This window comes from Roseburia sp. OM03-7AC, assembly GCF_003462625.1.
GTDB classification, from domain to species: Bacteria; Bacillota; Clostridia; order Lachnospirales; family Lachnospiraceae; genus Roseburia_C; species Roseburia_C amylophila.
The window spans coordinates 279,413-337,083 of the sequence record NZ_QTZJ01000002.1 but is presented as its reverse complement, the minus strand read 5'-3'; the positions used below and the strand labels follow the sequence as shown (position 1 = coordinate 337,083).

General features: G+C 36.0%; 59 protein-coding genes and 5 pseudogenes (1 of these 64 cut by a window edge). 8 read left to right on the top strand and 56 right to left on the bottom strand.

From position 1 onward, the window contains the following. The 10 genes from DXB39_RS07935 to DXB39_RS07890 all read right to left on the bottom strand — a co-directional run. Positions 1–2,057: the 5' portion of an AAA domain-containing protein gene (locus tag DXB39_RS07935; protein ID WP_117841266.1), read on the bottom strand. 955 nt of this gene lie to the left of the window's left edge; 2,057 of the gene's 3,012 nt are visible here — the first part of the coding sequence; the start codon lies at positions 2,055–2,057; its stop codon lies off the left edge, out of view. A gap of 3 nt (positions 2,058–2,060) precedes the next feature. After that, complete coding sequence (locus DXB39_RS07930) at positions 2,061–3,431, bottom strand: HNH endonuclease signature motif containing protein (RefSeq protein ID WP_117841267.1); 1,371 nt, start codon at positions 3,429–3,431, stop codon at positions 2,061–2,063. Positions 3,432–3,538: 107 nt separating this feature from the next. Continuing rightward, positions 3,539–4,159, bottom strand: a complete 621-nt coding sequence (locus DXB39_RS07925) for a hypothetical protein (protein ID WP_117841268.1) — start codon at positions 4,157–4,159, stop codon at positions 3,539–3,541. A gap of 93 nt (positions 4,160–4,252) precedes the next feature. Then, entirely contained in the window at positions 4,253–5,257 is a 1,005-nt protein-coding gene (locus tag DXB39_RS07920) for a thymidylate synthase (RefSeq protein WP_117841269.1), read from the bottom strand. Further along, positions 5,244–6,239: a nucleotide kinase domain-containing protein gene (locus tag DXB39_RS07915; protein ID WP_117841270.1), complete on the bottom strand. Its 996-nt coding sequence runs from the start codon at positions 6,237–6,239 to the stop codon at positions 5,244–5,246. Before DXB39_RS07915 ends, DXB39_RS07920 begins: the two co-directional genes overlap by 14 nt. Then, on the bottom strand, positions 6,236–6,853 hold the full coding sequence (locus DXB39_RS07910; RefSeq protein WP_117841271.1) for a hypothetical protein: 618 nt from the start codon (positions 6,851–6,853) through the stop codon (positions 6,236–6,238). Before DXB39_RS07910 ends, DXB39_RS07915 begins: the two co-directional genes overlap by 4 nt. A 19-nt stretch (positions 6,854–6,872) precedes the next feature. Continuing rightward, positions 6,873–7,328, bottom strand: coding sequence for a TIR domain-containing protein (locus DXB39_RS07905; protein WP_117841272.1), 456 nt, complete (start codon positions 7,326–7,328; stop codon positions 6,873–6,875). Between the two features lie 512 nt (positions 7,329–7,840). Next, entirely contained in the window at positions 7,841–8,515 is a 675-nt protein-coding gene (locus tag DXB39_RS07900; RefSeq protein WP_243005997.1) for a nucleoside phosphorylase, read from the bottom strand. A 99-nt stretch (positions 8,516–8,614) separates the two neighbouring features. Further along, positions 8,615–9,106: a GNAT family N-acetyltransferase gene (locus DXB39_RS07895; RefSeq protein ID WP_117841274.1), complete on the bottom strand. Its 492-nt coding sequence runs from the start codon at positions 9,104–9,106 to the stop codon at positions 8,615–8,617. A 913-nt stretch (positions 9,107–10,019) separates the two neighbouring features. Next, the gene (locus tag DXB39_RS07890; protein WP_117841275.1) at positions 10,020–10,373 is read right to left on the bottom strand and encodes an AbiH family protein; all 354 of its coding nucleotides are present in this window, start codon (positions 10,371–10,373) and stop codon (positions 10,020–10,022) included. A gap of 23 nt (positions 10,374–10,396) precedes the next feature. Here DXB39_RS07890 and DXB39_RS15260 point away from each other — a divergent pair. Next, a pseudogene (locus DXB39_RS15260) lies at positions 10,397–10,780 on the top strand (plasmid mobilization protein); the annotation flags it as partial. 62 nt (positions 10,781–10,842) lie between these two features. Here DXB39_RS15260 and DXB39_RS07880 read toward each other — a convergent pair. The 16 genes from DXB39_RS07880 to DXB39_RS07805 form a co-directional block, all read right to left on the bottom strand. Beyond that, the gene (locus tag DXB39_RS07880) at positions 10,843–11,316 is read right to left on the bottom strand and encodes a hypothetical protein (protein ID WP_117901604.1); all 474 of its coding nucleotides are present in this window, start codon (positions 11,314–11,316) and stop codon (positions 10,843–10,845) included. 182 nt (positions 11,317–11,498) lie between these two features. Further along, the gene (locus DXB39_RS07875; protein WP_117841276.1) at positions 11,499–12,926 is read right to left on the bottom strand and encodes a glycoside hydrolase family 1 protein; all 1,428 of its coding nucleotides are present in this window, start codon (positions 12,924–12,926) and stop codon (positions 11,499–11,501) included. Positions 12,927–12,997: 71 nt separating this feature from the next. Next, positions 12,998–14,884 (bottom strand): beta-glucoside-specific PTS transporter subunit IIABC, encoded by a 1,887-nt coding sequence (locus tag DXB39_RS07870; protein WP_117841277.1) that lies wholly within the window; start codon positions 14,882–14,884, stop codon positions 12,998–13,000. Between the two features lie 123 nt (positions 14,885–15,007). Continuing rightward, positions 15,008–15,859, bottom strand: coding sequence for a PRD domain-containing protein (locus DXB39_RS07865; RefSeq protein ID WP_117841278.1), 852 nt, complete (start codon positions 15,857–15,859; stop codon positions 15,008–15,010). Positions 15,860–16,509: 650 nt separating this feature from the next. Beyond that, positions 16,510–17,037, bottom strand: coding sequence for an SLATT domain-containing protein (locus tag DXB39_RS07860; protein ID WP_117841279.1), 528 nt, complete (start codon positions 17,035–17,037; stop codon positions 16,510–16,512). A 3-nt stretch (positions 17,038–17,040) separates the two neighbouring features. Next, positions 17,041–17,688, bottom strand: a complete 648-nt coding sequence (locus DXB39_RS07855; RefSeq protein ID WP_117841280.1) for a hypothetical protein — start codon at positions 17,686–17,688, stop codon at positions 17,041–17,043. 2 nt (positions 17,689–17,690) lie between these two features. After that, positions 17,691–18,905: a nucleotidyltransferase domain-containing protein gene (locus DXB39_RS07850; protein ID WP_117841281.1), complete on the bottom strand. Its 1,215-nt coding sequence runs from the start codon at positions 18,903–18,905 to the stop codon at positions 17,691–17,693. 231 nt (positions 18,906–19,136) lie between these two features. Further along, positions 19,137–20,237 carry a Fic family protein gene (locus DXB39_RS07845; protein ID WP_117841282.1) on the bottom strand — a complete coding sequence of 367 codons (1,101 nt, stop codon included), beginning with the start codon at positions 20,235–20,237 and terminating at the stop codon, positions 19,137–19,139. A gap of 118 nt (positions 20,238–20,355) precedes the next feature. Then, positions 20,356–20,655 carry a hypothetical protein gene (locus tag DXB39_RS07840; RefSeq protein ID WP_117841283.1) on the bottom strand — a complete coding sequence of 100 codons (300 nt, stop codon included), beginning with the start codon at positions 20,653–20,655 and terminating at the stop codon, positions 20,356–20,358. A 27-nt stretch (positions 20,656–20,682) separates the two neighbouring features. Then, the gene (locus DXB39_RS07835; protein WP_199535126.1) at positions 20,683–21,486 is read right to left on the bottom strand and encodes an HNH endonuclease; all 804 of its coding nucleotides are present in this window, start codon (positions 21,484–21,486) and stop codon (positions 20,683–20,685) included. A 10-nt stretch (positions 21,487–21,496) separates the two neighbouring features. Beyond that, positions 21,497–21,871: a hypothetical protein gene (locus tag DXB39_RS07830; protein WP_117841284.1), complete on the bottom strand. Its 375-nt coding sequence runs from the start codon at positions 21,869–21,871 to the stop codon at positions 21,497–21,499. 16 nt (positions 21,872–21,887) lie between these two features. Next, positions 21,888–23,105 (bottom strand): hypothetical protein, encoded by a 1,218-nt coding sequence (locus DXB39_RS07825; protein WP_055155754.1) that lies wholly within the window; start codon positions 23,103–23,105, stop codon positions 21,888–21,890. After that, on the bottom strand, positions 23,098–25,620 hold the full coding sequence (locus DXB39_RS07820) for a DNA cytosine methyltransferase (protein ID WP_117841285.1): 2,523 nt from the start codon (positions 25,618–25,620) through the stop codon (positions 23,098–23,100). Before DXB39_RS07820 ends, DXB39_RS07825 begins: the two co-directional genes overlap by 8 nt. After that, positions 25,614–25,808 (bottom strand): hypothetical protein, encoded by a 195-nt coding sequence (locus DXB39_RS07815; RefSeq protein ID WP_055155803.1) that lies wholly within the window; start codon positions 25,806–25,808, stop codon positions 25,614–25,616. The genes DXB39_RS07820 and DXB39_RS07815 overlap by 7 nt, the downstream gene beginning before the upstream one ends. Positions 25,809–25,953: 145 nt before the next feature. After that, positions 25,954–26,280: an Arm DNA-binding domain-containing protein gene (locus DXB39_RS07810; protein WP_243005998.1), complete on the bottom strand. Its 327-nt coding sequence runs from the start codon at positions 26,278–26,280 to the stop codon at positions 25,954–25,956. A 92-nt stretch (positions 26,281–26,372) separates the two neighbouring features. Next, positions 26,373–26,558 (bottom strand): AlpA family phage regulatory protein, encoded by a 186-nt coding sequence (locus tag DXB39_RS07805; RefSeq protein WP_015560978.1) that lies wholly within the window; start codon positions 26,556–26,558, stop codon positions 26,373–26,375. A gap of 396 nt (positions 26,559–26,954) precedes the next feature. Between DXB39_RS07805 and DXB39_RS07800 the strand changes: the two genes are divergently transcribed. From DXB39_RS07800 to DXB39_RS07785, 4 genes are all read left to right on the top strand, one after another. Next, the gene (locus tag DXB39_RS07800) at positions 26,955–27,509 is read left to right on the top strand and encodes a helix-turn-helix domain-containing protein (protein ID WP_117841286.1); all 555 of its coding nucleotides are present in this window, start codon (positions 26,955–26,957) and stop codon (positions 27,507–27,509) included. A gap of 12 nt (positions 27,510–27,521) precedes the next feature. After that, on the top strand, positions 27,522–28,256 hold the full coding sequence (locus tag DXB39_RS07795) for a hypothetical protein (protein WP_117841287.1): 735 nt from the start codon (positions 27,522–27,524) through the stop codon (positions 28,254–28,256). 343 nt (positions 28,257–28,599) lie between these two features. Further along, on the top strand, positions 28,600–28,959 hold the full coding sequence (locus tag DXB39_RS07790) for a plasmid mobilization protein (protein ID WP_117841288.1): 360 nt from the start codon (positions 28,600–28,602) through the stop codon (positions 28,957–28,959). Then, a complete protein-coding gene (locus tag DXB39_RS07785) occupies positions 28,952–29,203 on the top strand; it encodes a hypothetical protein (RefSeq protein WP_117841289.1) in 252 nt (83 codons plus the stop codon). The genes DXB39_RS07790 and DXB39_RS07785 overlap by 8 nt, the downstream gene beginning before the upstream one ends. 45 nt (positions 29,204–29,248) lie before the next feature. On the opposite strand, the gene DXB39_RS07780 is transcribed toward DXB39_RS07785, so the two are convergent. The 17 genes and pseudogenes from DXB39_RS07780 to DXB39_RS07700 all read right to left on the bottom strand — a co-directional run bounded on the left by DXB39_RS07780 (position 29,249) and on the right by DXB39_RS07700 (position 43,096). Continuing rightward, positions 29,249–30,073: a hypothetical protein gene (locus tag DXB39_RS07780; protein WP_117841290.1), complete on the bottom strand. Its 825-nt coding sequence runs from the start codon at positions 30,071–30,073 to the stop codon at positions 29,249–29,251. A 38-nt stretch (positions 30,074–30,111) separates the two neighbouring features. Further along, positions 30,112–30,381, bottom strand: coding sequence for a hypothetical protein (locus tag DXB39_RS07775; protein WP_243005999.1), 270 nt, complete (start codon positions 30,379–30,381; stop codon positions 30,112–30,114). Positions 30,382–30,758: 377 nt separating this feature from the next. Then, positions 30,759–32,276 carry an RNA-binding domain-containing protein gene (locus DXB39_RS07765; protein WP_117841291.1) on the bottom strand — a complete coding sequence of 506 codons (1,518 nt, stop codon included), beginning with the start codon at positions 32,274–32,276 and terminating at the stop codon, positions 30,759–30,761. Between the two features lie 78 nt (positions 32,277–32,354). Next, a complete protein-coding gene (locus DXB39_RS07760) occupies positions 32,355–33,575 on the bottom strand; it encodes a DUF2971 domain-containing protein (RefSeq protein WP_117841292.1) in 1,221 nt (406 codons plus the stop codon). 231 nt (positions 33,576–33,806) lie between these two features. Continuing rightward, on the bottom strand, positions 33,807–34,214 hold the full coding sequence (locus DXB39_RS07755; RefSeq protein WP_243006000.1) for an AlbA family DNA-binding domain-containing protein: 408 nt from the start codon (positions 34,212–34,214) through the stop codon (positions 33,807–33,809). A gap of 33 nt (positions 34,215–34,247) precedes the next feature. Next, entirely contained in the window at positions 34,248–34,643 is a 396-nt protein-coding gene (locus DXB39_RS07750) for a hypothetical protein (protein WP_117841293.1), read from the bottom strand. Beyond that, complete coding sequence (locus DXB39_RS15200; RefSeq protein WP_330416502.1) at positions 34,644–35,177, bottom strand: NUDIX hydrolase; 534 nt, start codon at positions 35,175–35,177, stop codon at positions 34,644–34,646. After that, positions 35,160–35,360: pseudogene (locus DXB39_RS15195) on the bottom strand (helix-turn-helix domain-containing protein); the annotation flags it as partial. The gene DXB39_RS15200 and the pseudogene DXB39_RS15195, both read right to left, overlap by 18 nt. 11 nt (positions 35,361–35,371) lie before the next feature. Next, positions 35,372–36,433, bottom strand: coding sequence for a S66 family peptidase (locus tag DXB39_RS07740; protein WP_117841295.1), 1,062 nt, complete (start codon positions 36,431–36,433; stop codon positions 35,372–35,374). 38 nt (positions 36,434–36,471) lie between these two features. Then, positions 36,472–37,326 (bottom strand): hypothetical protein, encoded by an 855-nt coding sequence (locus DXB39_RS07735; RefSeq protein WP_117841296.1) that lies wholly within the window; start codon positions 37,324–37,326, stop codon positions 36,472–36,474. Between the two features lie 67 nt (positions 37,327–37,393). After that, complete coding sequence (locus DXB39_RS07730; RefSeq protein WP_117841297.1) at positions 37,394–38,512, bottom strand: M24 family metallopeptidase; 1,119 nt, start codon at positions 38,510–38,512, stop codon at positions 37,394–37,396. A gap of 1 nt (position 38,513) precedes the next feature. After that, positions 38,514–39,170 (bottom strand): HD domain-containing protein, encoded by a 657-nt coding sequence (locus tag DXB39_RS07725; RefSeq protein WP_117841499.1) that lies wholly within the window; start codon positions 39,168–39,170, stop codon positions 38,514–38,516. Positions 39,171–39,254: 84 nt separating this feature from the next. Then, positions 39,255–39,815: a flavodoxin family protein gene (locus DXB39_RS07720; protein WP_117841298.1), complete on the bottom strand. Its 561-nt coding sequence runs from the start codon at positions 39,813–39,815 to the stop codon at positions 39,255–39,257. A gap of 129 nt (positions 39,816–39,944) precedes the next feature. Further along, entirely contained in the window at positions 39,945–41,720 is a 1,776-nt protein-coding gene (locus DXB39_RS07715) for a relaxase/mobilization nuclease domain-containing protein (RefSeq protein WP_117841299.1), read from the bottom strand. After that, the gene (locus DXB39_RS07710) at positions 41,699–42,061 is read right to left on the bottom strand and encodes a plasmid mobilization protein (RefSeq protein ID WP_117841300.1); all 363 of its coding nucleotides are present in this window, start codon (positions 42,059–42,061) and stop codon (positions 41,699–41,701) included. The genes DXB39_RS07715 and DXB39_RS07710 overlap by 22 nt, the downstream gene beginning before the upstream one ends. Positions 42,062–42,208: 147 nt before the next feature. After that, positions 42,209–42,700, bottom strand: a complete 492-nt coding sequence (locus DXB39_RS14765; RefSeq protein ID WP_158565979.1) for a hypothetical protein — start codon at positions 42,698–42,700, stop codon at positions 42,209–42,211. Further along, entirely contained in the window at positions 42,701–43,096 is a 396-nt protein-coding gene (locus DXB39_RS07700) for a hypothetical protein (RefSeq protein WP_117841302.1), read from the bottom strand. Between the two features lie 282 nt (positions 43,097–43,378). On the opposite strand from DXB39_RS07700, the gene DXB39_RS07695 reads away from it, so the two are divergent. Together DXB39_RS07695 and DXB39_RS07690 are read left to right on the top strand one after the other, a co-directional pair. Further along, the gene (locus DXB39_RS07695; protein WP_117841303.1) at positions 43,379–43,975 is read left to right on the top strand and encodes a helix-turn-helix domain-containing protein; all 597 of its coding nucleotides are present in this window, start codon (positions 43,379–43,381) and stop codon (positions 43,973–43,975) included. A 177-nt stretch (positions 43,976–44,152) separates the two neighbouring features. After that, the gene (locus tag DXB39_RS07690) at positions 44,153–45,415 is read left to right on the top strand and encodes a site-specific integrase (RefSeq protein ID WP_243006001.1); all 1,263 of its coding nucleotides are present in this window, start codon (positions 44,153–44,155) and stop codon (positions 45,413–45,415) included. A 131-nt stretch (positions 45,416–45,546) separates the two neighbouring features. Here DXB39_RS07690 and guaA read toward each other — a convergent pair whose 3' ends face one another. After that, a complete protein-coding gene (guaA, locus tag DXB39_RS07685) occupies positions 45,547–47,121 on the bottom strand; it encodes a glutamine-hydrolyzing GMP synthase (protein WP_117841304.1) in 1,575 nt (524 codons plus the stop codon). A 173-nt stretch (positions 47,122–47,294) separates the two neighbouring features. Here guaA and DXB39_RS07680 point away from each other — a divergent pair, with 173 nt between their 5' ends. Then, complete coding sequence (locus tag DXB39_RS07680; RefSeq protein WP_117841305.1) at positions 47,295–47,870, top strand: putative ABC transporter permease; 576 nt, start codon at positions 47,295–47,297, stop codon at positions 47,868–47,870. Here the strand turns inward: DXB39_RS07680 and DXB39_RS07675 are convergent. From DXB39_RS07675 to DXB39_RS14925, 12 genes and pseudogenes are all read right to left on the bottom strand, one after another. After that, a pseudogene (locus DXB39_RS07675) lies at positions 47,852–48,010 on the bottom strand (sporulation transcriptional regulator SpoIIID); the annotation flags it as partial. The gene DXB39_RS07680 and the pseudogene DXB39_RS07675 overlap by 19 nt on opposite strands. Continuing rightward, positions 47,997–49,580: a recombinase family protein gene (locus DXB39_RS07670; RefSeq protein ID WP_117841306.1), complete on the bottom strand. Its 1,584-nt coding sequence runs from the start codon at positions 49,578–49,580 to the stop codon at positions 47,997–47,999. The gene DXB39_RS07670 and the pseudogene DXB39_RS07675, both read right to left, overlap by 14 nt. A 118-nt stretch (positions 49,581–49,698) precedes the next feature. Further along, a complete protein-coding gene (locus tag DXB39_RS07665) occupies positions 49,699–51,060 on the bottom strand; it encodes a hypothetical protein (RefSeq protein WP_117841307.1) in 1,362 nt (453 codons plus the stop codon). Positions 51,061–51,274: 214 nt separating this feature from the next. Next, positions 51,275–52,549 (bottom strand): ImmA/IrrE family metallo-endopeptidase, encoded by a 1,275-nt coding sequence (locus DXB39_RS07660; RefSeq protein ID WP_117841308.1) that lies wholly within the window; start codon positions 52,547–52,549, stop codon positions 51,275–51,277. After that, entirely contained in the window at positions 52,539–52,841 is a 303-nt protein-coding gene (locus DXB39_RS07655) for a hypothetical protein (protein WP_055233133.1), read from the bottom strand. The genes DXB39_RS07660 and DXB39_RS07655 overlap by 11 nt, the downstream gene beginning before the upstream one ends. Continuing rightward, on the bottom strand, positions 52,834–53,064 hold the full coding sequence (locus DXB39_RS07650) for a colicin E3/pyocin S6 family cytotoxin (RefSeq protein ID WP_117841309.1): 231 nt from the start codon (positions 53,062–53,064) through the stop codon (positions 52,834–52,836). The genes DXB39_RS07655 and DXB39_RS07650 overlap by 8 nt, the downstream gene beginning before the upstream one ends. Before the next feature lie 55 nt (positions 53,065–53,119). Continuing rightward, the gene (locus DXB39_RS07645; protein WP_117841310.1) at positions 53,120–53,767 is read right to left on the bottom strand and encodes an RloB family protein; all 648 of its coding nucleotides are present in this window, start codon (positions 53,765–53,767) and stop codon (positions 53,120–53,122) included. A 2-nt stretch (positions 53,768–53,769) separates the two neighbouring features. Further along, positions 53,770–55,083, bottom strand: coding sequence for an AAA family ATPase (locus DXB39_RS07640; protein WP_117841500.1), 1,314 nt, complete (start codon positions 55,081–55,083; stop codon positions 53,770–53,772). 149 nt (positions 55,084–55,232) lie between these two features. Next, positions 55,233–55,433 carry a hypothetical protein gene (locus DXB39_RS07635; protein ID WP_117841311.1) on the bottom strand — a complete coding sequence of 67 codons (201 nt, stop codon included), beginning with the start codon at positions 55,431–55,433 and terminating at the stop codon, positions 55,233–55,235. A 478-nt stretch (positions 55,434–55,911) separates the two neighbouring features. Next, entirely contained in the window at positions 55,912–56,691 is a 780-nt protein-coding gene (locus DXB39_RS07630; protein WP_117841312.1) for a sugar phosphate isomerase/epimerase family protein, read from the bottom strand. Between the two features lie 138 nt (positions 56,692–56,829). After that, a pseudogene (locus DXB39_RS07625) lies at positions 56,830–56,955 on the bottom strand (sporulation transcriptional regulator SpoIIID); the annotation flags it as partial. Positions 56,956–57,037: 82 nt separating this feature from the next. After that, positions 57,038–57,671 (bottom strand): annotated as a pseudogene (locus DXB39_RS14925) (hypothetical protein); the annotation flags it as partial.

Sequence of the window (57,671 nt, the reverse complement as noted above, 5' to 3'; positions counted from 1 at the left end):
TTCTTATTGCAGCGGTAATGGTGGCTGAGCAGAATTTCCTCGCTGACTGCATCACATGCCAGATAGGTCTTATAAATGGAATTCTTTATATAATCATACTCATCTGTCACTCCATAAATCCGCTTAAGCTTCTCATTATCTATGGAATTCAGCAGAATTACCGGGCTCAACTGCTGCGGGTCACCTACTAACATAAGACTTCTGCCCCGGATAATCGGCACTAATGACATGGCAATATTTCCCTGGCTTGCCTCATCCATGATGACCATATCAAAATAAGTTCCCGGCTCACCAATCTTATGTGCCGATATGGATGTAGTTGCAATAATCGGGAAAATTCTCTGGAACTTCTTCAAATTTTCTTCCTGACGGATATAGGTATTAAACTGCTTGACTTTCTTTTCCTCATCCGGACAGTTTACAATCTCCATCAAATCCTGATTTTTCGGTTCCTTCAGACGCTGAATATATTTTGCAGACGTATAGTAGAGATATTTCTTAAACAGCTCCTCATCTTCCACTACAAGTTTCAATGCTTCTTCATCTGTAATCTCACCAATTTCTGCTAATTTTTTCCGTACCTCCTGAAGCTGAACACCCTGCAATTCTGTCTGAAAGGTCAGATGCTGATTAGTCTCTATCATTTTAAGAATCGCTTCTTCCCGCTCCTTTAATTCGATTCTCTCTTCATGCCTCTGTAAAAGCTTGGTCAGCTTCTCCGTCCTTCTCGTCTTATCGTCCTTGTTCTTCTCAAGGGTACTGTCAAATATGGAAATATCCTTTGTCCGCTTATACAAATCCCGAATATCATCCAGTGCCTGCAGCACGCATTTATCATTTCCAAGGCGGATAATCGGAAATGGTATCATCCCCTTATTCCGATAAGGAATGGACTTTAATTTATCGCACACTCCATCAATGGGATGATTGTTATAAGACGCAAATAAGACCGTTTTCTCGTTAAAGAAAGCAGTCACCATAGTATTTACGATGGTATTTGTTTTGCCGGTTCCCGGCGGTCCCTGGATATATGCCAGCGGATATTTCATGGCATTATGAATTGCCAGTAACTGGTCCAGATTGATTTTCCGGTCTAAAAGTGTTATCGGATAATTTTTCCTTCGGTCTACCTGTTTTAACAGTTCTCCGAAAAATGCTTTTATCGGAATGGTCACTTCATCTTTTTCATACATTTTATGAATTGCTTCATACTCCTGATGAAGATCCACCAGCAAATCCCTGCCGACTGCAATTACATATGGCATATCATCCACACCATTTATCTGGGGATTGGACTTCGTTATTTTATCTTTTATCAGCTCCTGATTCTTTTCAAAATCATTTAAAAGTTCATAGTCATCTGCATCTAGGAATTTCCTTATTCCGAATTTTGCTTCCGGCTTATTCTTCTCCAACGAAAACTCCATGCAGACGGTTATTTCTTCATCCTGCCTTAAGGTCTTCTTCTGCACATCCAGCCGCAGCTTTCGGTATGCCAGCACATATACGCCTTTGGGCGTATGTATACTTAATACGTTTATTGCCAGCTGCTTCATTTTCTTCTTGGAAGCGGCATCCTTTGCTCCATATTGAAACTTTGATACAATCTGCCTAAACTGCTCCGGTGTGAGCTTATAAGTCCCCTGCCATTCACCATCCAGATGCTCAATGAGTGCATAATCTGTTTTGTAAGGTACAGAATCCATTTTATTGCAGTCAACAAGATAATTGAGCACCTTCAGATTTGCAATATTATCAAAGATTCTCCGGTATTTTCCCTGATTATATGTAATATCATCTATCAGCTCCTGCTTAGTTTCAAAATAAGAGCCTTCTATTACTGCCGATGACAGTATGGATTCAATATAAATGTAAAGGCTCATTGTGGTATACTGCCCCAAATGCAGTCCCATTACATGCATGGATTTCCGGATAGGGTCTATCTCCATAATTCCAATCCAATATTTTGTTACTTCATCTTTTCCGTTTCTGTACTCTATACTGAGCCATTTTCTCTCATGAATGGCCCGGAAGATATCTCTGCAAATTGTGTTCATGGTTTATAATTGTTTTTCCATTCCTTCTTCTGAATATGATTTTATCCACCCGCATCGTACTGCATCTGAAACTGTATATTTCACCCCATACCTGTTGCTAAATATAAATTGCAAAAGAGAAACTTTCTCCTGCTTCATTTCACTAAGTATAACAGCAAACAACTCTCCAACCAGCCAGTCATGTACATATTGTGCTGTCCACTTTTTTCTATTATCAAAATATTTCATCCGTTCACTTTCTCCTATAGGTCTATACATTCCCGGTTGCCAAATCACATCAATATATCCCTCCATTTTAGGTATAAATTTCAAATATGCATATATTTCTGCATCCTCATTAGAATCGACATTCCTGCGTAGTGCCACCATATCATTATCAGAATACACCTGAAATATATTATAAGGCTTATCTTCACCATCATATGGATGCTTTTTCATAAATTTTAAAAACTCCGCAAAAAAATTCAATTCTAATTCTAAAATCTTATAATAACCTCCCTTTTCTTTATATTCCTGGAAATTTTCAGCACCCAATTCAGCTCTTATAATTTCCTTCTGTACAATATAGTCATCAAATAATCTATCTATAATTTGGGCAAATTGTTTAACCATATCAGTAGATGCTTTAATCATTACATTTGGAAGACTCATAACATAAAATTTTTCATCCTCTAATGTTTTCCTGACTCTGCACCAGCTTCTTTCATATGCATTTTTTCTCGAACTGCATCCTTCAAATAATATAGCTACAATATCTTTCTCATCAAATCCTATGTCAATATCCGTTTGGTATAAGCTTCTAAAATAAACCATACAACACATTTTATCATTATACCGTATAGGTAAATAGGCATCTATTCTAACCTCTCCTAAGCCATAATGAAATACCATTCTATCTCCATTATTAAAGCACTCATATTCTATCTTTAGATCTTCTTCATTATACTTATTCGGTTCTATATTACTTGGCTGTAAAATAACAGACTTTTCTACACCACTAATTTGTAACTTTTTTTCATATTTCTCCCATATTTTTTCCGCTTTACGAGAAGCTAACTCATGGAAAAATCTTAGATTACTTGTTTTAAATGGGATGTTTGTTTTTCTTTTATTACAATTAGAGCAACATAACATATAATTCTCAATAGAATTTTTAACAAATTTTTTATCTTCTAATTCTTTAAGATACCTCTTTAAATCTTCATCATTTGAATTTTTAACTTTCTCTAAGCTTAAGTTATCCGGTAGAATATGATCAACCTCTGCATTTTTAGGTATAAGAGCGCATCCACAGTAGACACATTTTTTCTCATATACCTCCCACATAGCTGTCCTTATAAAAACATTTTCTTTTAAAATTTCATGATAAGACATTTTTCTCCCCCTTGCCAGACATTTTCATAATAAAAATTCACTCCAATTACTGCATCAGCCTTTATCATATATATGTTTTGTAACACCAGACATAGGAAAAAATCACCCTACTTCTCAAATGCCATTCTTTCCATAAGATTCTTGTATTCAATCATTCTTGTATTTGTTTCAATTAAATCTTTTTTTAATTCTTCATAATCAGGATACATCATCTGTATCTGCTGCGGTGTTTTTTCTTTATTATTTATATTGTCACTATACCATTTTCTAAATTTTGCTTGCCACATTGTTAAATGCGGACGTAGTCCCGTATTTAACACCTTCTCTGTGAGTTTAATCAAATCATTTGAATATGGTAATCTACTTACTGGAATCTCTTTTAACAGCTCTCTTGCAATTCCAAAAAAATCATACCACGAATTATACACCTCACTTATAACATCATTATCTTGATCAAATGGCAATCCTATTTTTCGTGTACTTAATTCTACCCACAATTTGTATGCGATTTCTTGGTCCTTTTTATTATACACAAGTTTCACACTAGTATCTCCAATACCTAAATTCACCTCATCAATAGTAATAGAATGCTTTTTTGCTATATTTGCACATTTTCTAATCATAAACGAAACAATCAAAACTGCAATTACTAAAATGATTCCTGCAAGCCAATTCACCTTAATATAAATGATATTCCAACCTTCTAACCCAACATCAAATATATTCATTTCCGTTTTCTCCTTATAATTTTAAATTTTATATAAATTGAAGATATTTCCACACAAATCTATTTCTAATTTTTCAAACAGCATAATACTAAATTATAGTTTAACTCTTCTGCACATCCATTCTTTCATCATATATTGATACAATTTATTAGAAATATTTTGCTCGCAACAACAAATTACGTCCTCATCCATATGATGACGATATGCAATATACTCGCACAAAAGTATCAACATATTTTGATATGCCTCTGGTAAATATTTGTTTTTTACAATACTTTTAATATAATTACTTGTACATTCTTTTTGAGAAAGTTCTCTCATGCGAACCAACAATTCCAAAAATACTTTTTCTGACTCTATTTTTTCCAATCCTATTTTTTCTGTATTGACGTGAGCTGTTTTTTCAATATCAATACTGCATTCATTATTAACATACATATGTAAACTATCACTAATATGCATATATTCACCAACATCCACCTTTAGCCAACCAGCGATAATTTCCTGTAAAAAAGTAAATTGTAAGAAATTATATGGTAATCCAAACACTATATCATTACTTCGCATAATCTGAGTCCACAGCAATTTGCCATTTCTAATTTTTAATAATGAACAAATATTGCATGGTATATCATCATTATTTGGTATTCCCACACTCTGTGGTAAATCTATATCTGGCTTCCAAATTTCCATTACTACCTGTCTTGACTCTGGATTATTTTTCAAAGCGTCAAAAGCTCTGTTTATCTGGTCGAAACCAAAAGAATACCGCAGTCGCTTACCATATGCGCCTGGATAGCGTTCATATCTCCCTTGATATTTTGGAAGTGCCGGATTCCATGCATTTAGTAGCGCAGCCTCATCACTTCCATTCATAATCATAACTAATTCAGCAATAGCAAACGCAGGACTTATTGACGGCTTTCGTCTTTCCACCCAACGTTGTGTTGGATCAGATATAGACATACATACATGCGTTAATTCCTTAGTTTGTCCATTACGTCCAATTACACTTTCACCAAATGTTTTAAGTTTTTGATATATATCACAATACACTTCATCTGCTGTTCTGCCAAAAGCACACTCATTTACTCCCATAAAATCCCTCTATTTTATCATTTATTTTCCATTTTGGAGGATAAAAAAAAGCTATTTTATCTTCTCTCATTCTATATCTTTGTTTAATTCTCATTCGCCCATTACAATCTATAATATCTGGATACTTAACCCGAGAATATTTATCAGTTTCGCAAAAAATATTTTGACAATCTATAAGCTGAAGTTTCCGTCCCCAGAGAGTTGCAAATTTTAAACCTAAACGTTCAAATTCTTCTTCTTGGTGTTCGCACATATATCTAATAATATACTTTTGTGAATACTCATCTGAATTACTAAAACACTTTCGTATTCCAGCTTTAGCACCAGGTCCGGCAACTACAAATTCCATTTCATCAAAATTTACCAGTTCTGAATAATTAATATCAACTGCATATTGATATGCCAAAAAAGTTCCAATAGTCGGATATGCCAGCAACGTATTATAAAGTTCTTCCAAATTTCGGCAATGCATAATTTTGGGGGTTATATGATCTTTCATCATATAATCTATTAACATTAAATGATTCATAAACTTACGTTCATGCCCAAACGCTGACTTTCCTGATGCCATTATATATGCAGCTGAATATAATTTTTCCCCCTGTTCAAAAAAAACATTCAAGGCTTTACCATACCGATCTACATCAAAGTTTTTGTAATTAAGTCTCCCCAAAATATTTTCTAACTTTTCCCATGTTTCTATTTTGTTAAATGTTTTAAAAAGTAAAACTCGAAATATGGTATCTTCTTCTGTATATCCGCCTTGATAAATAACATTTTTTATCAGATATTGGCTTACTCTATCACTGGCCCTATAAGTATTGGTAAACTTATATTCTCTTAAAATAATATCTTCCGTAAGATTATCTTTTTTCCCCATCAATTTACGCATAAAAATATTCTGGCGCTCACATGCAAATTGCCAATATGTATCATATACTTTAGTTTTTTTTAATTCTTCTCTTTTTATATTTATAATCATTTCTTTTCGCCTTCAAACCTAACAAATTGTCCAAATTTCTTCCACTTGTAAGGTAGTCCGTTCTGTCCCATCTCATAATAGTTTCCAACCCAATTAGTAACATCTGCACAAATATTATTTTGTAGTTTTTTATATCCCCTTCCAGTAGCAATTACCTCTTTGAATTCTTTTGGAAGTTCTATAGCATTTTCCCCAAAATACCAATAATGAAAAGATATCAATACCCGATCTATCCTTGTATCATGAATAAGATTATTTTTATTTATTCCATCAGCATAGCTATGATGTGAATTTTCTTGCATCCATTCGCCATCAATATGATGATAAATATTATCACCATAGCATTGCTGATAATTTCCATCAAAACGAGGTCTTTTCACAAAATATCTAGGATCTACCCAATACTCATCAAATGTACAAATTTCGTCAACTTGCATTAAAAAGACCATTTTATGCACAATTGCTGTATTTGCACCTCCAAAACCGGCAACCCAGTCTCCTTTTAATGCCCTCTCTCTAATTTGTGGTTTACATGTTGCCAATGAACAAATATTCCAAAATGGATTTGGCGCAAATCCATAATCCCTGGTGATTACATATGAATATAAATACATTTATGCATACCTCCCCCTTTTAGCAAGTCACTCTTTCCGTTCCCCAATTCCTACCAGGTCCATTCCATGTATTATCTCCATTAATTCCAGAAATAATACTATCTCCATTCCATTTTTGAAGTGAATTTCCATATTTATTCAATGCTTCCGGAAGCTCACTATCGCTTTCACCAGGCAAATAAACACCCACAATTCGTTTTCCTTTTCTAGCTGCATGTTCAATTTCCCAGTTTACATATTCACTTTTACTGGTATCCCTACCTATTAATACCACCGTAGTCCCAGCCCAATCAATTCTAGGTCGAATAATGGATTTTATATATTCTTCATTATGAGCATTATTTGGATTTTTACTCTCATAAATAGAACTATCTTTCATTGTCATTCCATGTTTACCCAACAATAATTTTAAATTCTCTATTCTTTCCGCATCTACATGATAATGTGAAACAAAAATATTTTTTACATCGTCCATATCTTTCTCCTTCCGATAGACTAATTTTCATGTATAGTTCGACATTTCAACAGTCCAAACCTCTATTTTCCCTGCAAGTTTTTCAGTAAATTTCTTATATGTCTAAAATTCTTTTCTCATTTACGTTTGTCTTTTTCATATATAGCCTCCTTTAACTTTAAAAACACTCAATTTACTGTTTTCAAAATTATTTTTGCTTCATATAATTATCTTAATATCAATATCCTCAACTCCCAATCCCTTCCAACTAATTTACTTTATAATATTGAAATTTTAAATAAAAAAAGCCCACAAAAAAAACCAACACCTTAAGCATTGTCTCTTTTGTGAACTTCTAATTTTTTTCTTATTATAATATCTGCGCTCATTTCTCATAACTCACTCTCCCAAATATGATATAGATATTATGCGACTATTTTTTACAAATTGCAACCCTTTTATTGACAAATTGTCTGATTTTTCTATCTATAAATAATATTTTACTACTGGATTCATCAATAAATATCAACGTGTCAAATTCTCTTGGCAAGTTCAATTGCGATATATAATTTGTCCACGTCATGGTTCGCTGCCGCCAGTCCAGTTGCATCATAAATTGCCCGGTCCAGCACATCGCCTGTAACCAGAAAATTATATAAATCCCAATCATAAAAATCACAGACTGCCTGAACTCCAGCCAATTCCATCTCCACGGCAATACATCCTTCCTTTTTCCTTGCGTCAAGCTTCGCTTTAGTTTCCCGATATATTGCATCCGTTGTCCAGACTTTTCCTGCCACATTAGGAAGTCCTAAATTGTCAAATATGGATTTCACAATCTGATGATTTCTAATTTTTATATAATTTGATGGTTCTGCATAGTGATAACTCATTCCTTCTTCCCGGTAACTTTCTATTGGAATAACAAACTTTCCAGTTGTCTTATCTCTATCCAGCGAACCTGCTGAACCAAACATAATAAACCTGCTTGCACCCGTCAGCCAATTTGCATCTATCACATCACTCCCTGCCATTGCAGAACCTATATGGCTTAAGTATGCGGCAATTTTCATTTTATCTATTTCAAAAACATATACCTTTGTAATTCCATTGCAACACTTTATTGTACCAGCCTGCTCATGTGCATATGTTTTCAGTATATAGTCAAATATCTGCTCTGAAAAAACAATAATACACTTATCACACAACTGCTTTTTCTCCCCATAAAAATCCTCCGGTCTAATTATTGCCTCTGAATTATCAAATGCCTCTGTTATTATTTTTCTGGCTCCTTAGGTCACTCTGCCTCATGATTTTTTACAAGTTTTTGTATACTCAACTAAAGTCATTTTTTCGTTTATAACTGTTTCATCGCCGACTCTGACAAATCCACATTTTTCATATAAATAGCAATTTTTTTCTTCTTGCTTAATAGTATCTAACCGCCATTCTATTGTATCAGAAGAATACATTTCAAATAATCGTTCTATTACAGCACTTGCTATTCCTTTATTTTGAAATTGCGGAATAACAAAAATAGGGGAAATCCATTTTACATTTCTCCCATTATGCCATTTAACTCTTACACCACCTACTCTCTTACCATTAAACAAAATAAAATAGAAATCCGAATTGTCTTCAATTATCTTCTGTGTTATTTTTTCAAGACTTTCTTTTGCCGGGCTTGTAATATCATCCCGATATTTTTCATATAACGCTATAAATGCTTCTACCTGCAATTTACGCAAACCTTCTGCTTCTCCACTTGTTATGAGTTCCAATTCTATTACATCATTCATTTTTTATCTCTCCTTCTTGTAAACCTATTTCCAACAGTTCTTTACAAATGCTCTTTCACCTACAAAACCTGCCACCGGCAGCTCCTTCCAGATGCCTGGTAGCATAAAAAAAATCGCACTAAACCCTCAAAGTCCAGTGCGATATTTCCAATCTAAGATATAAAATGTGTTAAATCATCTCTTATATTCTGGTTTTATGCACTAGACTAAAAGACCTACACGCCATAAACTAATGCACTAACCTTGCATATTTATAGCTGTGTACGTCCGTAATACATGTACATATAACGTCTTGAATATAAGTTCTGATTCATGTGTATGTTCTCCTTTTTTTGTTGGTAAATATACCATTATTGGCAATTCATGTCAACAATAGGCAACAATATATTTTTAAATATTATTTCACCATACTCTGTTTTTCTTCCATGCATACTACTCTGCTGTATAGATATGACTTCTTGTATTTGGGCACAAATACAATATACTACTTACAATTCCACTTTGTATGTGCCAAACTATTAACATTCATTTATGATAGTCTCCTTTGTTTTTAATATAGTTGGCAAACCTATACTTAGTATAACATTAGCGATTTTTTATTGTAAGTTAAAACGTTTGTTGGCACACCTGCACAGCTGATGATTCAATTATATCTTATACGAATAAACCAGTCTCACTTTTACATAAGAGACTGGTGTAAAATCTTAACATATACTCTAATACATCTACATTTTAAATTCTGCGAAATTACCACTATATCCTACTTTTGTAATTTTTCTTTTAAATTCATTTCTGCGTTCAACTGAATCATATTCTTCAAGATACCACCTACTCGCTCTCATTTTTTTCGATTTTCTAAGTCTATCACATATTTCCTTAACATATGGCATATCTACATCTGAATATGATAAACCTACTGAATATCTGTTTTTTCGATATCTTCAAAAAATTCTTTTTCATGAAATATATTTTGATTCGTATCTTTTATTAATCCCGTTTTAGCAATATGAATAGCATTTCTTATGTTTTCATCATTATAAAGTAAATTATGCTCTTTTAAATTTAATAATTTTTCCTCATATCCAATAATCAGTTTACTATAATCCTTGCCAATTGAAACCATATCCTTACGTTTTTGTTCTTCATAATTTATCTCTCTTATCCCATGTATATGACAGATATTATGTTTGCATACCCCATATATCCTTTCAAGCGTTTCAGAATAATCAAATATGGCTTGCGGGTGCTTAACTGTACCTGCTGTCACCCCACTATGAAAGGAGCTTTACCATGAGCAATCAACACAAACATCCAACTATAAATTTTAGAATCAGCGATGCTGAACGCAAATAAATCGAAGCCCGCATTCTTGCCAGTGGCATGATGAAGAAAGATTACTTTGTCCGTTCCTGCATCTATAACCGCATCTGCGTTGTCGGCAAGAAAGAAACTATATATCCTCTTGTGCAGACTGTTAATGCATTATATCTGCAATTACTTGAAATACAGAAAGCATTTACTAATTGCTGTAATCAACAAAATTTAAGCAATCTTCCTACCAATGATGAAATTAAGGAACTACAGACCGACTATAACAATATGCTTACAGCTATCATTGATCTGCTTGATAGTGCTAAGTATCTTTGGGAAGGAGAACACCATGAAACAAAATCGCCGCATCTTCATCTTCTCCTGATATCAGCTCAGCAATGCATTTATTCAGTATCGTTGCGATCTCAAGTCTTTCCTTTATCTTGCCCTCTCTGCTTATCAGCTGATACATTTCCTGATTCATCCCCATCTATGTAATAATACCAGTGAGTAAACTGCGAGATCACCACAAAAGCAGCCCCTGCGGCAGCAATAACATATCTGGCTTTTACTCTTTTTAATGTTCTCCGCTCTTTCTTCGAAAACAGATAAACACACACATAAATATGAAAACACAGCAGGAATACGTCACTTAAAAGGAATACAAGAAAACTCGAAATACAGACCATCACACTGCCCGGAACTTCGGGATATCCGCTGAAAATATGTGCCATGGCATCCATCAGCAATAACAGGGAAGCAAAACTCTCCATCAGGATAAGATACCGACGCTTTTCCCTGTCATAATTACTGCTCAGAAATATACATAATGCAGCTATGGCACAAAATACACATCCCCATATAAGTATCGCTACCTGCAGTACTTTTTCATCCGGCATAAAAAAGCACTCATCACATTCGTCACTTACAATAAGTATTACACTTTACCGTGTAAAAGTCAACCTTCCCAAAAAATCCCGGAGTACATTGTCATACTCCAGGATTTTGTCATCAACCGGATAAAAGCAACCGCATTCGCCACATAATTCTACACCAGATAACTGCTTCGCAGTTGATTCAGTTAAAACTCTTCCCCGCAGGATTCAATCACTTTTTTGTACCAGTAAAAAGAATCTTTGCGGATTCTGGAAAAGTCTCCGGTCCCGTCATCATTTTTATTTACATAGATAAGACCATAACGCTTCTTGAATTCTCCGGTGGAGGCACTGACAAGATCTGTACAGCCCCAGCAGGTGTAGCCGATCAGATCTACTCCGTCATGGATTGCTTCCTTCATCTGCTCTATATGGCGGCGCATATATTCAATACGGTAATCATCGTGAATCTTTCCATCCTCTGTCAGCTGATCCACCGCCCCAAGACCATTTTCCACGATCATGATCGGAATCTGATAGCGGTCATAAATCTGGTTCAGAACATAGCGAAGACCAGTTGCATCGATCTGCCAGCCCCAATCGGAAGATTTCAGATATGGATTTTTCAGATTGTCACTTCCATTTCCGGCCGTTTTCTCTCCGTCCTTTGTCACGCTGACACAGCTACTGGAATAATAGCTGATGGTGAAAAAGTCCACCGTACCCTTCTTGAGGATCTCTTTATCCTCCTGAAGAACCTCCAGCTGGATTCCGTGCTCCTCAAAGTATCTCGCTGCAAATCCCGGATAATATCCTCTTACATGAACATCACCGGCAATGGAATTGTGGATCTGCCCAAACTGCTGTGCATATAAGATATCATCCGGATGGCAGGTATATGGATAACCATTGTGATAAGCAAGCATACAGCCAAGCATAAACTCCGGATTGATCTCATGAGCCATGGAAACTGCAAGTGCACTTGCTACCAGCTGGTGATGCATTGCCTGATAACGGCTCTGCTCACATACATCCTTCGGGTCCAGCATTCCTGCACAGAATACCGCACCAAAGTCCTGCGTCAGCATATTGATTTCATTAAAAGTCAGCCAATATTTTACCTTACCTTTATATCTCTCAAATAAAACCTTTGCAAATCGAAGATAGAAATCGATCATCTTACGGCTTTTCCATCCGCCATACTCCAGAGAAAGATGAAGGGGATTCTCATAATGAGAGATCGTTATCAGCGGCTCAATGTTATATTTTCTCAACTCATCGATCACATTGTCGTAGAACTTAAGGCCTTTCTCATTTGGAGTTTCCTCATCCCCATTTGGGAACACTCTGGACCAAGAAATAGAAAAACGATATACCTTAAATCCCATCTCTGCAAAAAGAGCAATATCCTCTTTCCAGTGATGATAAAAATCAGTTGCCTGGTGATTGGGATAAAATTCTTCCGGTAACGGTGCCGGCGGTGTAAGACGACGTTCCTTATCCACACTTCCTCCTGTCAGGACATCTGCAATGGACGGGCCTCTGCCATCCTCATCCCAACCGCCTTCATACTGGTTTGCAGCAGTTGCTCCGCCCCAGAGAAATTTTTCCGGCATACGGTTATAATTTTTCATTTTTTTAATTTTCTCCTTTTTACAAATATCAGGCGGATCTGTTATCTCCGCCTGATGTTTCGTTGTTATTCTTATACAATAGTCAGAAATTTATCTCCTGCATTTACAGCTGCATCTTCTTTTTCCATGCATACTGCTTTGATATAATCAGAAATATTGGTCACAACAACCGGTGTGATCAGATCATATCCTTCTTTCTTAATGGCATCCATATCGAATTCCACAAGAAGCTTTCCTTTTTTTACCTTATCTCCCTCAGAAACATGGGATTTAAAATATTTACCATTTAAATTTACAGTATCAAGTCCGATGTGAATCAGAATTTCTACTCCACTTTCTGTCACAAACATGATTCCATGTTTGCTCTCCATGATATTTGCCACCGTACCATCTGCCGGTGCATAAACCTTTCCTTCTGATGGAACGATCGCTGCTCCGTCACCTAAAACCTTATCAGCAAAAGTTTTATCCGGAACATCGGAAAGTGCTTTTACAGTTCCTGCTACCGGTGCACAAAGCTCGATCTTATCTACAAGCGGAGCGTTCTGCTGTACTGGCTGTTTTTCTGTATCTGTGTTCTGTACTTCATCCTCTGTCTCAGCCTTTACATCCTCAAATCCGAAGATAAGTGTAAGAACAAAAGCAGCTACAAAAGATACCACGATCATAATGATTCCATAAATCAGATTGCTTAATCCCTTCTCGCCGATAAACGCCGGGATCGCCATGATACAATTCTGTGCAATGTAAAGAGAAACCTGAAGAAGTCCTCCTACGATACCACCGATTCCGGCTGCGATGGAAGCTGCTACAACCGGTCTTTTCAGTTTCAGTGTAACACCATACAGAGCAGGCTCTGTGATACCCATAAGAGCGGAAACACCGGCTGCACTTGCCAGCTGTTTCATGTTGCTGTCCTTGGATCTTACAGCTACTGCAAGAGAAGCTCCGGACTGTGCAAGGTTAGAGCATACCTGAGATACAAAGATCAGTGTATCGCTACCACCGGTTGCAATGGCATTCAGTCCGATCGGTGTCAGCGCATGGTGCATACCGGTCATAACGATGAACGGGAAGGTTGCTGCAAGGATACCTACAATAATGAAACCAAGTTTTACGGACAGGAAGTTGATGGCTACCGCAAGTCCGTTACCAATAATTGTTCCGATCGGTCCAACTACGATCAGGGCGATCGGTGCACTGATCAGAATTACCAGTGTCGGGTTCAGGATCAGTTTTACCATTTTTGGTGTGATCTTATCAACCAGAATCTCAATATAATGTGTGATCCATACCATCAGGATAACCGGAATAACGGAATAAGAATAAGTTGCTTTTGTAATCGGCAGACCAAACAGTGTGATGGCCGCATCACCAGCTACCATAGTTACAAAGGTAGGGCTTAAGTAAACACCGGCAATAAACAGCGCCAGTGACTGGTTCACGCGGAAAACCTTGGCAGCATTTGCTGCGATCAGGAACGGCATGAAGTAGAAAGTAACATCTCCGATAAAACTGATCACCTGGTAGGTACTGCTTGTTTCTGATACCAGATGAAAAGTTGTCAGCAGGGTAAGTACAACTTTGATCATACCGGCTGCAGTCAGGGCAGGGATCATCGGGGTCATACATCCGGTGATGGCATCGATAACTTTTGAAACAACACTCTTTGAGCTGTCAGAGTTCGCTGCCGGTGCATCATCGGTAGGAACGCCTTTGTCTTCCAATGCCTTGTAAACAGCGTTTACTTCGTTTCCTGCGATAACCTGGAACTGATCTTCATGCCAGTTAACGCCGGAGATCTCAGAAAGCTTTAAAATCTCTTTCTCATTGATCTTCGATCTGTCTTTCACATAGAAACGAAGCCTTGTCATGCAGTGGAACAGACGGGTGATATTATCTTTTCCGCCCAGCGCTGCAATCAGTGTGTCTGCAGTTTTTGCATAGTCCTTTTTCATTTGGGGACCTCCTTTAATAATAAATATTGAAATTTATATTAAAGGTCTTGCCTGAAAAGATACGCACATGGCACGTATTTCAGTAACAATCCATTAACACCTAATTTATAAAACAATCTCTTTTCACAGATTTTTCAGACGTTTATGGTCTTCTGTGATCTTCTGGATATGAATCGTCAGATACAGCATTTCGTCCTCAGTCATAGCGTATTTATATTCCTCTTCCATCATAAGATAGATCATTTTTACACAGCCGTAAGCTTCTCTGTACTGCTCCTTGATAATCTTGAAAAGTTCCTGATTCTCATCATAGTGAAGCTCTTTATGAAGGAATCTCTGGGCAAAATATTTCAGATGCGTGAGAAACCGCTGATAATACAGATTATCCTCCTGAAATTCCATATTGTCATAATACTTCTCCACGATGTCCAGGATCTGATGTACGATAATGGAAATCTGATAGCTGTCCGTCTTGCCGCCATCTTCCGCATTCACAAAATGTAATGCAAAAAATCCTGCTTCATCTGCAGAAAGATCTACCTCGAACATCTCATTTACCTTTTTCAGTAATTCCAAGCCGATCTCATATTCCTTATGATAAAGCTGCTTGATATCCAGAAGCAGCATATTCTGAAGACGGATCCCGTTTTCAAGTCTGGAGATCGCACCCATGATATGGTCGCTAAGGGAAAAATAAATACTGTCATTTAATTTCATCCCCTCTTTTTCCTTCACTTCATTTACAAAAGCTCCCACAAAATCCAGATATTTTTCCGGAATAGCAGTCAGATAACCCTGTATCTCCTTGCTGATCTGGGCATTTTCCGCAGTAAAGATCTTCTCGATCCTGGACTCCTCCACTTGCTGTCCTTTCTTTTTCTGAAAGGCAATTCCGCAGCCCTTTACAATAACTTCATGTCCCTGTCCATCCCTGGACAGTATCAGATTATTATTCAAAATCTTATAGATAACCATATTCCTGTTCCCCCGCTGCCAGACAAATAAAAAAAGGCCATTACAGTATATAGAAAACCTATTCCTATACTACTATAAGGTCTTGCCTGACGATAAATAAATATTTCAGTAACAATCCTTCTGATTCGTAACTATTTAATAACTGCATGTAATAGTATCAGAAAAAATATATGTTGTCTATCTGGAATATTTAATAAAATATTTATAATATTTTTGTGAACTTTGACAAAATCCCCTGATGATCCTGCCATACGGATGATATGTACCCTCTTTACTGGACAACCAGTAAGGAGGGTACATATCAATGAATGGATACCCCCTTTCTCCATTAAAAAAAGAGCCCCAAACATACCAAAAAATATGTTTAGGACTCTACCTATGACGGGATAATGAAGTTTACTAATTTCAGGATAATAGAGTTTGCTAATTTACAGTTTACTATTCAAACTCGGCAAGTCCAAAGATATTCTTAAATATATTTGTTTAGGTTTCGTATCTTTTTCGCCGGTATTTTATTTCTGTTGCATATATTATTTTGGCTCACTGATTTTCTGTTGCCAATTTGTCGCCAATTTTATTATACTTAGAATATAACCATTTTACAATCATTATTTCATCTATACAAATCACCTCATACCTTCGAAATTATCCTATTCCCAAAGATTCAATTCCTCATTAGTATAATTTTCTTCACCGTTTTTTATTCCCTCTTGTGCCCGCTCGTAGTCTCTTCTACTAGTAGGAAATTGAGATCCTAACTCATTTGCATGACTTATTTCAGCTTGAATCTCTTCCGCTTTTTCCAGTATTTCATTTTCTGTTAATGCATTATCTTTAATAAAATTTAAAATTAAATTAATTCGTTTACTAATTCTCAAGTACATATCTGCTGCTTTTGCATTTCCCTGGGCTTGATTTTCGTAATCACAAATTTTTTGTATACTTGCCAATATAGTTGCGCCTATAGTAAAAACAAGTGCAAAGATTTCAGCTGTATTACTACCTTCTCCAAACACGATTGTAAACAATGTTGTTCCTGCAACTGCATTTAAAATAATTTGAATAATTGATATCCATTTATAACATTTACGTTTTCTTTCTGCTGCATTGTAATGCTTTTTTTTCTCATATATCGCATCAGTTTTAAATTGTTTTAACTGTTTAACTACATTATCCATGGTTTACCTTTCTGTCACATTTTCTTTAATCTCTAATAAAATTTTTTTACAATCATTTTGAAGTCCAGCATTTATCACTCTTTTCAAAATATCTCCATGACAATTTCTTATTCGCTTTCCACTTCCACATGGACATAATAGATGTCCTCTATATGGCGATTGCACTACAAATAGTATAATATTAAAAACTTGTCTCCAATCATCCGCTCTAAACAAATCTTTCAAATACTCTAAATCTCCTATTATTCCATGCGAACGTTCTCCATATGGATACACACCATATTCCTCGTAAAACCGATATGTGTATAAATATGGAATTATATATTGATCTATGAAAGAACATATATCTGCATTTTGTGAAAAAAATATTTTTAATTCCAAATCAGATGCTAGGCAAAATTGTCCATCTGGATATATATGCGGATAATTTCGATCAATACAATGGGACACCTCTTTTACTTTCGGAAGTGCCAGGGGAAACTCCTCCGGCACACCAATTTCTAATTCAAATTTTCCAGTCATGCGAACATCCTTAAAACAATGATTTAAAATAAATTCTCCAGAACAAATATACGAATTCCTATCTTTCGTCATCTTTAACTGTGGATATTTTTCTTTTATCATTTCAACATTTAAATCATCAATTCCCATAGTTATTTTCTCCATGGTTTTGGTGTGTTTTTGATGATAGTCGGCACAACATTTGCATATTCGTTTAAGTTAATACTTTTCTTCACATAATCCCTTCCAAAATTGTTTTCAAGCAATGCTACAAAATCATTATCTTCTATCTGTAACGAATCTACATAATCTTTTTTCATTGCTTTTACCCATTTAAAAAATAGTTCTGCTTTTTCTGGATTAATGTTCCAAGAATCAGCTAAATTATCATTTGGGTTTACCGGATTTATAATTTGCCATTTTCCATTACTTTTTCGAATAACCTTTTTAGTCTCATATTGTCTAGAAAACGCTTCTTCTGTCATGGTTTGGTTAGCAGAATAGATCTCAAAGTCGTCTGCTATTGCCTGAAGTAATTCAAAGACATTTAACGATGGATTCATACCACTTGCGATTTCTGCACAAATAGTTGTTATTATTGCCGATGTTGGTTTGAGATTTTCTTTTTTTATTCTACAATAATAAACATCCCTATGATGTTTTAAAATCTGTATAACCCTCTGTAATGCTGAACGTTCTAGTCCTTCTGGAATTTCCTCAATACTATTGTAAACTGTTCTACTTTTTTCAAAAAGGACCTTTCGCTTATTTATTCGATCAAACTCTAAAAAAGGTTTATTTATCGATTCAAACCAGTTTTTATAGGCTCTTGGATTACTCGTAAGCCAAAAATAATTTTGTTTCCTTTTATCAGTAATTGCAACCGCCAACTCTGCATTATCCTGCGATAAGTTATTACCTACCATCAACTGTATAATATCATTTGATTCCGAAACACCCGGCACAATATCAATGTTAAAGCCTATACCGTTCACTTCTGCATACTCTAAGGTCCAACATTTATCCCATTCAATATTTTGAAGTTTTTCTCTATATACTTCGGAATTACATAAAGTTTCTTTCACAACATTTTTTACATATTTTGCAGTTGTTGTTTCCTTCTTATCTCCAAGACAACAAATAAAATCTAAATCATAATCTGCTTCCTTAGATTCCCGATAAGGACGAACTACAGTACCTAAGCTGAACGAACCTTGCGGAAAAATATCACAAGTAAGTCCTTGATTTTGTAGATATGTACCAACTGCCTTATATTTTTCTGTTGCATTTTTATACATGGTCGGAGAGATATCCAATCCCTCTATCAATTTCAGTATATCTTGTTGCCTTAATTCTTTTTTTCTCATCTATTTGCTCCTTTATAATAATTTTCTCTATATTGAAACAAAAATGACCTATTTGTGAATCAATCGAACTTCTGTTTCGGATTGCAAACAGGATTAATAGATGATATAGTAAATGTGTGTAATATTGTTAATCATCTATTGGTCATTAACAATACTTTGGATTGAGTTGCCCCTCAATCCATTTTTTGTCAAATCCTGCTTTCAGCTAATTATTTATTCCCCCCTTTCCCCCTATTCTCGTAAAATATTCAATAAATCATAATAAAAATATGTTCTATTTCTACTTTTATCATCTGTATATAAAATGTCTGCATCTACCAAAACATTCAAATATCTGTTAATTGTTGCAGATGGAATATCCGAACATTGAGCGATAGTCGATGAATTTACAATTGGATACTTATAAAGCAAGTTAATAAGTGTTCTCATATTTCCTGTGCGAACTAATCCCGACGCTTTTTCTAAATCTTTTTCATACAATAAATTAATGTCTGATATCATACGTATATATTTATCGCATTGATTTTTTACAGTTACTAAAAAGAATTTAATCCATTCGGACCATTCGTTTTTATTTCTAATGTTGTTCAACAACGTATAATATTTTAATTTATCTCTCTCAAGAGCCTCACTAACAAAAAAGCAAGGCATATCAATCTGCTCAACATAATAGAGATATAATGGAATCAAAATTCTTCCCACACGTCCATTGCCATCCATAAACGGATGAATCGTTTCAAATTGTGCATGAATAATTGCAATTCTAACTAAAGACCGATAATTATCTTTTGGTTTTTCTATATATTCGATTAAATTATCAATCAACTTTTCAACCATCTCTGGTTCTGGAGGTGTGTATGTAATCTCACGTTTTCTGCCCATTGTCCCGACATAATTCTGATGAGTTCTAAATTCACCTATTTGATCGGTTTGTTTTCGTACTTTTCCACTAAGAAGTATTTTATGCAAGTCTAATATAAACTCCTTGTCAAAATCTCCTCTTTTTAAATATCGATAACCATATTCTGTAGCAGCATCATAGTTTAAAACTTCCTGAATATCAACATCTTTTTTATCTGGTACTACCCTATTTACTAAAACGCCATCTAAGGTAGCCTGCGTTCCCTCAATCATAGACGAGGCTAATGCCTCTTTTTGCTGTAATGTTGGCAAAAACCACGCCCTATCCAATTTGCTATCTTTTATTTTTTCTTTATATACTTCCAAACTAGTCGATGCATCAATCAATTCATCCAAAAAAATATCTGTTTTTATAAGTTCTGAATCAATTGGCAACATTGATGGATGGAATGCTTGACCCATTTGTTTCATCTCAAAACTCTTCTTTCTTTGTTCCTTATACAGAATAATACCACTTATAGAATCAAAAGTCAAGTTTTTGATTCTATAAGTGGTATATTGTATTTTTTCCAATCATTATATGACAATATTATTTATGTTTTCGTCTTTTCGCTTCTTTCCGTAATTCTTCACAAAATTCTTTACAATTAATTCTTCCATAAAGTCCTGGTCTTCCCGCCGTCATCAAACGTTTTAAACAATCTGGTACACCTTCTCCACTTTTGAAATGAATCCTTTCTTCTGGTCCCCAAGCCCCTTGCTCTTGATTATCCTCATGGACATCAAAATCAACATTATCAGATGTTAACAGATATTCTATCGCTTCTTGTTTTTCATTTTCGTTATTAAAATGAACCTGTCCGTTTTTTCCAAAAACCAATTTTCCCATTATATCCCTTTCCTTGCAAAGCAATAATCATTTATTATCATCTACAATATACTTCAATTCTTCTACTGTAACAATATAATTTTTAAATCTATGCAACATTCTATGGCAATTTGCACATACGCATATTAAATCTGTCTCCGGATTTATAACTACTTCTTGCTCTAATGTTGCTAAAGGTTTTATATGATGGACTTCAATATAACCTTTTCCCAACTCACCATATTTTTGTCCAAAATCAAATCCACAAATCATGCATTTCGTTCCATGAATTCGTATTGCTGCCTCTCTATTCTTAGAGCTACGCTCATATTTTGTAGTATAATAGACAGTTCTCTTTCCCTCAGTAGTCCCTACTATCTCTTCCTGAACGGTTTCTTCATCCCAATTGATTTCATGCTTAGATGCATTTCTAATTCTTTCTATAACCTCACAATTCCAGTGATATCCACGATAAAAATCATTTTCATATTCTTCTGGAACAGTTTCTAAAACTTTCTCCAAAGATTCTTTGTACAATCTTTTCGTAAAATCACTGCCTGTCGGATCTATTTCTCTCGAAAAATTATGATTCTCTTTAAGATTTTTTACATAATGTGTCACGCTGATTCTTCCATCAACGCTTGTTTCAAACGCATTCTTTAACGCCTCCGGCAAAGAATCTATGCTCACATTACGTAACGACATTCTTCCTTGCCCGGACCATGCTCCTGCTTTATCATTATTTTCAGTATATACTCTTATAAGTTCCTCTTCTTTTGATAAAAATCCTAATACTTCATAATAGTCTTTTTCACTGTTAAAATGTAAAATATTCCCCCAGTTTAATTCCATGAAATCCCCCTTATCCTCTAAGTCCAAGTTCTTTTGCTACCTTTTTAATCTGACAAATAAAACTATCCTCTTTACGTTCATCTGACATTTCTATCGGAGAAGTTGTTGACCATCTATATATCTGTTCGATACTTCCATATCCTCTTTTAAATAATCTAGCATACTTTATACAGTTAGCTTTAGACGGTGCATCTGATAATATTATTTTTAATTCTTCATCTTTCCATTTCTGCCCCTTATTTGACGTGTCCCGCAAATATTCGTTCTCTTTTTCAAAATCAATCAACAAATTATTCACTAGAATCATTTTCTCATCATACGATATATTGTCGACATCACTTTTTAACGCATCAAATAATTTTTCTTTAAATTCTTTTCTCTTCAAATAACTTTCTCCTCATTTAAACGTAATACTTCTCAATACAATTTAACAGCCCATCAAAATCCAGTTCTTGAATTTCATAAAATTCCTCTGTTCCTAATCCCGTATTCAGTACTGTCTGATACAAATAAAAATCATATATAATAGGAGCTTTATTTTTCCCTAGCAAGTTATCTCTAATAGTACCTGTCTTAGAGATCAAACACACATATTGATACGCTCTATCAATATATTGGGTATTATTGTTCGGATGAGCATATGTATAATGTTGTGTAGGTGTCAAAGCAATCAAGTTCTCCAAATAGTCTGCAATTGCAGGATAATCACTTGCCGGAAATATATGATGCATCTGTGTAGCTGGATCCTTGATATGCCTTTCATCATAAACTTCCGTCTTTCCATTTCGATACTGATCATTAAATCTACGCAAATTCTTTTTAGCTCGATTAATACGATACGTTGTCATGCAGTCTTCACTAGGCTTCGGCAATGTTATCTCATACTCAATTCTCGTCATATCTTTCGGTTTCTCAGATAAAATATCTCTCCAATTTCTCTGATTATACATAATCATATCTTGAGTAATAATATCTTTTGATATATGACCTCTTTCCGTTCCACATTTCCGATATTTACAAGCTAATGGATTCAACACTTTAGTAAAAATTCTACCACATTCTGTTGCTCCATTTATCGGCGTATAATTGATTGTAAATTGCGTATATGCATCTTTCAATTCTCTAAAACTGTTTTTATCCTGTAACCTGAAAAAGTATTCAAATATTCTATAAAGTCCACTATCTTTAAGAACTTTTTCAATATATAAACATAAGAAGTTAAAACTATTTCTTTCTCTGAAACTTATATACTCTAACAATTCTTGATTCACGATAGAATACGTGTATCCTCTTCCACTTTTTTCACCGTGAATTACGCCTGCCGCATCAAGTAACTTTATTGGCTGTCCAAAATACTTATCGTATTCATTTGATGCTTTCTGAGTAGGATTTGGTTTGCTAAAAATTTGTTGAACATTTTCCACCGTATAATCACTATACCAGATATCATTTACTGTAAATCTCTTATCCTCTCTATTACTGGTATATTCCACAATACAATCAGATACCAGGCATACTACATCCATTGTACATTTTTGATCTATCCAACGCCCATTATGTGTTTTCCTGATATCATAATCATGTTCATCTAAAAATTTTTGTATTGTTGTATTATCCATTACAGCACTCCTTTAGTACCCCATAAAAAAATACACTTGTTGCATCCACGTTTAATGAACGTGTTTGATAGTTTCTTGCGATTTGATAAAACTTTCTGTATTCTGCAGAAGAGAAATATTCCATTTGTCTTTCTGATAATGCCATCTTTTCTTTAGGAATCAATACTGCAACCGAACCATTTACTACTACATTTCCAGAATTACGCATTACCCTTGGTTTATATGTCATATTCGGAGTTAAATAAACATTCTGATTTCCCACAAATTTATAAGCACTCAAATTTTCTACAGTGTCTTTCTTTATATAAGAGTCATATCCCGGAATATCAATTATTTCCTTTCCATCATCACTTATATTTCTTGATTTAATAACTCTTAAACAATCTTTGCCTTTATCCTGAGTTGTATTGGAATTGGTAATCTGTCTATCTCTGAATACCGTAAACTTATCAAAATCAAGTCTTTGAGAAATACCATCAAAAAAATCATTTCTATAAATAATCCAGTATGGATATTCCTTATCTGTAATATACTTCTGCTTTTGAACCACGGTTTTCTTCAAAGTCAATGATTCCACTTTAGTTTCATTTGGCTTTTCGTTTGTATCAACAAATAGACAAATTGTTTCTACCAACACTCCCTTGAAACCATTTTCCCCATAGTCCTGTATACAATCAATTTTTTTAGTTGCAAGCAGGTCACGAGTTTTTCTGAATTCCGGGGTATTTAATACCGCTTTTGGCGTTATCATAACAACATAATCTGATAGTGTCATTGCCTTTTCTAGAAAGAACTCAAATGTATTAGTTGTTTCTTTATTAATGTTGTTTTTCAGATACTTTGCGGCATCTTTTGATTTCAACTTTGAAAATGGAGGGTTTCCAATAACTAAATCATAATGCTTGTTAAAATCATACAACAATGTGTCTGCTTGAATAAAATTCAATTTCATATTAGATGGTATCTTTTGCTTAGCTAACAACAGTCTTAATATTTCCAGGTTACGACCATCAATATCTACCACATCAATATTTACTTCTTTGGTTTCCTCATATTTTTTGAAAATAAAAGGCAAGAAATTCCCTATTCCTACGGATGGTTCCAAAATAGTTATCACATCTTTCTCTATAGATGGCAACTCCTTAAATATTTCATTCAAAATAAACTTGTTCGTATAATATGCAGCATTATTTTCCCTTTTTGAATTTGTTAATTCAGCAATCCTTGCTAATGATGCATTCCCTAAATTGAGCGGATTATTCTGAATAAATTTAATCAAATTCTCTGCATCTTCCAACTTATAATTCTCTATCGTTTTATTTATAATTGCAGTTGTAAAATGCTCTTGTTCCATAAAATTTTTTATATTCTCTGCTATTTGGAAAAATACACTTGTCGGAACTGCTTCTCCAATACTTTGTCTTATCTTTATTTCTTCTTTTTTTAACAAAGCTTTTTTATTCTTTTCTGGAAGTGCATTTAACTCTTCTAGAGAAAAATTTACCCATTTAAATTCATCTGGAATAGTCATAATTTTCATAAGTTCACGAACAGAAAATACTCTATCTTCTTTCGGATGAACTGTATTTTGGCTTGCCAGCTGATCATTTCTTGTATGAATACATGGTGCAACTTTATCCCAGTATTGACGTGTATACTTATCGCCGTTTTTCTGAATATTAGGTACAATTTTACCATCCACAATTTTATGTGGACGTTTCAGTTCATCTTGATTATCAAAAGCGCACTCCCCTTCTTTCAAATCATGTATCCAACATCTCATTCTCTCTGGATATGTTCTAAATGCATGGTAAAAATCGCTTGAACAAATCTCTCCCCATTCAAGTTCTGGCATATTGCCGATAATACTTCTAAGACTTTTTTCTTCTACATACGCTGGATACAACTCTATCGGAGATACATATTCTGCCATCTCTCTATTCACACCTATAACAACAGTACGTGTTCTAGATGAATTGGAACCATAATTTTTAAAATTCAATATTCTACTAGCGATAATATACTTTTCGCCTAATTCTTCATATATAACATCGCCTATTGCCTTTACCGAACCATCTGGTGCTGTACATCCAGTTTTCATAAAAGCAGCCACATTTTCAAAAATAAAAAATCTAGGATTTATTTTTTGAACCAAATGTACCGATTCTACCACTAAACTATTTCTAATAATCTCATTTTCGGCTTTCTTATGGTTAGCAACTGACATACCCTGACAAGGCGGAGTTGCAATTAGAACGTCCACTTTATCGTTGCCCATCTTTTCCCATTTTTTTATTTCTGCAAAAATCTTATTTTTTGTTTCTTCTGTCGTTATATCGTCACAGATGTATCCAGAATCGAATTTACATTTATCATTAAATTTTTGAACATTTATTCTTCTTTCAATCAATTCATTTGTTGCTATACATTCGAATCCTGCTTTTTTAAATCCAAAGCAACCAACACCTGCACAACTAAACAAGCTTATATATGTCAATGTTTTATCTTTTAACATTTTGATACACCTCGCTGACCATGATTATTTTTTCTAGCATCTGCAGGCTTTATAGAATCTTGCGGAATAAGCCATGTTTTTCCTTTTTTTATAACTCCATTTATACGATTTTGTTCGCAAAGAACAGCAATTCTCCTTGAAGAAATCCCCCACTCTTTTGACATCTCCATTGTTGTTAAGTAATCCATATTCATCCTCCGTTAGTTCTCCTCATCATTATATTCATTTATCTGAATAATTGCAAGCTTTTTTATCGAACTCATGTTCTTTTCTCGATATTTTTACATTTCATTATTTTTATGATAAAGTGCAGCTAAAAAGCCGCCCTATACTCTACACATAGACAATCTTTTTTACTACAATCTCTTCCGCACAAGCCCGGATATTATTCATTCCCCCGACCCATGCCATGTGTTCTTTGGTAAGCCATGTGTTGAGTTTGACATAATTTTTCACATCCTCTGTATACAGCTTCCAGAACTCTCCAAATGTCATATCCAGATTATTCTCCTGCCGTATTTTGTAATTACGCTCATAATCAAGTGCTTCCCTCTTTGTTGCAAATCCTCTCTTCTTTATCTGTTTATTTTCCCCAGTCCAGTCCTTACAATAGAATTTGACAAACCAGGTGCCTGTCTTACTGTCTTTATAAGCTGGCATATTCATCATCTCCTTCTTTCCATATGAAGAAGCAGATGCCTAAGCCGTATCGCTTCTGCACCTGCCTCTGTCACAATCTTCTTACCTGTTGCTTATCCTGCATCACTCATACCATAAATGCGTTCTTCAAAATATTTTCTGCTTACTTTTCCACGGATAACAATGTAACCCTTCTTTTCAAGTTCACTGTTGATCTGTCTCATAAGCTTGTATGCTGCTGATCTTGAAATTCCTAGAATCTGCATCACATCTCCTACTTCTAAAAACTTTTCGTTCATGCCTTTCACCACCTTTCCTTTAAATATTTGTTTTGGCGTTTCTCCATACCAGTTCTGCTGATGTCACTACCAGCCTCCTTACCTGAGATAATCTCCTGTAATACCGCCCGCTCCTGCTCGAGGTACTCGGTCCGCTTGGGGGAGTGTCTACATTCGCTCGATTCCTATGAATGTCATGGCAAATGCCTGTTAGATTTCTGATACCGCTCATTCAGTTGTTTTTTCAATACCATATTGTATAGATAATTGAATTGATATTATTCTATACCGTGTGGTATTGAATTGTCAAGAAGTTTTTCTAATGTTCTTGTATAGAAAAACTTCCATTTTCATTTTTTCCGTGTTATACTGTCTTTAACAGTCCATCAGGGACAGATAAACGGAGGTGACTACACTATGACAATTGGTGAAAGAATAAAGAAAATACGGGTATTCCGTAAAATGACAATGGATGAGCTGGGCGGTGCACTTGGCTTTGAAGGCAAAAATATGTCTGTCCGCATATCCCAGTATGAAACCGGTGCCCGCATTCCCGGTGAAGATATGATTCTAAAGCTTGCTGATGCTTTGCGCTGCAATTACAAGGCAATCTCTGATTACAGCCTTGGTGCTGCTGAAGATATCATTGAAACACTTTTCTGGCTTGAAGAAAGTGCCACATCTCTCCCGGCACGTGGAAAAGGTACAAGATTCCCAGAGTACACAGCTCCCGGCAACCTGATTCATCTGACTGCAATGACACCTGCAAAATCTTCCGAGGCTGCCAGACCAACTTACAACGAAGATGATTATGACAGTACAGGCTCACCTGTCGCATTAACTTTTGAATATGGATTGGTAAATGATTTCCTTTCGGAATGGTGTGAAATGAAAACGAAATTAAATAGTGGAGAGATTTCTCCTAATGAATATTTTGAGTGGAAAATAACATGGCCTCATGTTACAGAGTAAGGAGGATTATTTATGCTTGAACAACTACTTGGTACAGCTCTTTTATGTTGCATTATTACAACTTTCTTTTATTGCTTATTCTATAAAATAGCATGTAGATTTAATATTAATGACTCCGAAGCAGATTGCCCGTATATAGAAGATTATGCATCTAGCATTATTATTTTTCTAGCAATTTCTTCATTAACATTATTAATTGTTGTGTGTTACTATATTACTATTTCGTCAAAGCTACCTAAATTTCTGAATGAGAGCGGCTTTGCTTTTGCATTTTTACAATTGTTAGCAGGACTTTTTATACGACTACTACATAAGCTTTTCTTCTTTACAATAAGCAAAATAACCAAGATAACTTCATACCACAAACTTACCTCTTCAGAAATATCTTGGACTTGGTTAATTCTTTGCTTTATTTATGGAATTGTTTTTCTTATTAACAAAGAGTATACTATTGCTTTTACTTATTTTGTAATAAATATCAGCTATTTCTTTTGGCTTGATTCTAGTTGTTCATCAATTATTGAGAAATTGGCAAGCATAAAAAAACTATCTAAATCATATTGGTATGTTATCTTCTTCATCGGGCTAACCGCCTTTATAACATTAAGATACCATTCAAACGTACAAATATTCTTTGCTTTTATTGGATTACTAACAGGTATAATTTTAAGTATCATAGCTATGCAATATTCTCTAAAAAAACATTGCAAGAAAAGAGATGACAATTCTAATAGTAGTTCACTTTAGTACCAAAATAGTACCACAAGGCAAAAAACAAGCTCGCAAACGCCCATTTTACTAGGTTTTGCGAGCTTTTGAAAATTATTCAAACTCTTCCCAAAGGAAGTATCATCAAATCAAAAATGCTGATTTTATGCGGCATTCCACCGCATCTGTTTCATCTAATGTTACTCTTTTCATATCGTTTTCAAAAACTTTAGTAGCAAATCAGTTGCAATTATTAAATATTGCATCTACGAAATCCATGGCAGATATAATCTACTTTTACTACTAAAAGCGAATAATCAAATGTGGCTTGCGGGTTCTTACTCGTGCCTGCTGCCACACCCACTATGAAAGGAGCTTTTCTATGAGCAATCAACACAAACACCCAACTATAAGTTTTAGAATCAGTGATGCTGAACGCAAGCAAATCGAAGCCCGCATCCTTGCCAGCGGAATGATGAAGAAAGATTACTTTGTCCGTTCCTGCATCTATAATCGCATCTGCGTTGTCGGCAAGAAAGAAAACATATATCCTCTTGTACAGACTGTTAATGCACTATATCTGCAATTACTTGAAATGCAGAAAGTATTTACATCAACTGGTACGCTTCCTGCTTCAGATGAAATCAAGGAATTGCAAACAGAATACACCAATATGCTTACAGCTATTATTGACCTCTTGGATGGTGCAAAATATCTGTGGGAAGGAGAATCCCATGAATAATAATTTTGATTTTCAATTTGGTATGTATGCGCCTGCCACAGACTCCATCATTATCAATACCGGCGAGAATTCTGTTCTTATTATCCGTTGTAAGGAATGTAATTCCTCCGTTACTTTTGACGACCCGATCGATGTTGTGTATCTTTTCCGGCTAGCAAAGGAAACACCTCTGCTGTATGCCGAGCTTGCAATGAAGGAAAATGGATTGCAGGATTATGTGGATGCTATGAATGAATTTAATTAATACCTATACCAGTCCCTCCATACACACTTGTTGGGACTGGTTATTTTATTCACAGATTACTTTCTCATATTTATGATATGTAATTGAAACTCCTGTCATCTCCTCCAAACTATATGTTCCTTTTTTTAAAACAATCGTTTCCCCTTGTATTTCGCAGTCCATAACCACAAATTTGCCATTATAATTCGATACTATAGCTCTATTCTGTTCAATAACCTCATATGATTTCTTGTCACTAATTTCATAGTCCATTTTTATTGCAATTCCTGTTGCTACATTCATAACATATAGCAGCAACGCTATTGATAATACTATCTTTTCAACTTTATTATATTTTCTATTTTTCCAAAAGAAATTCCTGATTATTATAAAATATGCTATCATTACGTCCACAATTAAAAACACTATAATTGTCACATAATTATCTACAATTTTTCTCAACCATGTCCAAGGAATAATTTCTATCAAGTTAATTGTATATAATATATTTTGAACAAACAAAATACACACCGTAAAAAGGAACATCAGTATCACATATATCTTGCTGTTAATTTTTTCACTTATATACGAAAATATGAAGGGATAAGCAAACATAAGAAATGCACATAGAACAAAAATCAATTTATTTTCAAACATTTCTGTTCCACTAAAATACTTTCCATCTATCCCATAAAAACTTGAGCATGAAACAGAAAAGCTCTTTGAAATTACCAAATTCATTGTTCCTACTAAAGTAATAAACGCAGCTAAACCAGTGCCCAAAATATTCCATACATTATCTTTCAAAAATTGCTTAACCTTACTATCTCTTGTACTTTTATAAGTATTTCCTTGACTGTCTACAATCTCTTTACTTTGTTTGTCTTGCATATCTTCATCCTTCCTTTAAAACCTAAATTTAATTAGTATTATAATACAGCATACACTTTATTCTTTGTCTTCCTCTCACCTTTAAGAATCTCTAGCTTTTCTGCTTTTGACAACAAACGACTTGCTGTCTTTACCTCAACGCCCAACAATTCTGCCGCAATAACACTGTTTATTTTTTTATTTCCATTCAAATACCCTAAAATAACCTGCATTCTAGCTCTTTCCAATTCGGACATTAATTTGGACATTGATTCAGACATTGCCACTTTATTTTCAAATCCATCCCTAATATGAATAATCGTATTCAAATATACACAGACTTCGTTGCCTGATAAGGACCACTATCACCTGCCGAACGCCATAAGTATATTAAAAATATGCCAACACGTCTCTTACTATAAGTTGTGAAAATGCAATTCAGCTTTCTTACTTGATACCCCCAATGATATTGTGTATCTATACCGGCTGGCACATGAAAGTCCTCTGCTGTATGCTGAATTGACTTGCAAAACCAATGAATTACAGGAATATGTTAACGCAATGAATGAATTTAATTAATTGGGGCTATTTAAACTATATCAAGCTGCAATAATGAATAGTTCGGATAACTCAATCTAATAAAATAGCTTTCCGACACTTTTTTCGTCGCTTTTTTCGTCGCTTTTTCAACGAAAAAAGCGACGAATTATTTTAATCTATACAACTTGCCTTTTGTTTTCCCATTATCAATGAGTTTATCAAGTGCAATTAATTCCTTTAACAATTCCTTTGTCCTAGTATCCTTTAATCCCAGATTATCAGCTATTTCAGCTGTTTTGTGCCATTCTCCATCATTTAATAATTTTAAGATTTTTTCATATTGCTCTATCTTTTTCTTTGATGATTTTTTCGTTGCTTTCTCATAGCTATCTGGCAGCAAAACTTCATCATCCGCTTCCAAAAATGCCGGGTGGATTGGAATTCTTATTCTCATAGCTCGTCTATCTTCATCCGTAAAAAACTCCGCTCTTGGTGAGCCATTCTTCTCAAGTTCTTCCTGTATTGTTGGTATGCCAGAAGAATGTCCCTCTGATAAATCCAGTTCTTTTAAAAACTCTCCAAGTCGTCTATTTCTATAATATCTCGAAACAAATCTCTTTCCCTCAGCTATCGTTTTTTCTGAAATAGATCTGTCTATCCCCGGAAAATTCATAATATTTATGCAATCCGGCTCTATCTCTATAGTTACTGGTTCAAAGGACATATAATCTCTGTGATAAAAGGCATTTACAACAGCCTCCTCTATCGCCTGATATGGATAATTGAATATCCTTAACGCCTCCATCTGATTTGGTACTTTAATTACCTTCTCTCGAATAATCAAATTACGAAATCTTTCCATTGTTGCCTGAATCATCTGTGGCACAGAACCTGTAATATTGGGAAAATCTTCACTAATACTTGGATTCTCAATGCTTCCTTCAGGAAAAGAGGTCATCTGTACATAAGTATATCCAAAGAATTTTTCTGGATGCTCACAGAACATCATAATTGCCACATTCTGAATATATCTGAGTTCTGGCGGACCAACCAATAGCTGCATATCATTAAGTATTTCCTCAACACCACGTTCACTTACCTGTTTAGCAAGCTTACTACCGGTTTTTCTCAAATGATCTTCTAACAGCACCGGTGAAATATCCTCAAATGTTGCCTTATGGTTTGCTCTGCAATCAAACGGAGTTTGATCTGACATATTAATCAGTTCTCGCTCCTGTTCACTATTTGCCTTAACAGAACTTGTCTGATAACGAATATAATAATTGTACTTCTTTTCTTTCTTACTTGTTACATGCTCTGGTGATTTATAAGGTCGCTGCTGTCCTGTTCTGACAACAATTACAAAAATCCATTTTCCATCCACTTCTGCTGGTATCCCCTGTGGAAAGTAGGGTGGAGAAATCAAATTATTGTACCCCAACATATCTTTCTGTATTGAATCCAACATATATTCAGATAAGCCCTTTACCGGACGCTTGGCAACACCATTTTCTTCCTCAACACCTACAACAATATAACCGCCGCCATCATTATTATAATCATTTGCGAATGCACAGACACTATGGTAGATATCGTCAGGATTCCACCCAGTCTTAAACTCTATTCGGTCTGATTCTAATTTTCTTTTGTTTAATAAATCCTCTACATCCATTTCAAGTTCCATAGCGTCATCTCCATTCCTACACAGCTATATTCTAAATATAATTATCATTTCTAATTTTCTTAGTATCTTATTTGATTTTTATTTCCAAAACTTATATTTACTATCTCTTAACTCTCTCTGTCTCTTCTCTTCCTTTGATTGAAAATAATTATTTATATCGGCTTCGCAATACTCACCTTCAAGTTCAAAATTATATTCATGCATAGACATATCATAAACTTTAATATCTTTACGTTTTGCCAAACAATACAAATACTCTCTATTATCCCTATGCATTCTGCATCCAATATAAATTGCCTTTATCGGGAAAAATGGTATCATATTGTCATATATTTTACATATATCCACAGGCAGCAAAAGTCGCCATTCATTTTCATATTTCCACGATGAAGATTTTGTGATAAATGACAGCATTAAACTTTTATCAAGTTCCATCTGTTCATATGCTGTAAGCGGGATTTTGTTTATATACTTGTATATTTTTCTTTTACTTAAAATAATCTGTTTTGCTCCATATTCGCAAGGCAATAATCCCCCTAAAATCATTGCATTTTCTCTTGAATCTGCAATAGGTTGTGTTAAATCGTACTCAACACAAAAGCCTTCATGATTTTGTGCATAATGTGCCCATAATTCCATATAAGAAGTCAACTTAAAATCATTAATATTAGCAAATGAAGTTACTTGTATCGTATTTTTTCTTAGCTCTTTTAGTCCATTTTCATATTTTATCCTATCATAATATAGTTTCCGACTAATTTCATCGCTTCCTTTACGTTCTTTTCTTAATTCAGGATCATAACAGATATGAGTAACAACACTATCAAAAGTATTATATATACTTCCATTATGCTGTTCCCAATCACCGCAATAACTATGTTCCAATTTATTCAATTCATCTTGTGATAATATCTCTCGTCCAACAGCGTCCGTTTCTTTCAGATAATCCAATAAACAGTATTTAAGAAATTCATTTTCATTTGCGCACAATAAGCAATCAAATGGATCATTAAAGTTACTAGGGTTATTCATAAAAACAGAATTGGTTTCAATACATTTTAAACTATTATGATTAAATGGAAAAAATTTAAACAAACTTTTGGGCATATGTTCTGTTTTATCTACATAACCTTCCCACATTGATTCATATAAATCTATTTTTTTATCTAAAGCATATTGGATTCTATTTTTTATCCAAGCTTTTTCCCATTTACCCTTATAAAATTTACTCCTATAATCAGACTTATCGTATGCTGATGTTTCTCTTCTATACTCCCATCTTGGATTTTCTCTACGCATCAATACGTACTTTCCTTTCTATTTACTACAACTCTTTAACAATCCTCATAAACTCTTCATATGAGTATGCACCATTATATCCCGGATTTTTTGTTTCAAATCTTCATCAATTAGGTGCGGGTTATCCATCAAGATAGTATCTTCCACACTGACTTCTTCCTTCGTAAGCCTTCCTCTTTTCACTGCCTTATCTTTAAATAACTGTATTGCATCCTGCTTTAAGTCAGATACTTACAGTTTTGGCAGAGGCACACCATCCCATGTTCTTCCCTGCGTTTTTAACAAAGCTCTTTCCAATTCCTTTCCAGTAATCTCACGCATGGTACTTCCGGAACGACAATAATATTTTCCACGAAAACTTATTAAAGATGGGTATTTATCAACAATTATCTGCAGATACTCAAGTTCGCCTTTATATAACAAGTTCACATCTGCAATGATTCCCATTGTATCTGTAATCTTATTAGGAATTCGTTCTAATAAATCTCTTGCATTATCAATACCTACAACATTACCATCGTCATCCGTATCTATGTATATTGTTCCACCGTAGGCATTGGCATATCCACAAATCCATTTTAAATACTCATCCTGCCATGATTCCTTCCACTCTATGGATTGATGTTCTTTTTCCTTCATATATCCACCAACATTCTTTATTTCTAAAGTATTTTACCGGTTATCCTTATCTTCAACTTTTATTGAGACTTTGACTAATTCATTTTGTTCTTTAAACCAAACAAATATTTTTACAGCTATAACAACCGCCACAATACTACATATACCAATAGCGACTTGTATTTTATGTGCCATAACAAATTTGCCAATCCAAATCACTCCATATGTCACTGCCCATATTGCCACAAATACAACAGTACGAATTATCCAATGAAAAAATGAGCCTGCAGATTTTCCAGATATAGAACCGCTTTGATACAAAACACCCACCTTATTATATGCCACACGATATGCCATTTCTCCAATAACTAATAGAATAATCCATTCATAGTACCATTCAATTGGTAACCCTAATGGCTCTGTTATTAAATCAAATATAAACTTAAACATTTATCTCCCTTCTTTCTCCACTTCCGTAAAAAAATACTCCAATGTATCCACAAACATATTTGCATCAAATAATTCTTTTATTTGACTTCTGTTCATCCACGCAACTTGCGCCACTTCATCTGTTGTAGCATTGCTCAAATCAACCTCTCCATCATACTCGAACAACCAAACATCTACAATTTTATTAACTACTTTACCGAACTCTATTTTCTTTATATCAGACAAAATAACATGTCCTTTTTCCGGTAATAAATCTACCCCTACTTCTTCTTTTACTTCTCTGAGTGCACCTTGCAAACTATTTTCCCCTTTTATCACTGAACCATCCACACATTCCCACACCAAGGGAAATGTTGGTCTGTTTGCCGAGCGCTGCGCAATCAGATATTCTCCCTTTGAATTGCGAATCCAAACATGTGCCACCAGATGATATCCGTCTATCGGTAACTGCTCACCCCTGACATGGTCTTTCCCAAGAAGCTCCCTATTTTCATCATACAAATCCCAAATTTCTGCATCCGGTACATACTCCACAATATCGCCAAAATCTGCATTTAAAGTCTTACAGATTTTGCTAAGAATTGTAAGACTTACCTCTTCATCACGTCGCAATTTTGTCATTGTATTCGGGGCAATTTCTGCCTTTTTACGCAAATCTGATTTGCTCATTTTTTTGTCAACTAATAATTTCCATAATTTGTTATATGATACAGCCATAGTATTCGCTCCTACCTATTCACATAAATCTTTTTCTGCTTCATATCTACCTTTGCAACAGCACCATACTGTAACGCACATCGTGGCATAGCATGTCCGAAATTCACATTATAAACAATCGGAAGTTTCTCATTGTCTATCACTCTAATAAGAATATCTTTATATTCCTGATAATAAGCTTCATCCTGTGGTTTTCCAACTAATACACCCTTTACCACGTCGAATACTCCCTTTTCTTTCAGTAATAACACTTCTCTTTCAAACAATTCAGGAGTCGGTTTTTCTTCGCAGGTTTCTATAAATAGAATTTTCCCAACCCACTCTTCCTTATTTGGAAACAGATCATATCTTTCACAAACTTCCTTTTCATCTTCATATCTGCTATTGGTCAATACATCATAAAGGCTTTCCAAACATCCACCTAATAATCCTCCTTGGAAAATTTCACTTCCCTGGAGAAGTTCAAACCCACGTTCTTCCTTATGAGTTTTTCTTTCTGTTCCTATTGCGACTCTTGAAAAATCTTCTCTTTCTTCATACCAAGTATCACTGGATGTAATTTCATCAGATTCATTACCTTCCAAATAACTCTCAAATGCCCTTTTGGTATATGGTAACATTTCATCTGCAATTTCTCCCAAATCACAAATAAAGTTTGGTCCGTAATAAGTAGACAAGCCCAGTTTATAAAACATCAAATGATTGATAGTAGTATCTGAGAATCCTGTAAATAATTTTGGATGCTCCTCTACCGCTTTTATAAACTCTTCATCTTCCATCAGATAAGGCAAAAGTCTGTATGTATCATCACCACCAATTGCACAAATAATCCCTGCAATAGAATTATCCAGAAATGCATCTTTTAGGTCTTTCGCCCTTGCTTGCGGGTGAGTTTGCAAATATTCAATACCCTTCAAAGCATTTGGCATAAATACCGGCTCCAAACCATATTCTTTTAATCTCTTTACACCAATCTCAATATTATGACTGCAAAATTCTTCACCAAGCATTCCACTCGACAAGCTTACAATTGCTACTTTGTCACCTTTTCTCAATTTTCTTGCATATTGCATACAGACATCCTCTCTCTTTGCTAAAACACTGTCCGCTTTTATACTTCTTCAATTTCATAAATACGTACAATTTTGTCAATTATTGACTTCATATCTTCTACAAGAGACTGGCTACTATATATAATCTCCTCCCTTAATTCATACTTCCTTTTTATCCTTTTATCATTATTATATCTATCAAAGAAATCATAATAATACGCCATATATTCCTCTGGTAACATATTTAATTCTATTACTGGCTGAGCATGCTTGCATGGCTTTCCATTTATAATGACATGGAGTGCTGACGCATAAATGCGCTTCAATTCTAGATAGATAGGCTCGTATAATCCATTTTCATAATCAACACAAACTTCACTTGAATACATACCTTCATTTCTTAATAAGTTCTCAATATCCTTAGTAAGATTTAATTCTCTTATAATTTGTACCGATTCTACTAGTACTTCCTCTTCCCATTCGTTACCTTCGCGGTCAGTATGATAAGCAATACCATCAATAATATTCCCATATATTTTTTCATAAGCTTCTGTAAAAATATCTACAATAATTTGATTAGCTACTGCAACAGGTTTTATATTATTATACTCTTGTATAACTTCATACAAATAATTACACTTATTTTGTATTTCTTCATTTAATCCAAATTTATACGATTCACAAACTACTTGTTTTAAAATGTCCGCTTTTATATTTATCAATATTGACCAGTCAAAAGTTGTATATGTTTTAATTTCATCAAGTAATGGCTGATATATTTGATTTTTGCGTTCAACAGCCATTGATGATTGTTTTTTTCCTTTAATCACACCACCAAACCATCCGCCTATACCACCTATAGCAAGCAGTATTGTTCCTGACACAATATCTTTTAAAACTTCATTCCAATCCATTGTTTTTGCCTCCTGAATTCAAAGCACACACTTTCTTTGTCACTAGACAATTAGCAAATATCCCCTTTTACAATTCTACCAACACATCTTCATCAAAATAATAAATATTCTCTTTCTTATACCCGTATTTTGAATCAGGAAATGCTATATGTGGCTCAAAAGTAAAATAATTCATCGCTACAAGTTTCGCCTTATTTCCTTTTTCAATATAAATTCTGTCACTCTTAACTTTCGCAATGGAATGTCCTAGATTACCCATAAAATCAAGATTCACAAATCCGTTTTCAACTATGAACTCATTCATATGATAATATAGTTCTTCAAAAGTGGTTCCTTTTGTAACAAAACGAAATAATTCTGCATGTAGCTTATCTTCCATTTGCAAACCACTTTTCCACTCTTGGTTCTGAATTAACTCTATATCATCTACAACCTCACCATTTTCTACAATAATAGTTCTAGCATAATCTCCCCAGATATTACCTACCTGTGGACTTAAATCAATTGTTATAATATCATTATTTTCTATAATTTTATCCGAAGTTACATATTGCTTTCCAGATACGGAAACCGTTGTTTCATCTCCTGCGAATACAAATGCACCAACATCCCAATACCAGAAAGAGTCTGCACCTAACTCCATCAGTTTTTCCTCACATAGTTTTCGAATATCAAATAACTTCATACCCGGCTTAATAATCTTTTTTATATATGCTATAGTCTGTTTTGCAGTCTGCTGTATCTGACTATAAGATTGCTTTTGTATTTGCAGATATTTTTCAATCAACTTTGGTTGTATCAATGGATAAGTCCAATTTTCTGGTAATTCATCCATAAGTACCACCTTCTCCATCTCGCAATGAAGTTCACCTGAAAATTCTCTTATTTCTGCAAAACATAATAATCCAAATGATTCCTCTCCGTTTTCATTTATACTGTTCTTACCTGTGACAGAATATACACATAGCTGTTCTATATCAAACTTAACGGCACCTGTTTCTTCTTGAAGTTCTCTTTTAGCAGTCTCCAAAATATCTTCCCCTTCTTCACGATGTCCACCCGGGACTTCATATGTATCGCGTTCTTTATGTTTACACATTACCCACTTCCCATTACTCTGTGAAATAATCACTGCAAACTTCAATAAATCGTCATCAACTGTATCATAAAAATTCACTTCTAACATATCACCTTTCTCCTTCCCACTCTGCCATGAATTCCTCAAGATAGGATTCCATGATAAATTGTCTATGCCAAGCTTTCTCCTTTGCAGCATCCGTATTCATCATATCCTTTAGCAATAGTAACTTTTCGTAAAAATGATTAATGCTTGTAGAATTTTGATTTTGCTGATACTCTTTTTTACTCATATTAATCAAAGGTTTTATCTCCGGATCATAAATCTTTCTACCTTTACTACCACCATAAGCAAATGCTCTTGCAATTCCAATTGCTCCGATTGCATCCAGCCTGTCCGCATCCTGCACGCATTTACCTTCTATCGTACTTGGCACAACTGAATCGTTTCCTGCAAATGATACTTCCTCTATAATCTTACACACAGTTTCAATAATTTCATTATCCACACCGTTGCCTTTCATAAAATCAACTGCCTTTCTCTTCGAAGCATAAGTTTCCGGTGAAAGCTTGGCATCATCTACATCGTGTAATAATGCTGCTAACTGCACAATCTGCATATCCGCATTTTCCTGCTTTGCAATTTCTACCGCCAACCGATAAACCCTAATGGTATGATGGTAGTCATGCCCACTGGAATCAGCAGCAAATATTTGTTTCACATATGTTATAGCATTTTCTATCATAATACCTGTCTCCAATATCATCACAACCCTTCTTTGATATAAAAATCTTGTAATACCAGCCAAAAACATTCCATCTATATGTGAATAATATCCATAATAAATCATTTAATCTATACTGTTACAGAATTCCTCGATTTCTTCTCTCCTGCATTCCAAATCTTCCTTATATTCCACCGAACACAAACCAAGACTATCACAACATTCAATTTCCATATGTCCATAAAAATGTTCTATGGTTGCAATAATCCTCTCACATTCCTTCATTCCCGGTCCAGTTCTTAATGCGATAACATATCCTTTCTTACCACTACTTATCTTGGCATGCGGTTCATGTGTGTTACACCACGGAGTGCATCTATCAATAAAAGATTTAAATTGTCCTGGTACATCTGCCCAATACGACGGAGAGACAGATATAACAATATCAGCCCATTCATATTGCTCAATTATCCTATCAACATCGTCATTCTGAACACATTTTGCTGTATTATGACAAGTTCTACATCCTTTGCAAAATTTTATATCATAATCATCAATACATATATTTTTAACATCATGTTTCTTTTCCAGACGAGCAGTAACTATATTAACAATTTCTGCTGTTGCTCCATTTCTTACAGGACTACAATTCATTATCAATACTTTCATTTTGACCTCCGCTTTCATGTACCATATTTTTATATGATATCACAGAATCACTACATCATCAATAACAATCGCAATCTCTTGCGATTGTTTCCCTATTTGCAATATATAATTCAGGTACGTAAAGTGAATCGGGGATATGCAGAGGAATCATCTTCCTCTGCCCCTATTCCACATCTTATCTTCTGCTTTATCTTTACCAGCATCTCTATCAACACTCTCATCATATATTCTCTGGAACTCCTCATAAAGCTCATCCCCATCCAGCTTTATTACAAGTTTTTTCATCACATCCGAAAACAACTTTATGCTTCCACTAATATCAGCAATATCAAATCCGAATATATCAGCCTTAACAGAATTACTGACATTCTCATAACCACCAAGCTCTGATATTCTCCTCATAATCCAGCCAACTTTATCCACAGGTTCTTTTTCTTTAGGTTCCACTAATTTACTTTTACCTGTTACATCAGTAATATCTTCATCCATTCTTGCCATATTCACATCAGACACATTATGAATATCTGACATTACAGGTATATCATTCTGAATATTGTTAGAATTCATCACCTCAACATTTATATCCGGCTCAACAACAACTCCCGCTCCTTTCTCAACCGCAGTATTCTCTTCCATCTCCGGTATCTCAACATCCCTGTCAGCAACAATCTCCTCATTCTCCGACACTGCATAATATGCCGTATACAAATCTTCTTTCACAATGCTATCAGCAAGCTGCAACTGTCTCTTAAGCTCCCTTTTCTCCTGCTTCAGCTCGTCCAGTTCTTCCTGCACTTCCACATGCCACATCTGATATTCCCGGTATTGTGCTTCTGTCTTAATACTTCGTTTCCTGCTAGAGTTTTCTCTATATATTGCCTTCTGTCTGCCCTCAATCTGCTGCATCTTTTCTTTCTGCCCACTTATGAAATCCACAAGTTCCACAACACTTTTGATGTCATTATTCACAAGCAACAGATATTCGTCCTGTAACCGATGAAATCTCTTCAAATCTTCCGTATACTTAGCTCCACCAACAACAAACCGCTTCTGCTCTACAATCCTTAACCTGTACAGCTTTGCATAAAACTTCTTCTGGAATGGTGACAGCTTCGTCCTGTGCAATCCTCTGATATCCGACGAATAAAAGTAAGGCTTTGCCATCCAGGGCATATCCACATGATGCCTTAACGTCTCCTCTGAAAACATTTCGTCTAGCTTTGCCAGTTTATGATAATACCGAAATCCCGGTGCCTGCACTTCCATCCACGCATTTTTCTTGAATACATATCCAAGTCTTTTCATCAGATATTTAAAATGCTCCACATTTCCGGCTGCATATGCACACATCTTGGCATCACGAAGAATTATTTCTTTCATGGACATTTCTCTTTCCCACTTGTCCCTACTGATATTCTTCGGATTTCTGCTGTACTCTGCCGGCATGATGGAAAGTCCAAGCTCATCACAATATTTATTTGTAATCGGCTGCAGATGATTCTTCCAATTGCCTTTAGGTGAATTATACTTCTTACCGGTTGTCATACTGACGCTATTCCAGATCAGATGCCCATGCATGTGCTCCCTATCGGTATGAACCGCATACACAGCCTCATAATCATCACCAAGCACATCCTTTGCAAAATGCTCCAGCACATACATTGCCTGCTCTGCCGTTACTTTTTCTTCCGGCGAAAATGATATGATCACATGATAGCCCTGTCTCTTACTATTTTTGTGAAATATATTCTTTGTCTCTTCCATCTGCTCAAATGCCGTATCCGGCAGGCAGTTAATACTGCCCATCAGTACACCTTCTTCTGTCTTATCCGGATTCTGGATATATTCCAAAGCATTCTTCAGGTGCGATGCCGGATTTCTGCCCTCTGATTCCATGATATTCAAGATCTTTGTAATTGCCATACTTCCAGCACCTCCCCGAATGTTTTCTTTACATCATCCAAACTGTTCTGCAGCTTGTCAATATCGCTGTAATACAATTTTCCCTGCGAATTGCCAAGCTTTACTACTTGATTAATATTATTTGCAATACCTGCAATAACACGGATTGCTTTTGCCCTGTCCTCTGGATAACTTGTATCAATGTTGCCTCCTGTCCGGATCAATTCTCTTATATAGGCACTTGCTGTCATTCCGGTTCGCTTAAGTGCTACTTTCAGAATATCCATATCTTTCTCCGACAGTTTTACAGAAATCTTATAATCTTTCCTGTCAGATTTGTATCTTCTCTTTCCATCTGCCATGCGTTTCTCCCCTTTCGTAGTTTTCTAATGCTTTATAAAACCAATATCTTTTTATCTGTACCATTGCTTTTCCAACCTTTCTTAAAAATGTGTTCATAGGTTTTGCACCTCGCATTACATGCTCGGTGTATTTGGCGTTCACACTGCTCATTTCCATGCAAGCATGAAATTCGTAGTGTTCACTGGTTTTGCAAGATGCGGAAAAGGTCGGGCCTTTTCCCGAAAAAATATAAACGCATCAGCGTTTACATAATTTTTCGTCTTGGCAGGAGCACCTGCACCCTGTATATGATATGTGGTGGCTAAAGTTCCACCTGATTTAAAAGTGGTGGCACTTTTTGCCATCACTTTGCTTGTTTGGTGGCATTTTCCGCCACCGCTTTTCCATTTTGATGGCATTTTCCGCCACCATAACTTTTTCTCGCTGATTTGAGCGGAGGCACTTTTTGCCGTCACTTTGCAGTTTTGGTGGCACTTTTTGCCCCCACTTTTGCATTTTGACGGCACTTTTTGCCTCCACACTTTTTCGGTTCTGATTTGTGTGGGGGCGCTTTCTGCCCCCACTTTGTGGTTTTGGGGGCGCTTTTTGCCCCCATTTTCATGTTTTGGCGGCGCTTTTTGCCCCCACACCGGTTTCACCTATTCAGTTGTCTCTTTCACCATTACATCTGCATCCGACATCACATTTTCTGCTATCTCAGCACCATCTTCCGGCAATCCATTTGTTTTAGGCGGTATATCCACTTCATCCTGTTCACTTATCACAGAATCCCCAACTGCCGCTTCATAATCCATTTCTTCTGCAACCTTGCTCCGGTTACGCTGCGGCTCATAATTCGGATTGTAATAATCTTCGTAACCATAGATTTTCTGTTCAAAGTACTTCCTTGGACATTTGCCCCGCATGGTGAAATAACCTTTTGCTTCAAGCTCTGCATTATATTCCTTTATAATTGCATATGCCTTTGTCATCCCGATACCAAGCATCTGGCTTATCTCACCTGCATCTATGAATGCTTCCTTTATACCCTTCATACAGCTCCTCCTTTCATAAATTGTTATTTTAAATACGTATTTTCACAAAGCAGCTATCCTATTCTTTATTTAATCCGTATTTTTAGTTCGTGCATATCTTAATATCCTTTTCAAAATTTGTCAATAGAACTTTTTGCAATTACGCACTTGCAATTCGTTTTTACTTATGATAAAGTAATCTTGCAATCACAAATAAGTCACTTACTGATACGTATTTCATTTATTATCAATCTTATACGCATCTTTACAACGGACTATTTCATATAAAGGAAGGTGGACAGAATGACTAATTCTCATTCCATTAAAATCACTATGTCTTCTCCAGAAGAAATCGGGAAGGCAATACAGAAACAGCGCAGAGCACAGAAGATTACTCAAAAAGAGTTTGCACAGCATCTTGGTAAATCAGAACGCACTATCCAGAAATATGAGTCTGGTGAAATACTAATGAAGATAGATGTTTTAAAACAGATTGCTAATGAATTAAATGTTCCATGGCAGGAGCTTTTATCTCCAGAAGATAATAATATTCCCAAAGATAATACGACTACTAAATATCCGGCATATGAATTCCACACTATGTCAGATGTAATCAACGCTCTCTTTGCCATAACTGAACTTACTGATTTTTCATTTGAGCTGTCCAACACCAAACCTCCTGAAAATCCTGAATGGACTGCCGGGATCAAGGTTAATGGCAAAGGCAATGGAAAATATGATGCAGACTTCTGTCTCTTTATGGAAAACTGGATAGCAAAGAAGAATATGCTTCAGACAGGAAAGCTTTCAAAAGAAAAGTTTGATTCATGGAAATCAGATATGTTAGCATATTATAAGGATTCCCGACTGGATAATGAAGCTGATTCAAAAACTGAATAATTGCAGGCTTACACCTTTAGTAAAGAAAAAGCTCCGGCACACTCCTTCTCGCAAAAGGAATGACCGAAGCTATGTAAGTGATTGACCCGAAGGCTTTATAATCACCCTGAACAAGTAGATTATATCATAGCCTTTTGATGATTGCACAACAATTTTTACAAAAAGGAGATGATATTTATGCCAGCTTACAAAGATGAAAAAACTGGTAAATGGTTCGCCAAGTTCTATTACACGAACTGGCAGGGAATCAAGAAACAGAAGTGGAAAAGAGGCTTCGCCACCAAAAAGGAAGCTTTAGGATTTGAAAGGGACTTTTTGGAACAGCAGTCTGCCAATCCTGACATGACATTTCAAAACCTTTATGAAATTTATATGGAGGATATGGCTGCAAGACTTAAGCAGTCAACTCTTCTGACAAAAAAGGCGGTACTACAGACGCATATTCTTCCATTCTTCAGTAGCAAGCCGATTAATGAAATCAAAGCCTCTGATGTACGAAGATGGCAGGCGAAGCTTATGAGTTCGCCGAATAATTACTCCCAGACCTATCTGAAGAAGATTAACACGGAGCTTAACAGCATCATCAATTACGCCAAGCGATTCTATGATCTCAACACCAATCCCTGCGGCAAGGCAGGCACTATTGGAAAAGCGAAGGCTGAGGAAATGGATTACTGGACTTATGATGAATATATTACTTTCCGTGAGGGTATAAAAGATAAGCCATTATCGTATATATGCTTTGAAGTCCTGTACTGGACTGGTATGCGTGAAGGTGAACTGCTTGCTCTCTCACCTGCTGATATTGACCTTGATAACAAGATAATATCCATCAACAGAACATATCAGCGGATAGAAGGAAAAGATGTATTTACATCACCTAAGACAAGAAAAAGTAAGCGAAAGATTCCGATTCCGGATTTTCTCTGCCAGGAGCTATCAGACTATATCCAGTCAAGGTATATGCTTGACGCAGATGAAAGGCTGTTCCCAGTAACAAAATCATATCTCTCACACGAGATGATAAGAGGCTGCAAAAACACAGGCGTAAAAAAGATACGAATTCATGACATCCGCCACTCGCACGCCAGCTTACTTATCAATCAGGGCTGTGATGCTTTAATCCTCGCAGACAGGCTTGGACATGAGAAAGTATCCACAACACTTAACACATACTCTCATCTGTTTCCACATAAACAGCAGGAGCTTGTGCATAGTCTGGAATCATTGCAGGCGACAGATTCGCCAAAACCTGAACCACCAGATGGAAATCCATTACTTGAAGCAGCCGGGATACCTTACAACCATACAGAAGTATCTGATACAGGTACTTCCTCAGCAAATGCTATAGCAGTAAATCTTCCATATGGTCCAGCACCATTAACAGAAAAAAAGACATCTGCCAAAATCATACAGATGCCTCAAAGAAAGATAATTTAACACAAACCTACACTGATTTGCCACCGAAACGATGTGATACAGAGTAGTTGCTATTAGTAGCAAAATAGTAGCAGAGCAAAAGAAAAAGTCTCGGAAGCCGCTTGTTTAGCGGGTTCCAAGACTTGTGGCTTTTATTCAAACTCAATCGTTCCAGGTGGCTTACTCGTCAAATCATAGAATACACGGTTTACCCCGCGTACCTCGTTGATGATTCGGCTCATTACTGTTTGCAGTACTGCAAATGGAATCTCTGCGCTTTCGGCGGTCATGAAATCGACGGTATTTACGGCACGCAGTGCAACTGCGTAGTCGTAGGTTCTCTCGTCGCCCATTACTCCAACGGAACGCATATTGGTCAGGGCTGCGAAATACTGGTTCGGCATCCAGGATGGAGCTTCGCCGTTTTCTTTCTTGTAAGCAGCTACTGCCTTGTCCACTTCTTCCCGGTAGATGGCATCGGCATCCTGTACGATGCGGACTTTCTCAGCATTGACTTCACCGATGATTCGGATACCAAGACCCGGGCCCGGGAATGGCTGACGGAATACCAGATGCTCCGGAATTCCAAGTTCAAGACCGGCTTTACGAACCTCATCTTTGAAGAGGTTACGCAATGGCTCAATGATTTCCTTGAAATCAACATATTCCGGAAGACCACCTACGTTATGGTGGGATTTGATGACAGCGGATTCTCCGCCAAGACCACTTTCTACCACATCTGGATAAATGGTTCCCTGTGCCAGGAAATCAACGGCTCCGATTTTCTTTGCTTCTTCTTCAAAGACACGGATAAATTCTTCACCGATAATTTTACGTTTTGCTTCCGGCTCTGTTACTCCGGCAAGCTTGTTATAGTAACGCTCCTGGGCATTTACACGGATGAAGTTTAAGTCAAACTGACCGTTCGGTCCAAATACATTTTCCACTTCATCTCCCTCGTCTTTACGAAGAAGGCCATGATCAACAAATACGCAGGTAAGCTGCTTTCCGATTGCTCTGGATAAAAGACCTGCTGCCACAGAAGAATCCACTCCACCGGACAATGCCAGAAGCACTCTTCCGTTGCCGACTTTTTCACGGATTTCCTTGATGGTATTTTCCACAAAGGAATCCATTCTCCATGTTCCGGCACAGCCACAGACACCACGCACGAAGTTGTGGAGCATCTTGGTTCCCTCTTTGGTATGGAGTACCTCCGGGTGAAACTGGATGGCATAGAGATTTTTTTCACGGTTTTCTGCGGCTGCCACCGGGCAGTCTGCAGTATGTGCTACGATTTCAAAACCAGGTGCTGTCTTTGAAATATAATCAAAATGGCTCATCCAGCAAATGGTCTTTTCTTCTACATTCTGGAATAATGGTGAATTCTTATCTACCATTACTTCTGTCTTACCATATTCGCGAACCGGTGCTTTTTCTACCTTGCCGCCCAACACATGCATCATGAGCTGTGCGCCGTAACAAAGTCCCAGAACCGGGATACCAAGTTCAAAAAGCTCTTTGCTGCAAGTTGGTGAATCTGCCTCATAACAACTATTTGGACCTCCGGTCAGGATAATTCCCTTCGGGTTCATCGCTTTGATTGTCTCGATATCCGTGCGGTAAGAATATATTTCACAATATACATTGCATTCACGGACACGTCTTGCAACCAGCTGGTTGTACTGTCCGCCAAAATCAATGACAATAACTTTTTCCTTATCCATGGACGTTTTTCCTCCTAATTTTTGCTGAGACTCGCCCAGCGTCTAAACTTCATTATAGTTGAGCCACCCTGGAAAGACAAGACCTATTTTGTTTTCTGATGACCTTTGAACGAATATTTTTACTAACATTTTCGGCAACGCATATTTCCTTATTATATGGAAATACTCCCTGTATGCGTAAAGATTATCTGATTAAATCCATCACACAATATATTTTCTTTTTCTTTCTGGGAGCATTTCTTGGATACCTGTGGGAAGTGCTGCTTTTTTATGTGCAGGATGGGGTTTTCTGTAACCGTGGCTTTCTCTATGGTCCATGGCTTCCGGTCTATGGTGTGGGGGCTGTCCTGATGCTGCTTATTTTAAGACGCTTTCAGAAGCATCCGGTCAAAGTCTTTTTTCTTGCAGCGCTTCTCGGCTCTTTCGTAGAACTTTTTATCGGATGGTTCCTCGCTCAAGTTTTCCACCTGCGTTACTGGGATTATCACGATTATCCACTGCAGCTTGGCGGTTATATCTGTCTTTATTCTGCATTGGGATTTGGCATTGCCGGTGTGCTCTGGGTCTGTGTGTTTGCACGGATTGCATCTCATTTATGGAGAAAAATGCCAGTACCACTGCAACGCATTTTTCTTACGCTGCTGATACTGGCATTTCTTCTTGATTGTGCCGCCGCACTGATTTTTCCCAACGCCGGGCACAATATTACGTTTTCTTTGTTTCAAACATATCAACCAGTCACATGCTGATGAAGATATTTTTCTCTCGTTGCCAGTCCCCCACGGATATGACGCTCCGACTTATTGACATCCAGCACTTTCCTTGCTTCCCGCGCCAGGGTCGGATTCACCTGGGATAAACGTTCTGTTACGTCCTTATGTATGGATGTTACAATTTAGAGCTGTTTTGTCTTCTGTTTCCTCTGCTCTGTCGTTACCTTCAATTAAGACAGTTTCATCCAATCCCAGCTCACCAATAAGACGCAGATAAATATCTACATTGCCATCCTTGTCCACTTCAATTTTATTGATCAAGCGCTTCAACTGTACATTTGTCATTTCATGAACATCCGTGATATCTTCCAGTTGCTTGAATGTGCTGTTCAAAATTGCTTCCAGTTGTTCTCCCTTGGTCAGATGATAAGAGACCATTTTCAGTTCATTCTCCAACCGCTCAATCTCTTTTCGCATCCCACCGATTTTCTCATTCAATTCCTCTCTGGAAATCAAATCATCGGTATACATGTCCATGTATTTTTCACGGGATTTGCGAAGCCTGTTCAATTCTGTATTTAGCTGCTTTTCGTACTCAATATTTTCATCTTTTGCTTTGTATACTCGCTGAAATTCTTTAATCACATAATTGATTACTTTTTTCTTCTTACCAAGAATCTCCTGAAAATACTCCTGCAGCGCCTGAATCAATTCTTCCTCATCTACCGTCACTGCATTCGGGCAGCTATCCGCACCTTTCCCATTATGCCCGGAACAAACCCAGCGCACATAGGTATTCTTATATTGGCGAACCGTTCTGCGAAAAGACCACCCGCACTCCTTGCATTTAATCAATGTCGAGAATAAATATTTATTACTCTGGCGCTCATGAGTAATTTTGAAGGAATCATGACGACCTTTTAAGATATCCTGTGCTTTATCAAAAACTTCATCCTCAATAATCCGGAGTTCCGGCCGAAGCGTGACAAGCCATTCGGATTCATCCTTTTCTTTTCTCTGACCGGTCAGGAAATCTGCAATCTCTTCTTTGCCGTTGATAATCTTCCCGGTGTATATCTCATTGGTCAAAATTCGGCAAACGGAGTTCTGGCTCCAGTTGTTGCCACGCTTGGTCTTGATGCCTCGTTCATTGAGCATATTTGCAATCTTCGATCCGCCATTGCCTTCCTCTGTATACCACTGAAAAATCTGCCGGATTGCCATTGCCTCGTTCTCATTGATAGAAAGGTTAAAATAGTCACCAATCGTCTTATCATAACCAAAGACAATGTTCGGAACACGACCTTTTTCCGCATTCATCTTCTTACCAAATTTAATACGTTTGGAAGTATTGGCACTTTCCTCCTGCGCTAATGCACCGAAGATGGTTAGGACAAATTCGCTGTTGCCCATACTGGTCATGTTGGCAGTCAGGAATTGTGTCTCGATGCCAAGAGATTTCAGTCTGCGGACACTCTGTAATAAATCAACGGTATTTCTGGCAAAACGAGAAATATCCTTAACTACAACCATATCGAACAAGCCCTTTTCCGCATCTGCAAGCATCCGTTGAAATTCCTTGCGATTTTTAATTTTAGTTCCGGAAATACCTTCATCTGCATATAATTTAATAAGGTTGTCCCCGGTGCGCTTGGTATATTCTAAGAAGAACTCTTTTTGAGTTTCTAGGCTGTTGAGCTGGTCGGATTTATCTGTGGATACACGACAGTATGCGGCGATGTTCATGGCAATCAACCTTTCTGTTAAAATTATAATGTTCTGTTGCGGCTATTATACTCAATTTGTATAAAAACAAGATGCCACCATTCAATTAGATATCATCTTGTTTTTCCAGTATGCTATATCATTTTAAATAATCTTTTGTCTCTCTATATCTTTCATATTTCCCTACACACGAAAGTAATTCTGTAATTCTTTCCTCTTTACATATTGGATTTTTACAAACCTCTATGTATAGGCAAAGTAATTGTGTTGATGTAAGCAATACATGCCCGCGTGATACACAATATTTAAGCATTTGTTGCGGAAAGACATCTGCTAGACGTTCATCCAGTGGCATATCGCAAAACCCATTTACAATTAGCATTCCTTTGGGTAAGACTTCATTTTCTTCAATATATTGAGCAACCCATTTTTCAAGCTGTGCAGCATGCTTTTCTGCAGCACTTTTAGTCACTCCTTTAATTTCAGCGACAATTGCAACCTCTCCATATTTAGCAATTATATCACTTCTACCCTTTTCCGCTTCTAAGATAGTGAATCCTAATTCATCAAGTACTTGTTTTACAATCTCCTCAAGTGTAGTTCCACTTGATGTCAACAATAACTTATATTTCTGAACCTCTTGAACAGCTATTCTTTCTTTATCAAGTTCCTTTTCCAATTTTGCAATCTTATTTTCTATTGTATTCTGCTTTTTTAACTTCACCTTTTCATCTAATATATATATGTTTTGGGTCCATCCGGGCAAATCCATCTCTTCATCAGTTATTTTTAAACGGCGGTTAAGTTCAAATAAACTGTCCAAATATTTTTTACCGTTTTCTTTCCATACATCCTCTGTCTTGTATTCTTCTTCCTCATAAATTTGGGGAAGTAAAACTATTTTCCCACTACCATATGGAATAACAGCTGCCACCACTTTATCAGTGCCTTTTATTTTTCCTAATATTGTACTATTTTCTGCAACAGAAAAGTATGATGCATAATAATAGCAATTTCTTGTATTAGTAAAAAAATCCCTATACGGAGATGAACAACAAATATCAATCCGCTCACCAACCACCTCCGTAACATTCAATTTTATTGGCAAAAATGAATATGCATTAAACTCTCTAACAATATTTGTTTGTCTTGCATTTCTTCCTGTCCCTGAATACTGTTTTTCCCCAGTATATATGTAACAGTTATCATTGTTGCCCATTAAAACAAATACATTTCGTCCTTGCTTCAACAACTCTTTTATTTGCCCTTCAATTTTTTTAAAATCTTCTACTATTTGCGCAGAATTATAATCTGAAAGACAAGGTTTATTCTGATAAGAACTATCATAAGAAGTAGAATAATTTGTTATCAAATACTCTGCATTGATAACAACCGCATCATAATCCAATAATGAAATTCTCGCAGAAAACTCATACTCATCAAAATTTTCATATTCTAGAGATTTAAAGTAAGTGTTAAGACCTACTATTTTTTTCTCCATAGTATTTTCCTTTCTTTATAACGAACAACTACAAACTTTTCAACTGCTCATTTTCAAGCTTTATACCATGTTATTCTTGCCAAGTTGAAATAACTTTGAATTTCGAAGGAGCATTACAAATGTTCTATTACAGGTTCATCAAAATTATCCCCCGGCTCAGGATACCCAAACAGCATCTTATAATTCATAATAATTCCGTATTCATTAGGTGTTTTCACAAACCTTTTTCTACTGATTTGGAATATATAAATTTTTCAAACTTTCTATGGAATACGAATTCCGCTAGATCACTTCGTCTTAATTTTATATTCAACAAATTGTAGATTTCTTCTTTGGTCATTGTTTCTCTATGGCTTAATGCCGAACCAATAATCCCATTAATTCTATGGCTAGCTTTCTTTATATTCTTATCATCTGTATACATTTCACTCAAAATTTCCTTAATCAGTAGTCTGCTATCAGAATAAGAAACTTTCTTGTCAATCACATAACACGGCTCCTTAATTAATACCATTGTCCAGTCGTTCCCAAAATTCACCTCATAAAAATCATACTCAAACAATTTACATTCATTCATCAAATCTAGTTTGTCACTGTAATATAATTGCATAAGAGATTTTTCATTTTTGTAATGCTTCACGCACTCATTTTTCGCAAACAAATAGGCATTATATATATGAGAAATTTGATTTAATACAACTCCCATCCAACAACACCATGCACTAAAATTATTCCCAAATATTAATTCAAGCGCACTCACTACATTTTCCGCTGTACTAAATGCAGTTTCAATTTGTTCCATTGATGGACATTCTGGAAAGACATAATGACATACTTGATAATTTCCAATATCAAACTCTTCTTTACAAAGACACAAATCATCCCAAACACCATATTCATCATATCCTTGAAAGTATAAGGTCATTCTTCTATCAGATATAAATTTCTTAGGAAAAAACATGTCTCCACTAACAACAATTACATTGCCCGATTTCATTGCATTTTCCAACGCATAAAAGCATGCCATAATAGAGGTATTCGCAATGGTACAAAGTTGTTTGATATTATATTCCAAACTTCTATTTTCATTCAGAGTTAACATCTCTTTTACCCATTCGGTCGGCATTAATATCTCAGACGCAAATACATTTGCTTCATGTTCTTGAATATCTAATTTGTTATGTTCTGAATACTCATTATCCGTTACACACAAAGTAACATCACTATGCCAACTAATAAATATGTGACCTAATTCATGCGCCAAGGTAAAACGTTTTCTTGGTTCATACTGAATAGCAGAATTTAACACTATCTTTAGATCAGAATCCTTCAAATCAGAATAACCATCTGCATTAGTTCCAAGATTTTCTTCAACACAAGTTATTCCTTTTTCTTGAATAAGCCCCATCATATCAACAGGCGGATGTAGCTTATATTTCGTCATAACCCTTTGTGCAATTTTTCTAACTTGTTTTTCTTTATTCTCCATCTTTTTTGTATTTCTTTACTTCCTCCAAATTATACGATCTGGCCGCAATTTTATCTCCACTAGACATATTGATATAATCATGATAATTTATAGAATGTCTTCTACAATAAAGTATATCTCTCACCACATCATTTCCATATATTAGCCAATCGCGATATTCTTCATCTGTAAATCCTAAAAATTCACATAATGACATATTTGTCTCGTGAGTATGCCAGTATTCTACATAGTCATCTATTTCGTCAACAAAAAGCCCTTCTTCGAGACAATCTAAAACAAAATTCTTATACATCACTTAACCTCCTATCCTTACGCGCCTGCTTAATCAATTCTCCTGTTTTTGCGTCTAATGCACCCAAATGCCACCCCTGCTTATTAAACACCTCTATTTCTCCATGTAACTCATCCCATGAATATAATCGACCATTCCCCCTATACACTTTTCTTCCATCAATTACTTTATAAAACTCAAATTGATCCATATAGCAGGGTTTTGGCTTTGCTACATATGGCATATTAATCTCCTTTCCATTTTTTATTGCTCCATTTTTTCGTTTATACAAATTCTTTCTAATTATTTGTTTTATAACGTATTTCCCCCACCAACCTATGCACCGTCGTCCCCGGACACATCTCTGATGGTTTCTTTTTACCTTCACGTTCACACTGCACCAATTTCTGCTGTGCTATCTGTATTGCCTTTTCCTCATTTCCTACACGGCAAATTTTTTCATATATCTTTTCATCTGCCTTGGAATACTTCTGTCCCGTCTTGCTCTCATATACTCGTCCGAACTCAGAGCAGCATATCCATGAATCTTGAATTGCCGGCATTGCACCAAAATAAGCATACATCCATATTTCAAAACACGGATTTGACCATCCTACTTGTATACCTTTTTTCTCTGCCTCGGAAATAATTTCATCAAATCCTATCACTTGATCTCTGTCAAACACAATCCAAGGAATACGATATTGCGCCTCATAAGCTGTTAGCTCCAGGCATTTATCAATCATGCTTCTTGTCTTTGTTTCTACGACTTTAATGACAAGTTTGTTTCTAACTTCTTCTGGCAAAGATTGATGCAATCCTGTAAAAAAGCAACGTTCTGTCCCTTCTGTGTCTGTAACGATCAAGTAATATCCCAATTCCGGTACTTTGATTGTTCTTCTTTGCTCTCTTGTTTTTCTGTTCCCTGTTCTATCCCCTTTTGCCATGCTCAATCTCTCCGTTCCACTTCGGTCGGTGCTGAACCAATGTCCCCAGGACATTGAGCACCCTTAAACATATCAATACTCTTTAAAGTCGGAATGGCACCATACTTACCAATCAGATAATTCTTCTCATAGCTTTCGTCCTTGCGAATACGCACTCCATCCTCATCCACAAAATCTGCAAGGGAGTATAATGTTGAAACACCTCGATCATCCTTCTCAACAAACCAGATTTCATCACGACGCAGCAACTGATTTGAAAGTTGCCATGTATCATGCGTTGTAAATACAAGTTGCGCATGGTTAACATTAATATTCGGGTTCAAGAATGTAAGCAAAAAATTTCTTACCAAAAGCGGATGCAGGCGAGCATTTAATTCATCAATGAAAAATACGCTTCCCTTTTCCAATACTTCCTGCAATTCCGGGTAAAGAGCAAACATCTTCAATGTTCCCGCTGACTCTGCACCTAATGGTATCTCTGCCAATTCATCAGAATCAATCTTCTTATGAAGCGCATTAATCTTATATTTTTCTTCCTTTGATTCACCATCACTCGGAACCTTTTCAACCCGAAAATCCTTAATATGTTCATCAAAAGATGCAAAGTATTCCACAACCTTCTGCTGAACGTTCTTATCATCCACAAAGCCTCTTGGCAATCTACGTGATAAGAAAAAGTTAGTAACCGGATCACCAAAATCTGCAAATTCATTTATCAAGAACCAGTCTCTGATTGCCTTACATTTGCTAATTTTTAACTTAGCTCCTAAAGAAGCAATCAGCACCTGCTTTTCCAGCGCAATCTTTATATTATCCCTGCTGTTCTTCGGCAAGCCTGATAAATCTAATTCACTGTCAGAATTTCCACGATAAAATACTGTACTGTACTTTCTGGCTGTCTTAGCCTTAGAGTTCAACCATTCCTCTGTTACACCTTCCTGATCAACGCAGAATCCATAATTATATGTCTTCTCGTTCTTATCTCCAGGAATAGTGAAATAGACCTCAAAACTGGACTCTGCATCTGCTGACGTGGAATCAAACAAAAACGGAGTAGGTCTATACTCCTCAAACTTCTCTTCCTCATCTCCGTACTTGAAAGAATCCACTACATACTCGGCCATATACTCAAATGCACTGTATATATTTGACTTGCCACTTGCGTTTGCTCCATAAATGGCAGCAACCGGCAGTATCTTTTCACTTCCGATGGTCACAACTCTTTCAGAAAATTCTGTCATCTTAGTGGCAGACAAATCCAAAGTTACTTCTTCTCTAAAAGATCTAAAATTTTTAAAATTAAATTGTATCAACATAATTACTACCTCATCTTCTTTTCTATTTTTTATTATATGCATTTTTTCAAAATAATCAACATTCAAACGCGATTATTTCTCATTTAAGTGTTTATTATTTATTTCTTTTAGATATCAAAGCAAAAAGCAAGGCTCTCACCTTGCTCCTCTTACCCCACAAATAATTTTTCCTTGTTTTCCGATAAATTTTCTAATATGTAATCCCCACTCTCTGCATACAATGCAGTTTTCTCTATTGCCCTCTCTACCTTCCCGGCATTTACTGCTATTAAGAGTTTGCACAGGAAATCTGCAGTATCTTCCGCTGAATTTGGATTATGAAAACGATAATTTAATTTCGTCCGTTTCAAGCGAAAGCTACACCCCCTTACCTCGCCTATCCTTCTCTCCCATACTATGAGAAGGATTCTTAGATTAGACCAGACCTTTTTATTTAATCTAAGCATAATCCATTTGAAATCAAATTACGTTCCCAAAATACTGGACTTTTGTCTATTCCCACTGTACTTTTCCAAAAATCACGCTGTTCCCAGCTGCACCATATTCCATTCAAAGCCGTAAAAGCGAAAGAAAAGGCTTGAAAAAGGTTTTATGTTACTAATCTTCTTCAAGCGTCTCAATGCCAATCCCGTATACAATTTTATAATCTGCATCCTCTTCTTTGCCTTCTTTCTAAATTCAAATTTAATTTCATTTCTATATTCACAACTTAGCAAGCAGTGCATTTGTACACACAAAATGCAGTTTTGCTTGTTGGGAGTTATCTCCCAAACCCTCAGAATCAATCAGAAATCTGATTGAACTCCCCGTCTGTTTTCATCACCTACATTATTTTCGCAAGTAATCAAGCCTTTTTGCCCTTTCATAAGCCAATTCCAAAAACTGACAAATATTTAAATGAGAATAATCCCAATTCATTGGTTCTAAAGTTGTAGCTCCCCGGTATCCTGTACAGGCAATTTTCTCCATAACTGTATCCCAATTAATATTGCCGTCGAATGGTAATTGATGTTGATTATGGCTACCGCCATTATCCTGTAAATGAATTGCCATCAGCCGGTTTCCATACATTCCCAACAAATCTTCATCCGGTGCATAATTTATATGATGACAACTATCATAACAATAGCCTACATTATTTGAAGTGAATTTATTTAAAACTATTTTCAAATTTTTAATGTTACTTAAATTCTCAAAAGCAATCTGAATATTCTTTTGTTCTGCCTTGTTTATAAGTTCTGTCAACCGTCTGATTCCTGTTTGATTTAAAGGATTATTATCATTTGGCAAATGTATCACCATGGTCGGTATATCATATTCACAGCAATCCGCTACACATTGTAGATAACTTTGAAATACACCTTCACCACTCAAATTGTCCAGTGACAGATTATTCTGCTCATGCACAGGCGCATGGATATTTTCTACAAATAAACCAGCTCTTCTGGCTAATCTTACATCCTCTTGATAACCGTCTCCTCTGCCAAACTGATTGCTCCACCACAACATTACACAATCAAATCCCGATTTTCTAATCAATTTGTACCTTTCTTCAAAAGAGACATCATATCCAGAGCCATAACCAAAGCAATCATATATTCCTGTCATTTTGCATCTCCCCTCACCAATACTCAAGGTTACCTGATTTCATTATAGCAAAAGCACTCCCTGATATCTACCCGAGAGTGCCCTTGTTCCAGTTCTATTCAATTCTCCATGTGATTTTGCTTTTGTATCGTTCTATATTGTTACTACCGCATGTACCGTGCTCTTACTGATTCCAAACTGCTTTGCGGTCTGACGCACTGTCGCATTGTTATCTATAATGTATTTGGCTATTTCTACGGCTCTTTCTTCTATATAGCTTTTCAAAGAAAATCCCCTGCAATACTTGTTTTTACATTGTATGCAGAGGATTTGCTTTTATGTATGGCTTTTTTATCTCATCTATATTCTATTTTAAATAACCCTTTTTCCCTGTGAATACTACTGCCGCTCCGCATAATGCCAAGAGTACAAGCAGATATCCAACCGGTGATTCATCGCCCGTTTTCAATGCTTTTGTTTTCTGTGCTGTGGTCTGCTCAGTATTTGGAGTGCTATTTCCACTTGTTGCATCAGCTTTCTTCGCAACGGTAAATTCGGCGGTTGCTTTCTTTTCTTCCCCACTGATAGAAGACACAATCGCAACCGTATGCTTTCCGGTAGCAAGGCTTTCTAAGTATTCTGCAGTAAAGGTGACAATGGTAGAGCCTTCTGTTACCGTATAGTTTTTCGCATCTACTACGGTGCCATCCACTTCTACACGAAGGAAGCTGCTGATACCGGCGTCACTGCGGAAACGAAGCGTTGCACCACTTTCCTTTGTCCATTCTCCACCAGCGCCTTCAATAATGACCGGTGTTGCCGGTTTATAATCCGGGTTCTTCTCATTACAACCTTCCCGTCTACAGGCTTCTGCATTGTTGCTAAAATCATGTCCTAATGGATTTCCACTGGTAAATGTTTCCGTTCCCTTTGCCCCACACAGCTTGCAGGATTTGTAGTAAACTGCCGGTGCCGTACAGGTTGCTGCTGTTTTCAGATAA

What these genes read in the sequence shown, in the direction of transcription:
- DXB39_RS07930 (WP_117841267.1), bottom strand. Translation starts at nt 3,431, where the DNA reads ATGTCTTATCATGAAATTTTAAAAGAAAATGTTTTTATAAGGACAGCT.
- DXB39_RS07925 (WP_117841268.1), bottom strand. Translation starts at nt 4,159, where the DNA reads ATGAATATATTTGATGTTGGGTTAGAAGGTTGGAATATCATTTATATT.
- DXB39_RS07920 (WP_117841269.1), bottom strand. Translation starts at nt 5,257, where the DNA reads ATGGGAGTAAATGAGTGTGCTTTTGGCAGAACAGCAGATGAAGTGTAT.
- DXB39_RS07915 (WP_117841270.1), bottom strand. Translation starts at nt 6,239, where the DNA reads ATGATTATAAATATAAAAAGAGAAGAATTAAAAAAAACTAAAGTATAT.
- DXB39_RS07910 (WP_117841271.1), bottom strand. Translation starts at nt 6,853, where the DNA reads ATGTATTTATATTCATATGTAATCACCAGGGATTATGGATTTGCGCCA.
- DXB39_RS07905 (WP_117841272.1), bottom strand. Translation starts at nt 7,328, where the DNA reads ATGGACGATGTAAAAAATATTTTTGTTTCACATTATCATGTAGATGCG.
- DXB39_RS07895 (WP_117841274.1), bottom strand. Translation starts at nt 9,106, where the DNA reads ATGAATGATGTAATAGAATTGGAACTCATAACAAGTGGAGAAGCAGAA.
- DXB39_RS07880 (WP_117901604.1), bottom strand. Translation starts at nt 11,316, where the DNA reads ATGCCGGATGAAAAAGTACTGCAGGTAGCGATACTTATATGGGGATGT.
- DXB39_RS07875 (WP_117841276.1), bottom strand. Translation starts at nt 12,926, where the DNA reads ATGAAAAATTATAACCGTATGCCGGAAAAATTTCTCTGGGGCGGAGCA.
- DXB39_RS07870 (WP_117841277.1), bottom strand. Translation starts at nt 14,884, where the DNA reads ATGAAAAAGGACTATGCAAAAACTGCAGACACACTGATTGCAGCGCTG.
- DXB39_RS07865 (WP_117841278.1), bottom strand. Translation starts at nt 15,859, where the DNA reads ATGGTTATCTATAAGATTTTGAATAATAATCTGATACTGTCCAGGGAT.
- DXB39_RS07860 (WP_117841279.1), bottom strand. Translation starts at nt 17,037, where the DNA reads ATGGATAATGTAGTTAAACAGTTAAAACAATTTAAAACTGATGCGATA.
- DXB39_RS07855 (WP_117841280.1), bottom strand. Translation starts at nt 17,688, where the DNA reads ATGGGAATTGATGATTTAAATGTTGAAATGATAAAAGAAAAATATCCA.
- DXB39_RS07850 (WP_117841281.1), bottom strand. Translation starts at nt 18,905, where the DNA reads ATGAGAAAAAAAGAATTAAGGCAACAAGATATACTGAAATTGATAGAG.
- DXB39_RS07845 (WP_117841282.1), bottom strand. Translation starts at nt 20,237, where the DNA reads ATGAAACAAATGGGTCAAGCATTCCATCCATCAATGTTGCCAATTGAT.
- DXB39_RS07840 (WP_117841283.1), bottom strand. Translation starts at nt 20,655, where the DNA reads ATGGGAAAATTGGTTTTTGGAAAAAACGGACAGGTTCATTTTAATAAC.
- DXB39_RS07835 (WP_199535126.1), bottom strand. Translation starts at nt 21,486, where the DNA reads ATGGAATTAAACTGGGGGAATATTTTACATTTTAACAGTGAAAAAGAC.
- DXB39_RS07825 (WP_055155754.1), bottom strand. Translation starts at nt 23,105, where the DNA reads ATGGATAATACAACAATACAAAAATTTTTAGATGAACATGATTATGAT.
- DXB39_RS07820 (WP_117841285.1), bottom strand. Translation starts at nt 25,620, where the DNA reads ATGTTAAAAGATAAAACATTGACATATATAAGCTTGTTTAGTTGTGCA.
- DXB39_RS07815 (WP_055155803.1), bottom strand. Translation starts at nt 25,808, where the DNA reads ATGGATTACTTAACAACAATGGAGATGTCAAAAGAGTGGGGGATTTCT.
- DXB39_RS07810 (WP_243005998.1), bottom strand. Translation starts at nt 26,280, where the DNA reads ATGCCAGCTTATAAAGACAGTAAGACAGGCACCTGGTTTGTCAAATTC.
- DXB39_RS07805 (WP_015560978.1), bottom strand. Translation starts at nt 26,558, where the DNA reads ATGAACGAAAAGTTTTTAGAAGTAGGAGATGTGATGCAGATTCTAGGA.
- DXB39_RS07800 (WP_117841286.1), top strand. Translation starts at nt 26,955, where the DNA reads ATGACAATTGGTGAAAGAATAAAGAAAATACGGGTATTCCGTAAAATG.
- DXB39_RS07795 (WP_117841287.1), top strand. Translation starts at nt 27,522, where the DNA reads ATGCTTGAACAACTACTTGGTACAGCTCTTTTATGTTGCATTATTACA.
- DXB39_RS07790 (WP_117841288.1), top strand. Translation starts at nt 28,600, where the DNA reads ATGAGCAATCAACACAAACACCCAACTATAAGTTTTAGAATCAGTGAT.
- DXB39_RS07785 (WP_117841289.1), top strand. Translation starts at nt 28,952, where the DNA reads ATGAATAATAATTTTGATTTTCAATTTGGTATGTATGCGCCTGCCACA.
- DXB39_RS07780 (WP_117841290.1), bottom strand. Translation starts at nt 30,073, where the DNA reads ATGCAAGACAAACAAAGTAAAGAGATTGTAGACAGTCAAGGAAATACT.
- DXB39_RS07765 (WP_117841291.1), bottom strand. Translation starts at nt 32,276, where the DNA reads ATGGAACTTGAAATGGATGTAGAGGATTTATTAAACAAAAGAAAATTA.
- DXB39_RS07760 (WP_117841292.1), bottom strand. Translation starts at nt 33,575, where the DNA reads ATGCGTAGAGAAAATCCAAGATGGGAGTATAGAAGAGAAACATCAGCA.
- DXB39_RS07755 (WP_243006000.1), bottom strand. Translation starts at nt 34,214, where the DNA reads ATGAAGGAAAAAGAACATCAATCCATAGAGTGGAAGGAATCATGGCAG.
- DXB39_RS07750 (WP_117841293.1), bottom strand. Translation starts at nt 34,643, where the DNA reads ATGTTTAAGTTTATATTTGATTTAATAACAGAGCCATTAGGGTTACCA.
- DXB39_RS07740 (WP_117841295.1), bottom strand. Translation starts at nt 36,433, where the DNA reads ATGCAATATGCAAGAAAATTGAGAAAAGGTGACAAAGTAGCAATTGTA.
- DXB39_RS07735 (WP_117841296.1), bottom strand. Translation starts at nt 37,326, where the DNA reads ATGGATTGGAATGAAGTTTTAAAAGATATTGTGTCAGGAACAATACTG.
- DXB39_RS07730 (WP_117841297.1), bottom strand. Translation starts at nt 38,512, where the DNA reads ATGTTAGAAGTGAATTTTTATGATACAGTTGATGACGATTTATTGAAG.
- DXB39_RS07725 (WP_117841499.1), bottom strand. Translation starts at nt 39,170, where the DNA reads ATGATATTGGAGACAGGTATTATGATAGAAAATGCTATAACATATGTG.
- DXB39_RS07720 (WP_117841298.1), bottom strand. Translation starts at nt 39,815, where the DNA reads ATGAAAGCGGAGGTCAAAATGAAAGTATTGATAATGAATTGTAGTCCT.
- DXB39_RS07715 (WP_117841299.1), bottom strand. Translation starts at nt 41,720, where the DNA reads ATGGCAATTACAAAGATCTTGAATATCATGGAATCAGAGGGCAGAAAT.
- DXB39_RS07710 (WP_117841300.1), bottom strand. Translation starts at nt 42,061, where the DNA reads ATGGCAGATGGAAAGAGAAGATACAAATCTGACAGGAAAGATTATAAG.
- DXB39_RS07700 (WP_117841302.1), bottom strand. Translation starts at nt 43,096, where the DNA reads ATGAAGGGTATAAAGGAAGCATTCATAGATGCAGGTGAGATAAGCCAG.
- DXB39_RS07695 (WP_117841303.1), top strand. Translation starts at nt 43,379, where the DNA reads ATGACTAATTCTCATTCCATTAAAATCACTATGTCTTCTCCAGAAGAA.
- DXB39_RS07690 (WP_243006001.1), top strand. Translation starts at nt 44,153, where the DNA reads ATGCCAGCTTACAAAGATGAAAAAACTGGTAAATGGTTCGCCAAGTTC.
- guaA (WP_117841304.1), bottom strand. Translation starts at nt 47,121, where the DNA reads ATGGATAAGGAAAAAGTTATTGTCATTGATTTTGGCGGACAGTACAAC.
- DXB39_RS07680 (WP_117841305.1), top strand. Translation starts at nt 47,295, where the DNA reads ATGCGTAAAGATTATCTGATTAAATCCATCACACAATATATTTTCTTT.
- DXB39_RS07670 (WP_117841306.1), bottom strand. Translation starts at nt 49,580, where the DNA reads ATGAACATCGCCGCATACTGTCGTGTATCCACAGATAAATCCGACCAG.
- DXB39_RS07665 (WP_117841307.1), bottom strand. Translation starts at nt 51,060, where the DNA reads ATGGAGAAAAAAATAGTAGGTCTTAACACTTACTTTAAATCTCTAGAA.
- DXB39_RS07660 (WP_117841308.1), bottom strand. Translation starts at nt 52,549, where the DNA reads ATGGAGAATAAAGAAAAACAAGTTAGAAAAATTGCACAAAGGGTTATG.
- DXB39_RS07655 (WP_055233133.1), bottom strand. Translation starts at nt 52,841, where the DNA reads ATGTATAAGAATTTTGTTTTAGATTGTCTCGAAGAAGGGCTTTTTGTT.
- DXB39_RS07650 (WP_117841309.1), bottom strand. Translation starts at nt 53,064, where the DNA reads ATGCCATATGTAGCAAAGCCAAAACCCTGCTATATGGATCAATTTGAG.
- DXB39_RS07645 (WP_117841310.1), bottom strand. Translation starts at nt 53,767, where the DNA reads ATGGCAAAAGGGGATAGAACAGGGAACAGAAAAACAAGAGAGCAAAGA.
- DXB39_RS07640 (WP_117841500.1), bottom strand. Translation starts at nt 55,083, where the DNA reads ATGTTGATACAATTTAATTTTAAAAATTTTAGATCTTTTAGAGAAGAA.
- DXB39_RS07630 (WP_117841312.1), bottom strand. Translation starts at nt 56,691, where the DNA reads ATGACAGGAATATATGATTGCTTTGGTTATGGCTCTGGATATGATGTC.